Annotated in this window: 57 protein-coding genes (2 of these 57 running past the window's edge); 23 read left to right on the forward strand and 34 right to left on the reverse strand. The window is 56.7% G+C overall.

Annotation, left to right across the window (positions count from 1 at the left end):
* The 4 genes from ccrA to Q0746_RS12175 form a co-directional block, all read left to right on the forward strand.
* Positions 1–946: the 3' portion of a crotonyl-CoA carboxylase/reductase gene (gene ccrA, locus Q0746_RS12160; protein WP_298260618.1), read on the forward strand. It extends 347 nt beyond the left edge of the window; the window shows 946 of its 1,293 coding nt (coding positions 348–1,293); its start codon lies off the left edge, out of view; it ends in the stop codon at positions 944–946.
* A 370-nt stretch (positions 947–1,316) separates the two neighbouring features.
* Positions 1,317–2,027 (forward strand): autoinducer binding domain-containing protein, encoded by a 711-nt coding sequence (locus tag Q0746_RS12165; RefSeq protein ID WP_298260620.1) that lies wholly within the window; start codon positions 1,317–1,319, stop codon positions 2,025–2,027.
* A 95-nt stretch (positions 2,028–2,122) separates the two neighbouring features.
* Positions 2,123–2,767: an acyl-homoserine-lactone synthase gene (locus Q0746_RS12170; protein ID WP_298260622.1), complete on the forward strand. Its 645-nt coding sequence runs from the start codon at positions 2,123–2,125 to the stop codon at positions 2,765–2,767.
* A 42-nt stretch (positions 2,768–2,809) separates the two neighbouring features.
* Positions 2,810–4,348: an AAA family ATPase gene (locus tag Q0746_RS12175; RefSeq protein WP_298260624.1), complete on the forward strand. Its 1,539-nt coding sequence runs from the start codon at positions 2,810–2,812 to the stop codon at positions 4,346–4,348.
* A gap of 1 nt (position 4,349) precedes the next feature.
* Here the strand turns inward: Q0746_RS12175 and Q0746_RS12180 are convergent, their stop codons facing one another.
* The 14 genes from Q0746_RS12180 to trpS form a co-directional block, all read right to left on the reverse strand.
* Positions 4,350–5,105 carry a TIGR02186 family protein gene (locus tag Q0746_RS12180; RefSeq protein ID WP_298260626.1) on the reverse strand — a complete coding sequence of 252 codons (756 nt, stop codon included), beginning with the start codon at positions 5,103–5,105 and terminating at the stop codon, positions 4,350–4,352.
* On the reverse strand, positions 5,105–6,019 hold the full coding sequence (locus Q0746_RS12185; protein ID WP_298260627.1) for a sulfite exporter TauE/SafE family protein: 915 nt from the start codon (positions 6,017–6,019) through the stop codon (positions 5,105–5,107). Before Q0746_RS12185 ends, Q0746_RS12180 begins: the two co-directional genes overlap by 1 nt.
* Positions 6,020–6,131: 112 nt before the next feature.
* On the reverse strand, positions 6,132–7,097 hold the full coding sequence (locus tag Q0746_RS12190) for an ABC transporter permease (RefSeq protein WP_298260629.1): 966 nt from the start codon (positions 7,095–7,097) through the stop codon (positions 6,132–6,134).
* A 3-nt stretch (positions 7,098–7,100) separates the two neighbouring features.
* Complete coding sequence (locus Q0746_RS12195; RefSeq protein WP_298260631.1) at positions 7,101–8,195, reverse strand: ABC transporter permease; 1,095 nt, start codon at positions 8,193–8,195, stop codon at positions 7,101–7,103.
* A gap of 1 nt (position 8,196) precedes the next feature.
* Positions 8,197–9,729 (reverse strand): ABC transporter ATP-binding protein, encoded by a 1,533-nt coding sequence (locus Q0746_RS12200; RefSeq protein ID WP_298260634.1) that lies wholly within the window; start codon positions 9,727–9,729, stop codon positions 8,197–8,199.
* Positions 9,726–10,079 carry a nuclear transport factor 2 family protein gene (locus Q0746_RS12205; RefSeq protein WP_298260636.1) on the reverse strand — a complete coding sequence of 118 codons (354 nt, stop codon included), beginning with the start codon at positions 10,077–10,079 and terminating at the stop codon, positions 9,726–9,728. The genes Q0746_RS12200 and Q0746_RS12205 overlap by 4 nt, the downstream gene beginning before the upstream one ends.
* Positions 10,080–10,095: 16 nt before the next feature.
* Positions 10,096–11,091: a BMP family ABC transporter substrate-binding protein gene (locus Q0746_RS12210; protein WP_298260638.1), complete on the reverse strand. Its 996-nt coding sequence runs from the start codon at positions 11,089–11,091 to the stop codon at positions 10,096–10,098.
* A 163-nt stretch (positions 11,092–11,254) separates the two neighbouring features.
* Entirely contained in the window at positions 11,255–11,686 is a 432-nt protein-coding gene (locus tag Q0746_RS12215; protein WP_298260640.1) for a GNAT family N-acetyltransferase, read from the reverse strand.
* Complete coding sequence (tsaB, locus tag Q0746_RS12220) at positions 11,683–12,342, reverse strand: tRNA (adenosine(37)-N6)-threonylcarbamoyltransferase complex dimerization subunit type 1 TsaB (RefSeq protein WP_298260642.1); 660 nt, start codon at positions 12,340–12,342, stop codon at positions 11,683–11,685. The genes Q0746_RS12215 and tsaB overlap by 4 nt, the downstream gene beginning before the upstream one ends.
* Before the next feature lie 10 nt (positions 12,343–12,352).
* The gene (locus Q0746_RS12225; RefSeq protein ID WP_298260643.1) at positions 12,353–12,916 is read right to left on the reverse strand and encodes a NifU family protein; all 564 of its coding nucleotides are present in this window, start codon (positions 12,914–12,916) and stop codon (positions 12,353–12,355) included.
* A 92-nt stretch (positions 12,917–13,008) separates the two neighbouring features.
* A complete protein-coding gene (locus Q0746_RS12230) occupies positions 13,009–13,464 on the reverse strand; it encodes a universal stress protein (RefSeq protein WP_298260645.1) in 456 nt (151 codons plus the stop codon).
* Between the two features lie 87 nt (positions 13,465–13,551).
* Positions 13,552–14,412, reverse strand: coding sequence for a branched-chain amino acid aminotransferase (locus Q0746_RS12235; protein WP_298260647.1), 861 nt, complete (start codon positions 14,410–14,412; stop codon positions 13,552–13,554).
* Between the two features lie 44 nt (positions 14,413–14,456).
* A complete protein-coding gene (locus Q0746_RS12240) occupies positions 14,457–14,945 on the reverse strand; it encodes a VOC family protein (RefSeq protein WP_298260648.1) in 489 nt (162 codons plus the stop codon).
* Positions 14,946–15,162: 217 nt separating this feature from the next.
* Positions 15,163–16,182, reverse strand: a complete 1,020-nt coding sequence (gene trpS / locus Q0746_RS12245; protein WP_298260650.1) for a tryptophan--tRNA ligase — start codon at positions 16,180–16,182, stop codon at positions 15,163–15,165.
* Positions 16,183–16,260: 78 nt separating this feature from the next.
* On the opposite strand from trpS, the gene Q0746_RS12250 reads away from it, so the two are divergent.
* Positions 16,261–16,968 carry a rhomboid family intramembrane serine protease gene (locus Q0746_RS12250; protein WP_298260652.1) on the forward strand — a complete coding sequence of 236 codons (708 nt, stop codon included), beginning with the start codon at positions 16,261–16,263 and terminating at the stop codon, positions 16,966–16,968.
* On the opposite strand, the gene murJ is transcribed toward Q0746_RS12250, so the two are convergent.
* The 3 genes from murJ to Q0746_RS12265 form a co-directional block, all read right to left on the reverse strand.
* Positions 16,965–18,530 (reverse strand): murein biosynthesis integral membrane protein MurJ, encoded by a 1,566-nt coding sequence (murJ, locus tag Q0746_RS12255; protein ID WP_298260653.1) that lies wholly within the window; start codon positions 18,528–18,530, stop codon positions 16,965–16,967. The two genes, Q0746_RS12250 and murJ, sit on opposite strands and share 4 nt — an antisense overlap.
* Positions 18,527–21,241 carry a [protein-PII] uridylyltransferase gene (locus Q0746_RS12260; RefSeq protein ID WP_363322762.1) on the reverse strand — a complete coding sequence of 905 codons (2,715 nt, stop codon included), beginning with the start codon at positions 21,239–21,241 and terminating at the stop codon, positions 18,527–18,529. The genes murJ and Q0746_RS12260 overlap by 4 nt, the downstream gene beginning before the upstream one ends.
* Positions 21,242–21,305: 64 nt before the next feature.
* Positions 21,306–22,427 (reverse strand): ABC transporter substrate-binding protein, encoded by a 1,122-nt coding sequence (locus Q0746_RS12265; RefSeq protein ID WP_298260655.1) that lies wholly within the window; start codon positions 22,425–22,427, stop codon positions 21,306–21,308.
* 162 nt (positions 22,428–22,589) lie between these two features.
* Between Q0746_RS12265 and rsmI the strand changes: the two genes are divergently transcribed.
* From rsmI to gshB, 3 genes are all read left to right on the forward strand, one after another.
* Entirely contained in the window at positions 22,590–23,456 is an 867-nt protein-coding gene (gene rsmI, locus Q0746_RS12270; protein WP_298260657.1) for a 16S rRNA (cytidine(1402)-2'-O)-methyltransferase, read from the forward strand.
* A gap of 2 nt (positions 23,457–23,458) precedes the next feature.
* Positions 23,459–23,824, forward strand: a complete 366-nt coding sequence (locus Q0746_RS12275; protein WP_298260659.1) for a YraN family protein — start codon at positions 23,459–23,461, stop codon at positions 23,822–23,824.
* A gap of 116 nt (positions 23,825–23,940) precedes the next feature.
* Positions 23,941–24,885, forward strand: coding sequence for a glutathione synthase (gshB, locus tag Q0746_RS12280; protein WP_298260661.1), 945 nt, complete (start codon positions 23,941–23,943; stop codon positions 24,883–24,885).
* On the opposite strand, the gene Q0746_RS12285 is transcribed toward gshB, so the two are convergent.
* The 4 genes from Q0746_RS12285 to cobU form a co-directional block, all read right to left on the reverse strand.
* Positions 24,882–26,384: a YifB family Mg chelatase-like AAA ATPase gene (locus tag Q0746_RS12285; protein ID WP_298260663.1), complete on the reverse strand. Its 1,503-nt coding sequence runs from the start codon at positions 26,382–26,384 to the stop codon at positions 24,882–24,884. The genes gshB and Q0746_RS12285 overlap by 4 nt on opposite strands.
* Positions 26,385–26,446: 62 nt before the next feature.
* A complete protein-coding gene (locus Q0746_RS12290) occupies positions 26,447–27,127 on the reverse strand; it encodes a glutathione S-transferase (RefSeq protein ID WP_298260665.1) in 681 nt (226 codons plus the stop codon).
* Positions 27,128–27,187: 60 nt separating this feature from the next.
* Positions 27,188–27,769, reverse strand: coding sequence for a histidine phosphatase family protein (locus Q0746_RS12295; RefSeq protein WP_298260667.1), 582 nt, complete (start codon positions 27,767–27,769; stop codon positions 27,188–27,190).
* Positions 27,766–28,314, reverse strand: coding sequence for a bifunctional adenosylcobinamide kinase/adenosylcobinamide-phosphate guanylyltransferase (cobU, locus tag Q0746_RS12300; protein WP_363322763.1), 549 nt, complete (start codon positions 28,312–28,314; stop codon positions 27,766–27,768). The genes Q0746_RS12295 and cobU overlap by 4 nt, the downstream gene beginning before the upstream one ends.
* Before the next feature lie 131 nt (positions 28,315–28,445).
* Between cobU and coaBC the strand changes: the two genes are divergently transcribed.
* The 7 genes from coaBC to Q0746_RS12335 all read left to right on the forward strand — a co-directional run bounded on the left by coaBC (position 28,446) and on the right by Q0746_RS12335 (position 33,972).
* Positions 28,446–29,642 (forward strand): bifunctional phosphopantothenoylcysteine decarboxylase/phosphopantothenate--cysteine ligase CoaBC, encoded by a 1,197-nt coding sequence (coaBC, locus tag Q0746_RS12305; protein ID WP_298260671.1) that lies wholly within the window; start codon positions 28,446–28,448, stop codon positions 29,640–29,642.
* A complete protein-coding gene (gene dut, locus Q0746_RS12310; RefSeq protein ID WP_298260673.1) occupies positions 29,639–30,106 on the forward strand; it encodes a dUTP diphosphatase in 468 nt (155 codons plus the stop codon). The genes coaBC and dut overlap by 4 nt, the downstream gene beginning before the upstream one ends.
* 1 nt (position 30,107) lies before the next feature.
* Positions 30,108–31,148: a molybdopterin-synthase adenylyltransferase MoeB gene (gene moeB / locus Q0746_RS12315; protein WP_298260675.1), complete on the forward strand. Its 1,041-nt coding sequence runs from the start codon at positions 30,108–30,110 to the stop codon at positions 31,146–31,148.
* Between the two features lie 181 nt (positions 31,149–31,329).
* The gene (locus Q0746_RS12320; protein WP_298260676.1) at positions 31,330–31,833 is read left to right on the forward strand and encodes a YbjN domain-containing protein; all 504 of its coding nucleotides are present in this window, start codon (positions 31,330–31,332) and stop codon (positions 31,831–31,833) included.
* A gap of 41 nt (positions 31,834–31,874) precedes the next feature.
* Positions 31,875–32,687: a pyrroline-5-carboxylate reductase gene (gene proC / locus Q0746_RS12325; protein WP_298260678.1), complete on the forward strand. Its 813-nt coding sequence runs from the start codon at positions 31,875–31,877 to the stop codon at positions 32,685–32,687.
* A 2-nt stretch (positions 32,688–32,689) separates the two neighbouring features.
* Positions 32,690–33,028: a tRNA-binding protein gene (locus Q0746_RS12330; protein ID WP_298260680.1), complete on the forward strand. Its 339-nt coding sequence runs from the start codon at positions 32,690–32,692 to the stop codon at positions 33,026–33,028.
* Complete coding sequence (locus Q0746_RS12335) at positions 33,028–33,972, forward strand: D-glycerate dehydrogenase (protein ID WP_298260682.1); 945 nt, start codon at positions 33,028–33,030, stop codon at positions 33,970–33,972. The genes Q0746_RS12330 and Q0746_RS12335 overlap by 1 nt, the downstream gene beginning before the upstream one ends.
* Here Q0746_RS12335 and Q0746_RS12340 read toward each other — a convergent pair.
* Positions 33,969–34,325, reverse strand: a complete 357-nt coding sequence (locus Q0746_RS12340) for a hypothetical protein (RefSeq protein WP_298260684.1) — start codon at positions 34,323–34,325, stop codon at positions 33,969–33,971. The genes Q0746_RS12335 and Q0746_RS12340 overlap by 4 nt on opposite strands.
* Positions 34,325–34,906 carry a thymidine kinase gene (locus Q0746_RS12345; RefSeq protein WP_298260685.1) on the reverse strand — a complete coding sequence of 194 codons (582 nt, stop codon included), beginning with the start codon at positions 34,904–34,906 and terminating at the stop codon, positions 34,325–34,327. Before Q0746_RS12345 ends, Q0746_RS12340 begins: the two co-directional genes overlap by 1 nt.
* A 262-nt stretch (positions 34,907–35,168) precedes the next feature.
* Here Q0746_RS12345 and Q0746_RS12350 point away from each other — a divergent pair, with 262 nt between their 5' ends.
* Positions 35,169–35,630, forward strand: coding sequence for a hypothetical protein (locus Q0746_RS12350; protein WP_298260686.1), 462 nt, complete (start codon positions 35,169–35,171; stop codon positions 35,628–35,630).
* A 68-nt stretch (positions 35,631–35,698) separates the two neighbouring features.
* Here the strand turns inward: Q0746_RS12350 and Q0746_RS12355 are convergent, their stop codons facing one another.
* The 5 genes from Q0746_RS12355 to Q0746_RS12375 all read right to left on the reverse strand — a co-directional run bounded on the left by Q0746_RS12355 (position 35,699) and on the right by Q0746_RS12375 (position 42,178).
* Entirely contained in the window at positions 35,699–36,001 is a 303-nt protein-coding gene (locus tag Q0746_RS12355) for a hypothetical protein (RefSeq protein WP_298260687.1), read from the reverse strand.
* Between the two features lie 112 nt (positions 36,002–36,113).
* Complete coding sequence (locus tag Q0746_RS12360) at positions 36,114–36,752, reverse strand: hypothetical protein (RefSeq protein ID WP_298260688.1); 639 nt, start codon at positions 36,750–36,752, stop codon at positions 36,114–36,116.
* A gap of 27 nt (positions 36,753–36,779) precedes the next feature.
* Positions 36,780–37,409 (reverse strand): DUF6610 family protein, encoded by a 630-nt coding sequence (locus tag Q0746_RS12365; protein WP_298260689.1) that lies wholly within the window; start codon positions 37,407–37,409, stop codon positions 36,780–36,782.
* Positions 37,410–37,458: 49 nt separating this feature from the next.
* The gene (gene carB, locus Q0746_RS12370; RefSeq protein ID WP_298260690.1) at positions 37,459–40,758 is read right to left on the reverse strand and encodes a carbamoyl-phosphate synthase large subunit; all 3,300 of its coding nucleotides are present in this window, start codon (positions 40,756–40,758) and stop codon (positions 37,459–37,461) included.
* A 166-nt stretch (positions 40,759–40,924) separates the two neighbouring features.
* Positions 40,925–42,178, reverse strand: a complete 1,254-nt coding sequence (locus Q0746_RS12375; protein WP_298260691.1) for a cyclopropane-fatty-acyl-phospholipid synthase family protein — start codon at positions 42,176–42,178, stop codon at positions 40,925–40,927.
* A gap of 189 nt (positions 42,179–42,367) precedes the next feature.
* Between Q0746_RS12375 and aspS the strand changes: the two genes are divergently transcribed.
* The 3 genes from aspS (at position 42,368) to Q0746_RS12390 (ending at position 46,855) form a co-directional block, all read left to right on the forward strand.
* Positions 42,368–44,143, forward strand: a complete 1,776-nt coding sequence (gene aspS / locus Q0746_RS12380; RefSeq protein WP_298261271.1) for an aspartate--tRNA ligase — start codon at positions 42,368–42,370, stop codon at positions 44,141–44,143.
* Between the two features lie 103 nt (positions 44,144–44,246).
* Positions 44,247–45,623 carry a DUF1800 domain-containing protein gene (locus Q0746_RS12385; protein WP_298260692.1) on the forward strand — a complete coding sequence of 459 codons (1,377 nt, stop codon included), beginning with the start codon at positions 44,247–44,249 and terminating at the stop codon, positions 45,621–45,623.
* 2 nt (positions 45,624–45,625) lie between these two features.
* Positions 45,626–46,855 carry a DUF1501 domain-containing protein gene (locus tag Q0746_RS12390; protein WP_298260694.1) on the forward strand — a complete coding sequence of 410 codons (1,230 nt, stop codon included), beginning with the start codon at positions 45,626–45,628 and terminating at the stop codon, positions 46,853–46,855.
* Here the strand turns inward: Q0746_RS12390 and Q0746_RS12395 are convergent.
* Positions 46,852–47,034 (reverse strand): hypothetical protein, encoded by a 183-nt coding sequence (locus Q0746_RS12395; protein ID WP_298260696.1) that lies wholly within the window; start codon positions 47,032–47,034, stop codon positions 46,852–46,854. The two genes, Q0746_RS12390 and Q0746_RS12395, sit on opposite strands and share 4 nt — an antisense overlap.
* Before the next feature lie 202 nt (positions 47,035–47,236).
* Here Q0746_RS12395 and Q0746_RS12400 point away from each other — a divergent pair, with 202 nt between their 5' ends.
* Complete coding sequence (locus Q0746_RS12400; protein WP_298260698.1) at positions 47,237–47,950, forward strand: GNAT family protein; 714 nt, start codon at positions 47,237–47,239, stop codon at positions 47,948–47,950.
* Here the strand turns inward: Q0746_RS12400 and Q0746_RS12405 are convergent.
* Positions 47,947–48,663, reverse strand: coding sequence for a response regulator (locus tag Q0746_RS12405; RefSeq protein ID WP_298260700.1), 717 nt, complete (start codon positions 48,661–48,663; stop codon positions 47,947–47,949). The genes Q0746_RS12400 and Q0746_RS12405 overlap by 4 nt on opposite strands.
* A gap of 162 nt (positions 48,664–48,825) precedes the next feature.
* Here Q0746_RS12405 and mce point away from each other — a divergent pair, with 162 nt between their 5' ends.
* The gene (gene mce / locus Q0746_RS12410; protein ID WP_298260702.1) at positions 48,826–49,230 is read left to right on the forward strand and encodes a methylmalonyl-CoA epimerase; all 405 of its coding nucleotides are present in this window, start codon (positions 48,826–48,828) and stop codon (positions 49,228–49,230) included.
* Positions 49,230–49,505 carry a DUF1467 family protein gene (locus Q0746_RS12415; protein ID WP_298260704.1) on the forward strand — a complete coding sequence of 92 codons (276 nt, stop codon included), beginning with the start codon at positions 49,230–49,232 and terminating at the stop codon, positions 49,503–49,505. Before mce ends, Q0746_RS12415 begins: the two co-directional genes overlap by 1 nt.
* Here the strand turns inward: Q0746_RS12415 and Q0746_RS12420 are convergent.
* The 4 genes from Q0746_RS12420 to topA form a co-directional block, all read right to left on the reverse strand.
* Positions 49,502–50,188 (reverse strand): EI24 domain-containing protein, encoded by a 687-nt coding sequence (locus Q0746_RS12420; RefSeq protein WP_298260705.1) that lies wholly within the window; start codon positions 50,186–50,188, stop codon positions 49,502–49,504. The two genes, Q0746_RS12415 and Q0746_RS12420, sit on opposite strands and share 4 nt — an antisense overlap.
* Positions 50,185–50,763: a nitroreductase family protein gene (locus Q0746_RS12425; RefSeq protein WP_298260706.1), complete on the reverse strand. Its 579-nt coding sequence runs from the start codon at positions 50,761–50,763 to the stop codon at positions 50,185–50,187. Before Q0746_RS12425 ends, Q0746_RS12420 begins: the two co-directional genes overlap by 4 nt.
* A gap of 74 nt (positions 50,764–50,837) precedes the next feature.
* Entirely contained in the window at positions 50,838–52,040 is a 1,203-nt protein-coding gene (locus Q0746_RS12430) for a glycerophosphodiester phosphodiesterase family protein (protein WP_298260708.1), read from the reverse strand.
* A 170-nt stretch (positions 52,041–52,210) separates the two neighbouring features.
* Complete coding sequence (topA, locus tag Q0746_RS12435; protein ID WP_298260709.1) at positions 52,211–54,967, reverse strand: type I DNA topoisomerase; 2,757 nt, start codon at positions 54,965–54,967, stop codon at positions 52,211–52,213.
* A gap of 207 nt (positions 54,968–55,174) precedes the next feature.
* Here topA and Q0746_RS12440 point away from each other — a divergent pair, with 207 nt between their 5' ends.
* Positions 55,175–55,714: the 5' portion of an alpha/beta fold hydrolase gene (locus tag Q0746_RS12440; protein ID WP_298260711.1), read on the forward strand. Its footprint extends 267 nt past the window's final position; 540 of the gene's 807 nt are visible here — the first part of the coding sequence; it begins with the start codon at positions 55,175–55,177; its stop codon lies off the right edge, out of view.

Genomic DNA, 55,714 nt, shown 5'->3' on the forward strand with positions numbered 1-55,714 from the left:
GGTGACCCGCTGGAAGGTGGGCGATGAAGTTGTGGTTCATTGCAATCAAGACGACGGCGACGACGAAGAGTGCAACGGTGGGGATCCGATGTTCTCGAGCAGCCAGCGCATTTGGGGCTACGAAACCCCCGATGGCTCATTCGCGCAATTCACACGGGTTCAAGCGCAACAATTGATGCCGCGGCCTGCACATCTTAGCTGGGAAGAAAGCGCCTGCTATACACTGACATTGGCCACCGCATATCGCATGTTGTTTGGCCACGCTCCGCATGAGTTGAAGCCTGGCCAAAACGTTTTGATCTGGGGCGCCTCTGGGGGGCTTGGTTCTTTCGCGGTGCAGCTGGCTAAAACGGCTGGGGCGAACGCAATTGGTGTGATCTCTGACGAAAGCAAGCGTGATTTCGTGATGGGACTGGGAGCCAAAGGTGTTCTGAACCGGAAGGATTTCAACTGTTGGGGTCAAATGCCGACGGTGAACACGCCGGAATACAAAGAATGGTTCGGAGAAGTTCGCAAGTTTGGTAAGGCGATCTGGGACATCACCGGCAAAGGCAACAATGTCGACATGGTGTTCGAGCACCCCGGTGAGTCAACAATGCCAGTGTCTGTTTTTGTGGTTAAAAAGGGCGGCATGGTTGTCATCTGCGCTGGCACCACTGGCTATAACCTGACGATGGACGCACGTTATTTGTGGATGCACCAGAAACGCGTGCAGGGGTCTCACTTCGCACATCTGAAGCAGGCGTCAGCGGCAAACCAGTTGATGTGCGAGCGTCGCTTGGACCCTTGTATGTCCGAGGTGTTCCCTTGGAATGACATTCCACAGGCCCACACCAAGATGCTGCGCAATGAGCATAAGCCCGGAAATATGGCCGTTTTGGTGACGGCACCGCGCAACGGACTAACAACTTTCAAAGATACTTTGGCCGCTAGCCGAGAAGCTTGACCTTCTCAAACTAGTTCTCGAAATTGCCCGCGAATCTATCAGGTTCGCGGGTTTTCCTTTGTTTGGAAAACTCCATCTTAGCAAAAACAATAGGTTACAAATCGTTGCCTCGCTATTTTTGGGGAGGACCAATTGGTGAATTTTATCGGCAATTTTCCGCTGCTAAGCTCTTGTTAACGGTTGGTTAACCCTTTGGAGAGGATAGTGTAGATGAAGAATGACTGGATTATCGACGTCTTAATGGATCTCAGAAAGTTCTCTGCCAAAAACGAGTTAAAGTATCTTGCAGAGCATCTTGACGACACGATCATGGTTGCGACTTCCGAACTCGCAACACCGGTCCATTCCAGACGACGAATGACGGGTGCTTATGAACCGACTGGTAGATATGCAGGAAATGCTTTCACAGGCGACAACGCTTGAGGAACTGCAAACCTTTGTAGAGCAACTTAGGTCGACTTACGACCTAGAACATCTTGTCTATCATTCGGTGAACAGTACCGGCGATCAATATGCGGCCCTCACATATGACCCGAAGTGGGCAGAGCGCTATGTTGAAAAAGACTATGCCCGCATCGATCCGGTTGTTCAGGGCTGCTACCGGTTGTTTCACCCCATTGACTGGAAATCGCTAGACTGGTCCACTAAAACTGCGCGCTCCTTCATGGGGGAGGCAACGCAAGCGGGATTGGGAAATCAGGGATTTAGCGTGCCCATTCGCGGCCCCAGTGGTCAGTTCGCCTTGTTCTCGATAAACCATCGTTGCAGCGATGATACTTGGGCCACCTACACCAACGAGCGTGCAGCCGACCTTTTGCTTATTTCCCACTACATGAATGAGAAAGCGCTTCAGATCGAAGGGAACGCGAACCGTCCCGCCGCCCGCGCCCTTTCGCCCCGAGAAAGGGACACGCTAACTTTGTTGGCGACGGGGGCAAATCGCGCCAGCATTGCAGAAAGTTTAAACATTTCTGAGAGCACCTTGCGCGTCTACATCGAAAGCGCACGCCTGAAGCTTGGGGCTTCAAACACAACGCACGCAGTCGCTTTGGCCCTGTCACACGGTATGATCGTGGTTTGAAACCGTTGCCATCGGTCGCTTGCTGCGGTCGCTACTCTGAAAAATCATTAACCAAAACATGCGACTTCTCTGTCTCCTACAGAATGGGGATTCAGATGATCAGATATATCAGTGCAGTTGAGTTAGTGACCTACCCAAAGCTGTTTGACAGCATGCTGAGAGATCGCGCCATTCAGTTCCACCAACGGTTGAACTGGGACGTCTCGGTTGATGACAACGGGTTCGAGCGCGACGAATACGACATGCGCAATCCCCTCTACATTCTATGGGAAACCGCATCCGGCGAGCACGGAGGATCTATGCGGTTTATGCCAACGACCGCCGCGACAATGGTGAATGATCACTTTTCGGACCTGGCGGGCAGAAAGATACGCGACCCGCACATCTGGGAAACAACGCGGTTCTGTGTATCCCCATCCGCGCAAGATGGTGGGCGGATCGCGGCATTACTGATGTTGGCAGGGGCGCAATTTGGCGTGGGGCAGGGCCTTAGCCATGCCGTTGGGGTGTTTGACGCACGGATGATCCGTATCTACCGCAAACTTGGCTGGCTCCCGCAGATATTGGGTACGCAAGGCCACGGGCGCGATGCGATCAGTACAGGGCTATGGGCGTTCGGGGCGACGCCACTGCGCAACTTGTCACAAAAGGCGGGCGTTTCGCTGGAGGTGTCGTCGCATTGGTACACCCGCGCATTCGGGCAGCGGGCGGGCGTGAATAAGGACCTTGTTGCGGCCTGATCTCGCTGGCAAACCACAGGGGCGCAAGGTAGGGTCCGCCCTATGTCAAAGATCCCAACTGCAGTCACATTTTCTGAAGATCAGGCGGAAGCCTACGATGCCATAACGGAGCTTATGGCAAAGGCAGGCGTTGATCTTGTGGAGGGGCATACGACCCCTCTCAATGACGCAAAAAGTCAGGTTATGGCGGTCGTTGGGAAGGCGGGCTCGGGGAAGACTTTGCTGCTCGCCAAGATGGTTGACGCCGTCGTGGATGCGGGCGTGGACCTGATTTCCGGTGACTATGATGGAAAGCCGCGCAAGGACCGACGCACAATTGCCGTGTTGGCCCCGACCAACAAAGCGGCAAGTGTGCTGCGCAATCGAGGCGTTCCGGCCACAACCATTCACCGCATTCTATATACGCCAATGTATGATCCGGAATACGAAAAGGTTGCCGATTGGTTGGCAGGGCAAGGTGATCGCCCCGAGATCGAAGGCATCACGGATATCGCCCTTGATCGCGCTTTGGCGTTCTATGAGACGAATAAATCAATCCCGGGGGCGCTGGCGGCTGCGGGATTGAAGGGCTCTGACTTTATCCAAGGCTGGAAGCGACGCGAAGACCCGTTAGACATCGGCTTCATTGATGAATCTTCGATGCTCGACGAGAAGCAATACGAAGATCTGCGTGAAATTTTTCCAACATTGATCTTGTTCGGTGACCCTGCGCAATTGGCGCCAGTCGGTCAATCTGGCGCTATGGTGTTCGACAAGCTCAAAGATGGCCGCAGGCTGGAACTGTCGCGCGTGCACCGTCAAACACAAGACAACCCCATCCTTGATCTGGCGCATGCGCTGGCAGACCCAAATGTGAACTTCAATGCGTTTGAGCAATTGGTCCGTGACGCGGCGGCAAAAGACGACCGTGTAATCTATGCCGAACGGGTTGAGGCAGATCTGATGGCGCGCTCGCCGGTTTTGGTCTGGCGCAACGCCACGCGCATCCGCTTGATACAGGCCTTCAGAGGCGCATATGGGGCGACGGTCGATACGTTACTGCCTGGCGAGCCACTGATTTGCGACGGTATCGAGCTACCCGCAAAGCACCGCAAAAAGCGGATCGACCTAGAAGCGCGTGGCCTGATCAAAGGGGCACAAGTGATTTACATGGGGCCGGGCAACAAGCCGGGGTTTTCGAAGTTGCATGTGTTGGGCGCGGAAGACCCGCAGGTTTCGGCCGCGTCGATCATCAAAATCGAAGCCCCGGGCGAGGAAGAGCCATTCATCCCCTTCGCGGCCCGTATGGGAGCTGCGTTCTTACATGGCTCCGCCGTTACGATACATAAAGCGCAGGGCTCACAGTGGGATACGGTGCAAGTCTTCGCACCTGATCTATACGCCGCCGCCCGCGCAGGCCGCGAAGAGGCAGGGCAACCCTTGTGGAAACGTTTGGCCTATGTTGCGATTACGCGGGCAGAGAACCGGCTAATGTGGATAACGCGCAATATGCTTGCACGCCCAACGGGGACCTTGCGAACGGACGATTTGCCGAAAACTGCAGCCAAGCTGGAGCTGAAATCGCTAGACGCGGAAGACTGATTTAGAAGCGAATGTAGCGGAAAACCGCGGAGGCCATCCAGCCCGCTGCAATCGCGATGAACAGCGAGAGCAGGCCGTAGATCAACGGCTTTTGATGTGCCAAATCATAGATCCAACGCTCCAGCCCAACCTTGTTGACGTTTATTACCGTAGCATAATCGTCGACAATCACCCCGTTGCGCACGAGGAAGATATGGGTGTCATACGGGCCTTCCACCAAATTGGCCGGCAGGTCGATGGTGGTGGAAAACAGCGTCTCGTCGAACAAATTTACCGTGTTATCCAGCTGCTGATACAGGTTCTTTTTGGTTCGAATGCGGATAAGGGCTTCGGTGAATTCTGTCGCGTTCTCAACATCCGAGGGGGCGCCCACCGAACGGATCGCGCGTGGAATGGAAATGCCGTGCCGCAAATCTTCGGTTTCGGTCAGTACGTCACTAAGTGCCCCGCTGGAGGCCACAGCATAGAAGCTGGGGGCGGCATCGACCTCGACGGCGCTGGTATTCACCCAAATGCCGTAACGCCAGTCTTTCTTGCGAACATTCACTTCCTGCTTTGGCCCTGCAACGGTGATGATCACCTGCATTGGGTCGGCTGCGGCAGGGGCATCGCGCTTGACTGCGCCGTAGATCAAAATGTCAGAGCCGTCGAAGTTCGCGGTAATCGCGACCTCGTCTTTTGACAGATCCGCCACGACTTCTTCCGCCGCCAACGGGCTTGAAAGGAGGCAAAGGGCCAATGCAAGAGCACGCAACATCAGTGGCCACCCGCCCCAAGAGAGAACAACTCGGACGGTTCAATCAACAAGTCCAAAGCAAGCTTGGCACAGACCCCGATAACCATCAAAGACAACAAGATGCGCAATTGCTCGGCCTTTAGTTTCACACCGATCCGCGTGCCGATTTGCGCCCCGACAACTCCACCGACCAACAGTAAGACTGCCAAGGCCATGTCGACGGTGTAGTTTGTGGTCGCATGCAGCAAGGTGGTAAAGGCCGTCACAAAAATGATCTGGAACAGCGATGTCCCGATCACAACTTTTGTGGGCATTCCCAGAATGTAGATCATGGCTGGCACCATGATGAAGCCGCCGCCAACGCCCATAATCGCGGCCAATATCCCGACGAACAAACCAACCACCAGTGGCGGAATAACGGATATATACAGTCCGGATGTGCGGAATTTCACTTTGAAAGGCAGCGCGTGCACGAACCCGTGCTTCTTGCGAACAGGGACGGAGGTCGGGCTTTTGGACCGGCGAATGGCGCGCAGGCTTTCAAAGAACATCAGCCCGCCGATGATGCCAAGGAAGACAACGTAGCAAAGTTTTACCAGCAGGTCGACTTGGCCCATCTCGCGCAAGATGGTGAAAACCTGGACCCCGATTGCGGCCCCCGTCAGCCCCCCGATGAGCAACACAACACCCATCTTCAAATCAACCGTTCGGCGTTTAAAATGCGCCAGCACCCCCGAGAAGGACGAAGCCACAATTTGATTGGCCTCCGTGGCCACCGCCACCGCGGGCGGGATGCCAATGAAGAACAACAATGGGGTCATCAAGAAACCGCCACCGACGCCAAACATTCCGGACAATATCCCCACGATTCCGCCCAGCCCAAGGAGCAAGAACGCGTTAACCGAGACTTCGGCTATGGGGAGATATATTTGCATGGGTGTTCCTTAGACCTGTCCAACTGGACTGGGCAATCTTAAAAGATAAGTCCAGATACAATAAATATCGATCTCACGCTTGAATTCGAGATATTGGGACTCTCCATGGAATTTACCGCTCTTTGACGTAGGGCTCTCCTCCCGCGCGAGGCGGAACAGCTTTGCCAACAAAACCGGCAAGGATCACCACTGTCAAAATATAGGGCAGCGCTTGCATGAATTGCGACGGCAAGGTGACAACGCCCAAATCAAGGCTTGGGTAGCGGTTGGATATCGCCTCCAAAAGCCCGAACAGCAAAGTTGCATATAGTGCATACCATGGCCGCCACTTTGCAAAAATCAGCGCCGCCAGTGCGATAAACCCGCGCCCAGCGGTCATTTCTTTGACGAAACTCGCCCCAAGCCCAGTGGCCAGATAAGCCCCAGCCAAACCGCAAAGCACGCCGCAAATCGCGACCGCGGCATAGCGCAACGCGACCACGGAAATGCCGGCTGTGTCCACCGCCGCAGGATTTTCCCCGACCGCGCGCAAACGCAATCCGAACCGTGTGCGATAGAGTACATACCATGTCAAAGGCACACACAGCAGCGCGACGTAGACAAGGAAAGTGTGGCCGGACAAGACCTCAGAATATAAAGGCCCGAAAATTGGAACCGCCGACAGGGTTTCGGCAAAGGGCAATTCGATACTTTGGAAACGTGCCGCGCCATTCAACGAGGGGGTTTGCCCCCCTAGATTGAACCAGCTCAACCCGATCAGCACCGTAAGGCCGGAGGCCAGAAAGTTGATCGCCACGCCGGAAATCAGCTGATTGCCGCGGAAGGTGATTGAGGCCAATCCATGGATGGCAGATAGGGCCAAAGAGGCCCCGACGCCCGCCAGCAGCCCCATCCAGACAGATCCTGTTGAATAGGCCGTCGCGGCCGAGAAAAACGCCGCAATCAGCATTTTGCCTTCAAGCCCGATGTCAAAAATGCCAGCGCGCTCTGAGAACAGACCGGCAAGGCAGGCAAACAACAAAGGGGTAGCAAGACGCAAGGCGCTGTCGAAAATCTGGATGATTGTGAGATAATCCATGACTTACGCCTCCGCTTTCTTGGGCCGCAGCAAAACTTTGGCCACCATCAGGCGCACCATATTGTCCAAAGCACCAGTGAACAGGATCACCAAAGCTTGGATGACGATCACCAATTCGCGCGGGATCGAAGTCCAAAGACCCAACTCCGCGCCACCTTGGTAAAGCGCGCCAAACAGCAACGCAGAAAACAAGATACCAACTGGATGAGATCGCCCCATCAAAGCCACCGCGATACCGATGAAGCCCGCGCCTTCTACCGATCCAAGGATCAGGCGCTCTGCCTCGCCCATAACGTTGTTTATCGCCATAAGACCAGCCAAAGCACCAGAGATCATCATGGTGACGATGGTGATTTTAATAGGGCTGATGCCGGCATAGACCGCTGCAGGTTGTGACTTGCCGAATGCACGAAGCTGATAGCCCAAGCGGGTGCGCCAGATCAGATAGTAGACAAAAACACAGGCCAAAAGCGCCACGATCAAGGTCACATTCGCAGGCGTGCCTTTCGAGAAGGGAATGCCCACGGCGTTAAGGATGTCTCCCAAAGACGGCAGATGAGTCACTTCGGGGAACTTACCGGTCGCAGGGTCCATGGATCCGCTGGGACGCAGCTTATTGACGATAACATAGTTCAACAAAGACGCTGCGATGAAGTTGAACATGATTGTGGTAATCACAATGTGGCTGCCGCGTTTGGCTTGCAGATAGGCGGGGATCAAAGCCCACATCGCGCCAAACAAGCCCGCGAAGGCAATGGCCGCCAACAGGGCGATGCTCCAATGTGGCCAAGGGATGAACAGGCAAATCAACGCGACGCCCAAACCACCAAGAGCCGCCTGACCCTCGCCGCCAATGTTGAACAAAGACGCATGAAAGGCCACCGCAACGGCCAATCCGGTAAAGATAAAGTTGGTGGCGTAATACAGGGTATATCCCCAGCCATAAGTAGACCCGAGCGCACCCGATATCATCAGGCTCAACGCTTCCATCGGGTCATGGCCGGTGACCAAAACCATCAACATGGAAAGGAAAAAGGCGAGGATCAGCCCGACCAGCGGCACAATGACGAGGTCGACCCATTTTGGCAGTTGTTCCATCTCAGGTGGTCTCCCCGGTCATGCCGGCCATCATCAGGCCAAGTTCTTTCTCATCGGTCTCGGACGGCAGACGTTCCCCCATCAATTGCCCGTCAAAGATCACCGCAACGCGATCCGCCAAAGACAAGATTTCCTCGAGTTCCACCGAAACCAGCAAGATCGCCTTACCTTTGTCACGTAGGGCCACGATCTGTTGGTGGATGAATTCGATCGCGCCGATATCTACCCCGCGGGTCGGTTGCCCGATCAGCAAAAGGTCAGGGTCTCGTTCGATCTCGCGGGCCAACACGATCTTTTGCTGGTTTCCCCCCGAAAAGCTCTTGGCCTCCAGTTCAGCATTGGCTGGGCGCACGTCAAAGCGTTCGATTTTGCCTTGGGCGTCTTCACGAATGGCCGCGTTGTCCATCAGCAAACCCGCCTGATAGGCGTCATCGTCATCATATCCGAAGGCGGTGTTCTCCCACGCCTTGAAATCCATGATCAGGCCTTCGCGCTGGCGGTCCTCGGGGACATGGGCAATGCCGCGTTTACGGCGCGATCGGGCATCCGAAAACTTGCCTGTCAAGTCTAACTCTTGGCCATTCACCCGAATGGTGCCGGTGCCGTTCTCAATACCGCCCAAAACTTCCAGCAGTTCGGATTGCCCGTTTCCAGCAACCCCCGCGATGCCGAGGATTTCACCTGCACGCACCTCTAGTGAGATACCTTTTACGCGCTCGACGCCTGCCGCATCAACGACGCGCAAGTTTTCAACTTCCAGCACCTTTTCGCCCGGCGTCGCAGGTTCTTTATCTACGCGCAGCAGCACCTTACGTCCGACCATCAGCTCGGCCAGATGCTCTGGTGAGGTCTCGGATGTTTTCACTGTCGCGGTCATCTCGCCACGTCGCATCACAGACACCGTGTCGGTGGCCTCCATGATCTCACGCAGCTTGTGAGTGATTAAAATGATTGTTTTGCCTTCTTCCTTCAGGCGGTGAAGGATGCGGAACAATTGGTCCGCCTCGGCAGGGGTCAGAACGCCAGTAGGTTCATCCAGAATGAGAATATCCGCCCGCCGGTATAAAGCCTTCAAAATCTCGACGCGTTGCTGCATGCCCACGCCGATATCCTCGATCAAGGCATCTGGGTCTACGTTCAGTTCATATTCGGCTGCCAATGCCGTCAGCTCTTTGCGCGCCTTGCGTAAGGAGGGGGCCAGCATCGCACCGTCTTCAGCACCAAGAATCACGTTTTCCAGAACCGTGAAATTTTCCACCAGTTTGAAATGCTGAAACACCATACCAATGCCCGCAGCAATGGCCGCTTGGCTATCGGGGATCATGGTTTTCTTGCCGGATATATAGACTTCGCCTTTGTCAGCTTTGTAGAACCCGTACAGGATCGACATCAGCGTGGACTTCCCCGCGCCGTTTTCGCCAATAATGCCGTGGATCGTGCCGGGCATGACGCTGATTGAGATGTCTTTGTTTGCTTGAACGGGGCCGAAGGACTTCGAGATGCCTTTAAGTTCGATTGCCGGAGCGGTGCTCACTCGGGTTCTCCCATGCCGGCAAACCCAATGAGACGGGTGATTTTTCCGTCTTTGATATCCGCGAAGTACTGGCCATGCTGCATCGCGACGCCGTCTTTGCAAAACGCAACAGTCGCGCGGGCGTGGCCGTTGTGTTGAGAGACATGCACCACCTTGGCCGAGCCGTCCGGCATCATGTCACCGAATATTTTCACATAGGCCAGATAGGCGTCACGCGTGGTGATCGGTTCCGGCGCATTTGGGTCTGCGTAGTAAAATGTAGTGGCAAGAGCCGCGTCGGTCTTTGCCGCGCGGCTCTCGTCTGATGGATCGCCCCAAGCTGAGAAGAATGTGTTGATGCAGTCTGTCATGCTTGGGACTCCTAACTTAGAACGTCAGGGCTGGGCAGGTTTCGTCGGACATGTAGTCATGCACCGCAACGTCGCCAGCAATGATCTGGGCCGCAACCGCGTCCACTTCTGTTTTCAGTTCGTCAGAAACCAAGGACGCGTTGTTGTCGTCCATGGAGTAACCCACGCCTTCATTGGCCAAGCCCATGACGTTGAAGCCAGTTGTCAGGCCGGGGCCGTCTTTCATGGCGTTGTAAACAGCGTTGTCGACGCGCTTCATCATGGATGTCAGGACTTTGCCCGGGTGCAGGTGGTTTTGGTTGCTGTCGACGCCGATGGACAAGATGCCTTCGTCAGCGGCAGTTTGCAGAACACCCAAACCTGTGCCGCCAGCTGCTGCATAGACAACGTCAGCGCCTTGGCTGATTTGCGCGCGAGTCAGCTCGCCGCCTTTAACCGGATCGTTCCAAGCCGCACCTGTTGTGCCAGTCATGTTGGAGATTACTGTCGCATCTGCGTTCGCCGCTTTGGCGCCTTGGGCATAGCCACATGCAAACTTGCGGATCAGTGGGATGTCCATGCCGCCGATGAAGCCTACAGTGTTGGTTTTGGACGCTTTTGCCGCCATGTAGCCAACAAGGTAAGACCCTTCGTGCTCGTTAAAGACCACGGAGCGCACGTTTGGCGCGTCAACGACCATGTCGATGATAACGAAGGAGGTATCAGGATAATCACCTGCAACTTCGCCCAAAGCATTCCCAAAGGCAAAGCCAGCCATCACAATGGGATTGAAGCCTTTTTCAGCAAAGCGGCGCAGGGCTTGCTCGCGCTGTGCGTCGGATTGCAGTTCAACTTCCGCGAATTTCGCACCGGATTCTTCGGCCCAGCGTGTAGCGCCGTTAAATGCTGCTTCGTTGAAGGATTTGTCGAACTTGCCGCCGAGATCGAAAATGATCGCTGGATCAGCGGACGCGACACCAGCGCTCAGCGCCATAGTCGCAGCTGCGCCAAGGAATTTGTTCATGACTGTCATGGTGGTCTCCCAGTAGTTTTCTTTGTTTCAACCGAAGCAGTATCGGCGATTTTATATGTGGTGATCAGGCAGGTCTCTGCCCGAAGATCATCGGGCATTAACGCCTAAGCAACGGTCGGGGGTCAACCGATTCTTGCTTAATTTTGGTCTGCTGCATGCAATTTCAGCCTCCAACGTCTGGGTGACGCCCGATAAGTGAACATCTAAGAACCAAGGCGTCCAATGCCGGAGCTTCTGCTTGCTTGTAGTAGCCGCGACGGCGGCCAACCTCTTCGAAGCCAGTGGCGAAATAAAGTGCGGTGGCCGGTGTGTTATCTGCGGCCACTTCGAGAAAGGCGTTTGCCGCGCCCGCGTCTGCGGCCCGCGCTTTGAATGTCTCCACCAATGCGCGCGCCACCCCATTTCGACGTTGGGCCGGTGCCACAGCAAGGGTTAGAAGTTCGGCTTCGTCGGCGAGGACACGCCCCATGAGAAAGGCGTTTTCTTGGGTTAACAGGAACGTGCTGTCTGCAAAGCTGGAGAACTCCTCTGCCGTCCAAGGACGCGGGGTCGTGAAGCATTGCGCATGCAAAGCGGCCAGTTCATCCGGTGTCATAGGATGACGGGGGCAGGGTCGCGAGGGGGGGCGGCATCCGCGGGGCGCAGATAAAGCGGGGCAGGGCGGCTGCCGTCCAACATACGGGTGCTGGCAATGCGGGCGGTGGCCTCTATCGCCGCGCGGGCGGTGGTTTCTACGTGATGACAGCCGAGGCGCAGAGCAAGGTTTGCGCTGTCGTGCCCGACGACCGTAAGACCCCCATCGGGGCTTTGAGACACATCTTGCAAAAGCGACAAGGTCGGAGGCGCCAACGCGATCCCCCCTATGTCAAACAGCTGAGAATAAGCTTTGTTCTGACGCGCATCGATCACTGCCAAAGTTTTCCCAGTTATTGAGGGCGCATCCGCCATCGCCTCCAAGGCGCTGACCCCAATGGCCGGTACACCCAATGACACGGCCAAGCCCCGCGCGGCGCTGACCGAGACGCGGATGCCGGTAAAGTTGCCCGGACCAATGCCCACTCCGATGCGGTCCAGATCAGACCAATTTTTGCCCGCCTCGGTCAAGACCTCCTCGAGGAGGGGCATCAGGCGCTCTGCTTGGCCTTTGGCCATGTCCTCGACACGGGTCGCGACAATCGTGTCGCCCAACAACAAAGCGGCCGCGCAATGCGCAGCCGATGTGTCAAATGCCAATGTAAGTTGATCAGCCATAGCGTCAGACTTAGGCCGCGACGGGGCGAACCTCAACCACTTCGGGGATGTAGTGGCGCAGCAGATTTTCGATCCCCATCTTCAGTGTCACTGTGGAGGACGGGCAGCCCGCGCAGGCCCCTTGCATATGCAGGTACACGATGCCCCGCTCAAAGCCGTGGAAGGTGATGTCGCCCCCATCTTGCGCCACTGCTGGGCGCACGCGGGTATCTAGGAGCTCTTTGATTTGCTCGACAATTGCGCCGTCTTCGCCGCTGTGTTCTGCGTGGCCACCGCTTTCGGCGGTGTCACCGGCAAGGGCAGGTTGGCCGGATTGAAAATGCTCCATCACGGCCCCCAGAATGGCGGGTTTGACGTGATCCCATTCCACAGTGTCGGCCTTGGTCACGGTGACAAAGTCATTTCCAAGGAACACGCCTGTGACGCCTTCCACAGCGAAAACGCGGCTCGCGAGGGGAGAGGTTCCGGCTGTGTCCGCCGACGGGAAATCCGCAGTTCCCATTTCCAGCACTGTCTGTCCGGGTAGGAACTTTAGCGTAGCGGGGTTGGGAGTGGATTCTGTCTGGATAAACATGGCGGGGCCTCTTTGATGTAGACTGTAGATATGAGACTGCGCAGGCGCGAAGTCAATAGTTTGGAATTATTCTAAGGTGGCTGGGCGTGACCCTAGCTCACAGCTTCCAGCCGCTCTTTCGTCATTTCCCCTGGTACGATTGTGACAGGCATCGGCAGGGTACCAGACTGGCGCGTCAGCTCTGTAACGAGTGGGCCAGGGCCTTGCTTGCCAGTGCCTGCACCAAGAACCAAAACGCCCACTTCGGGGTCGTCTTTCACCTGAGCCAGAATTTCGGGCACGGGTTCGCCTTCACGGATCACCAACTCGGGGTCGACCCCCTGCTTGTCGCGCATCCACTTTGCGAACACCTCGAAATGGGCGACGATGCGCTCCCGCGCCTCTTGGCGCATAATCTCGCCCACGCCAACCCAGTGGTTGAAATCCTCGGGCGGAATGACCGCCAGAATTTCAACGCCGCCACCCGTGCGCGCAGCACGCATCGCCGCAAACCGCATGGCGTTGAGGCATTCACGACTATCATCGAGTACAACAAGAAACTTACGCATGGCCAAAGCCCTCCCGAGTGCGGATCATGCTTGATGCGCACGCGCCGTGCAATACATGGTTTGCCCTGCCTGTATATTCTTCGCGGATTATTCTGACAGCGCCCAGTCCCAATACATCTCGCGCACCCGTTTGGTCACGGGGCCAGACTGGTAGGAGGTGCCATCGAATTCCTTCACCGGTGTGACTTTCATCATATTGCCGGACAAGAAGACCTCGTCGGCCTCGCGGAAATCTTGGAACGTCAAAACCGCCTCACGCACCGATACCCCATCATGGGCGAGGTTGGTCATATGTCGCGCGCGCGTGATGCCAGACAAAAAGCACCCATTTGGGATTGGCGTCAGTATTTCGCCGTCACGAACCATGAAAACATTGGCCGTCGCGGTTTCGGCTACATTGCCCAATGCATCTGCGACCAAGGCGTTGCCGAAGCCTTTGGCACGCGCTTCCGACAACATGCGGGCGTTGTTCGGGTAGAGACATCCGGCCTTGGCATTTACAACACTTGAGTCAAGCGTGGGCCTGCAAAACTGGGTTGTCGTCAAAGTTGTGGACGCCCCCTGCGGAGCCATGGGAATTTCTTCCAAGCAGATCGCAAAGCCGGTTTCATCCGGCTTCGGGACGATCCCCAGATCGTCACCGGCAATGGCCCAATACATTGGCCGAATGTAGACCGCGGCGGTCTTCGGGTAGGCGGACAGGCCTTCGCGCACGATGTCGACCATCTGCTCGGCGGTATGTGTCGGGGTGATCATCAGCGCAGCGGCGGAGCGGTTCACCCTTTCGCAATGGGCCAACAAGTCGGGCGCCACACCTTCAAAGTAGCGGGCCCCGTCAAACACCGAGGTTCCAAGCCACATGGCATGATCTGCCGCGCGCATAACGGCGAGGTCGCTCGCGTGCCAACTGCCATTGAAGTATGTGCGGATGTTGATGCCAGTTGCCACGGGTTTGCCCTTCCTAAAGTTGACTCACGCTAGGAGCAATTAGGTCAGGCGTCCAGACCTTTTCGCCCCGCCGCCATCAAAGCCGGAATATCCAGCGGTTCATTGGTCATCGCAAGGCTGCCGTCCTTGGCGCGCGGCCAGTCACTTGGCGGGCGATCTCGGTAAAGCTCGACGCCATTGCCATCTGGGTCGTTGAAATAGACCGCTTCGCTAGCTCCGTGATCCGCGGCTCCTTGCAATTTGCAGCAGTGCTCAAACGCGCGAATGACGGCTTGGCCCAAGGCTGCGCGATCAGGATAGAGGAACGCAGAGTGATACAAACCAGGTTCCTTGTTGGTCAGGCGGGACGTCCCTTTGGAGCGCCAAGTATTCAACCCAAGATGATGGTGATACCCACCAAAGGACATAAATGCTGCGCTGTTGCTGGATTGCTGAACTTCAAGGCCAACCACATCACGGTAAAACGCGATAGATTTCTCAAGGTCAGAGACCTGTAGGTGAACATGGCCAAGTGTTGGGGTTATATGTGTCATAGCGAACTCCTTTGCATCGAAGTTAGCCAAGATTTTCTGGTTGGGTAGGCCTGTGGGCGCATGGTGTCTGTGCGCCAAAGAACAAATGCCTCCGGTCTCGGGGGAGCGGGACCGGAGGCAAGTTAGATAACCGCCCCCTATGCCGGGACAGGGCGAGGGGCATTGCGGCTGGTGCTCTTACAGTGCCGCGAATCTGAATCGATTTTGTGACAGGGCCTTACCGCACCATCCCGACGATATCGTAGGTTTTTGCGAGGATCGGCTCGGTGATTTCGCGCGCGCGTTCAGCGCCACGGCTTAGAATTTTGTCGATCTCGCCTTGGTCCTGCATCAAGCGCGACATCTCGGATGAAATCGGGGACAGTTTGGAGACCGCCAATTCCGCCAGCATCGGCTTGAACTCCGAGAACTGCTTGCCGCCAACATCTGCCAGAACCTGCTCCGGTGTCATGTCAGAGAAGGCCGCATAGATGTTGATCAGATTGCGGGCCTCTGGGCGCTCTGCCAAACCTGCGACCTCGGAGGGCAGGGCGTCTGGGTCGGTGCGGGCTTTGCGCAGTTTGGCGGCAATCGTGTCCGCGTCATCCGTCATGTTGATCCGGCTCATGTCCGAGGCGTCGGATTTCGACATTTTCTTGGACCCGTCGCGCAACGACATCACCCGCGTCGCCGCCCCCTCAATCACTGGCTCGGTGATCGGGAAGAAGTCCACGCCGTAGTCATGGTTGAACTTGGCCGCGATGTCGCGGGTCAATTCCAGGTGCTGCTTTTGGTCGTCGCCCACGGGCACATGCGTGGCGTGGTAGATCAAGATGTCAGCGGCCATAAGCGAAGGGTAGGCGAAGAGGCCCACGGATGCGTTCTCGCGGTTTTTGCCAGCCTTGTCTTTGAACTGCGTCATGCGGTTCAACCAACCCATGCGGGCCACAGTGTTGAAAACCCACGCCAGCTGCGCGTGTTCGGGCACCTGAGATTGGTTGAACAGGATCGATTTTTCAGGATCAACGCCGGAGGCAATGAAGCCCGCGCATAGCTCACGGGTGTTGCGCTTTAGCGTTTCGGGGTCTTGCCAGACGGTGATGGCGTGCAGATCCACCATGCAGTAGATCGTCTCGAAATTTCCCTCGTTTTGCATCGTGGTAAAGCGTTTGAGCGCCCCGAGGTAGTTGCCAAGGGTCAGGCCGCCGGAAGGCTGGATGCCTGAGAACACGCGCGGTTGGAAGGCCGTGTTTGCCATGGTCAGTATCTCCGTCTGGATTTATCGGTCCTTGTCGCTTACCCATGGGCCAACAAGAGGTCAACCAGAGCAGGTTCCATGTATAACGAAAACGCTGATGAATCCCCATTTAACGCCTTGCCGCCAGTGGTTGTCGCCTTGGCCATCCTTCTGGCTGGGGTTGAGGTTATTTTCCAAGCTGGCGCCAGCGGGCTTGTGGGGGGCGCGCAGGGCATCGGCTGGCGGTTGTCTGCCGTGGAGGATTACGGATTTTCGGGCTACATTTGGGATCAGATGTTTGCGCAAAGCTACTATCCCCTTGAGTATATGCAACGCTTTGTGACCTATCCCTTCGTGCACGGAAATTTCACCCATGCGGCCTTCGCAGTGGTGATTGTGCTGGCTATGGGGAAGGCGGTGGGCGAGGTGTTTTCCGCGCTTTCCTTTATCAGTGTCTTTGTGGTTTCATCTGTTTTTGGGGCGCTGATGTATGCGGTGCTGACCAATGACCAAGCGCCCTTGTTTGGGGCCTATCCTGGGGCCTATGGGTTGATTGGGGCATTCACATTTTTGCTTTGGGTGAAGCTTGCGGCCGTGGGTGCGAACTCGATGCGGGCCTTTACGTTGATCGGCGTCCTGATGGGGTTGCGATTGGTGTTTGGTCTGACCGCTCAGTTGCTTGGACAGCATGGTTTCGGGTTGGACTGGGTCGCCGAGTTGTCAGGCTTTGGGGCGGGGTTTTTGATGTCGTTTCTTGTCAGCCCCGGTGGCTGGGGGCGGGTGCTGGCGAAGATGCGCCAGCGTTAACGCTTTAGGGAGCTTTTCAGCTCTGCCGGAGTGAAGGCGCCAAACAATCGTCCTGCGACTGCGTAGAATCCCCCGCCAGCGATCAGCAATATAGCCAGCGCTAGATAGCGCCAAGCGCCCGCATCAAACATCGGCGCAAGCAGCATATGCCCGCCATAAAGGAAACCGCCCATCGCGAAAGACGCCGCAATGATGCGTGGTGCGCGCGCGCGAAAACGATCATCGAACCGCGCAGCTTGGCCGAAGCCACGCGAATAGCGCCATAACAGCCACGCCATGCCCCATCCCGCCAGCGACGTGGCTAAAGCCGCCGCCAAGTAGTCAAGCCACGCCCAAAGGCCCACAGCCACAACGACGTTGATGACCATCGCCGCGAGGGCGAAGTAGAACGGGCGTTTGGTGTCCTCGCGAGCAAAATACAATGGCTGGAAGATTTTTTGCAGCACGAACGCAGGCAGCCCCAGCCCGTAGATCGCGACGGCCAAGGCGGTCGCGGCGGTGTCTTCTGCGGTGAAGCGACCGCGCTCAAACAGAACAGATATCAGCGGTGACGGAATGACCATCAAGGCCACCGCGCATGGCACGGTTAGGGCCAGCGCCACTTCTCCCGCACGGCTGATCGCATCTTGCCCACCGGCCGCATCATCCGCTTGTAGGCGGCGCGACAACTCTGGCAACAGCACAACGCCGATGGCAATGGCGACCACGCCCAAGGGCAATTGATACAGCCGGTCCGCATAGTTGACCCAAGCGATGGCACCTTCGGTCCAGCTGGCCACATTGCGCCCAACCAATAGGTTTACCTGCACCACCCCTCCGGCCAAGGCCGCGGGGGCTGCAATGATGGCGAGGCGCTTCAACTCTGGCGTCATGCGTGGCATGCGCGGAATAAGGCGGTAGCCAGCACGTGACGCGGCCCACCAAACCAGCGCCAATTGCGCGATACCTGCCACAGGGACAGCCCACGCAAGGAATGTACCGGTGAGGACCTGCAATTCTTGCGGGGTGCATTTGCACCCCACGGCGCTGAGCCCAAGGGCAGCAATGAAAATGACATTTAGCAACACGGGCGCGGCAGCCGCGGCAACGAAGCGACCGGTGGAGTTCAGAACCCCAGACAGCAATGCGGCCAGTGAGATGAACAAGATATATGGAAATGCTATGCGCCCGAAGAGGGTGGCCAGCTCCAACCGGTCATCGGCCGCGAAACCGGAGGCCATGAGCAACACCAAGGCGGGCATAAATATTTGGGCGATAAGGGTGAAAACAATCAGCAAGGTGCCCAAACCCGTGAAGGCATCACGGGCGAAGGTCAGCGGGTCGTCGCCGGATTCCACCTTCTTTGAAAACATCGGCACGAAGGCCATGTTGAACGCGCCTTCGGCAAAAAACCGGCGAAACATATTGGGCAGCGAAAAGGCGATCAAGAAGGCCTCTGCCACCGGCCCCGCGCCCAAGAACCCCGCAATCAAAACGTCACGCACAAACCCCAAGATGCGTGACAGCAGCGTCCACATACCCACGGTGGCAAAGCCGCGCATCAGTTTGCTCGGCTGGCTCATGCGCGCGCGCGCTCCGAGCCACGGGTGATGGCCTCGCGCAATTTGCGTTCAATCAGGGCCTGCTTTGAAGTGGCGTGGAACTTTAACCCGAATGTATCCTTCACATAGAAGGTGTCGACCACCTGCGCGCCATAGGTTGCAATCACGGCTGATGAAATCTGGATATTGGTCTCCGACAAAGTGCGCGCCAGATCATATAACAAGCCGGGCCGATCGCGGGTGTCGACTTCAATGATCGTGTAAATCTCGGAGCCCTCATTGTCGAAGGTAACCGATGTGGGGACCACGAAAGAGCGTTCGCGCTTTTTGATCTTGTCGCGCGGGGCCAAGGCCTCGCGGGCCAACACCTTACCCATAAGCGTTTTGTAGATCATGGTTTTCAAGCGGGGCAGGCGGCCAATGTCATAGGGGTGCCCGTCACCGTCTTGGATCCAAAAGGCTGCTGTCGCGAAGCCGTCTTTGCTGGTGTAAGTGCGTGCATCCACGACATTCGCCCCAACCAAGGCCAATGCCCCGCACATCCGCGAAAAGATACCTGGATGATCCGCCATGGCAAAACACGCACGTGTGGCGTCACGGTCTTCATCGGGGGTCAGCTCAATGCGGATTTCATCCGTCGGAATGTCCCGCAGCAGGTTGGCGAAATCCGAATGTGCTGTGACATGAAGCCCTTGCCAATAGGGCGGGTAGTGACGCGCCACCTCTCGGTTGAGGGCCTTTTTGTCCCACTCTGGCAAGGCCGCCCGCAGGTTTTTCTTTGCTTCCGATCCGCGCTCGTTGCGGTTCAAATCTTCCATGCCGTCTTCCAACCCGCGCCGCGTCTGGCGATAGAGCGCACGGATCAAAGAGGCCTTCCAGTTGTTCCAAACATCGGGCCCGACGCCACGAATGTCGCATACTGTCAGCACGCAAAGCAGGTTCAAGCGCTTGACCGACTTCACCGCCTTGGCAAAATCTCGCACGGTGCGCGGGTCGGCAATGTCGCGTTTTTGGGCCATGTCAGACATCAACAGGTGGTAGCGCACCAGCCATTCGACGGTGTCGCACTCCTCCCTGTTTAGCCCCAAACGAGGCGCGATGTAGCGGGCCATTTTCGCCCCCAATATGGCGTGATCCTCGGCGCGACCTTTGCCGATGTCATGCAACAACAGTGCTACGTAAAGAACCTTGCGGTTCAGCCCTTCGTTGAGAATGCTGGAGGCGACGGGAAGCTCTTCGATCAGCTCCTCGCGTTCGATCTGCGCGAGGTGGGAAATCGTTTGGATCGTGTGTTCGTCCACAGTGTAGGAATGGTACATGTTGAACTGCATCATCGCCACGATGGTTTGAAAGTCTGGGATGATCGCCCCAAGCACGCCCAATTCATTCATCCGGCGCAAGGCGCGTTCGGGATTGCCGTGTTTCAAAAGCGTATCAAGAAAGATGCGCGCGGCCACCTTATTGCCTTCCAACTCTCGGACCATGTCAATATTGGCCGCAATCAGCCGCATGGCGTCGGGGTGGATGAAATAGCCGGTGCGCAAGGCCTCTTCGAAGATGCGCAGCAAATTCAGCGGGTCGCTTAGAAACGCTTGGGTATCCGCCACATCCAACCTGTTTTTGCGGCGCACATATCCCTTCTTGAGGCGTTTGCGGCGGGCATTGCGCAAGAAGCCGATGATCGCTGGCTCTTGTTTGACATGCCGTTCCTCAAGATCCGTCAGCAAGATGCGGGTCAGCTCACCGACACGGGTTGCGTGCCGAAAATAGTCTTGCATGAAGTGCTCGACCGCGCGCCGTCCGGCCGTGTCCCGATAGCCCATCCGTTCGGCCACATCGACTTGCAGGTCGAAGGTCAATTGCTCCGTCGCGCGTTTCGCGATCAGGTGCATATGCGAGCGGGTCGCCCAGAGGAACCGGTCAGCTTGGCGGAAGTTCTGCAACTCGTCTTGCGTGAAAACATCCAGCTCGACCAACTCGTCCACTGTTTTGACGCCGCTGACGTATTTGGCGATCCAGTAGAGCGATTGCAGGTCACGCAACCCGCCTTTGCCTTCTTTGACATTCGGCTCCACGATGTAGCGCTGGCCGCCGTTCTTCTTCAACCGCTCCGCGCGTTCTTCCAGTTTGGCTTCGACAAACTCGGCGGCAGTGTTGTGAAACAGCTTGCCCCAAAGCTGGGCGTCAAGATCTTCGGCCAAAGGGGCGTGACCATCCACCATCCGGTGCTCCAAAAGTGCGGTGCGGATGGTGAAATCCTCGCGGCCCAAACGCAGGCAATCCTTCACGGTGCGAGAGGAATGGCCGACTTTTAGCTTCAAATCCCACAGGATATACAGCATCGATTCAATGATGCTTTCGGCCCATGGGGTGACTTTATAGGGCGTCAGAAACAGCAGATCCACGTCGGAGTAGGGCGCCATCTCCCCGCGGCCGTACCCGCCGACGGCCATGACCGCCAAACGCTCCGATTCTGTGGGATTAGAGATCGGATGAAGGTACTTTTGCGCGACATAGAATGTGGCGCGCACCAAACAATCTGTCAGATAGCTGTAGGAGCGAGTGACCCGTCGCGCCGCGAGCGGGTTGTCTTCAAAGAACGCGGATATGATGCCGCGCGCCGTGACTTGAGCTTCCGACAGGGTCGCGACCGTGGCTGCGCGCATGGATTTGGCGTCGGAACAGGCCGACATGGCCGCGTCAAGCTGCGCATGGAGTGCGTCCACGTCCAAGATTTGATGCGCTGGGCAAATAAGTTCGCCCGGCGCTGAAAGTTCTATATCGAAGCTTTTGGGCTTAGAAGCCGCCGAAGCCGAAGGATTTTGGTGCGGGATCAATAATCTGGACCTGATTGTTCGTCACTTGAGCGATCGCCATAGCACGTTGATTTGTGCCATCGGCTTTGAACCGGAATACCCCGTTTACCCCTTTGAAGCCAGAGGATTGCGTCAAGTTGCCCTTTGTCATGGCCAGCTTCTTGGACGCAAGGGCTCCGATTGCCGCTACCCCGTCATATGCCAAGCCGGCCAGAGGGTGCGCGGACGCTCCATGCGTCGCAGAATACCGCTGCTTGAACTTCGCCACAGGCGCGGGGTCCGGCAATGCGAACCAACCGCCTTGAAGACCTGCAAGAGACAGCGTTTGCGCAGGGACATCCCAACGGGTCAGGCCAATGTATTTGGTGACGGAAGGGCTGACGCCCTGTTCCGGCAACATCTGGGCCAGAAGCGGCAGCGCGCCCGTGCTGTCGGAGGTCATCATCAGCGCCGTAGCACCGGACTCTTTTACAGTTTGTGCAATCTTGGGGACCGCAGCAACAATACCCTCTTGGCTAAACTCAAACGAGCCGTCGCCGACGATTTGAACATTGGTGCCAGAGGTGGCCTTCACAATTGCGGAACGCCCGATCTGACCAACGGGCGTATTCGGGTAAACCACGACAACACGGTTGCGCCCCTGAGCGCTGGCATAGCCCATCAGGCGGGATGCAATGCTGTCGTAGGTGTTTCCAAGGACAAAAAGATTACCCCCCGCAATGGAGGTGTTGTTGGAGAACGAAATGATGTTGATGTCCGCTCCCGACACCGCCACGGCTGCGGCATTCGCCGCGTCAGAGCGCAATGGCCCCAAAATGATGTCGGCCCCAGCGGCGACAGCGTTGGTCGCGGCGGTTGCGGCCGTTCCGGCCTGTCCTGCAGTTTTGTAGACGGTGATATTTACTTTTTCGCCACCCAAATCTGCTGCAGCCATACGGGCGGCGTTTTCCAGCGCGCGGGCAAGGCCGTCATCGCCCGGTGTGGCAGAGCCGTAAGGTACAAGCAGTGCGACCTCGACAGCGCCGCCATTTGATTTTGCACCGCCGCCACTCACTTGGCTTAGGTCTATGTCACAGGCCGACACGACGGCCGCAGCGGCCATTGCTAAAACGATCCTCGCGCCCTTGCGAGCACTTCCCAAAAGGTTGAACATGTTATTACTCCAATAGTCCCCACCAAATGGCCGCCGGCACAGCCACACTTGTAGCTGCCTGAATACGAGGTATGGAGGGTCAAGTAAACGTGAAGACGAAGGGTATCGCAAATGACGGCTGCAAATCGCGTAAATTTGGCTTCGGCCCTGTATTTCATTGCTACGCCTATCGGTACCGCACGCGATATCACGTTGCGAGCACTCGATATTCTGGCGTCGGCAGATGTCTTGGCGGCGGAAGATACTCGGACTTTGCGCCGGTTGATGGATATTCATGGAATCGCTTTGGAGGGACGGCCGATGGTGGCCTACCATGACCACAATGGCGCCTCCGCACGGCCAAAGCTTCTGAAGGCCTTGGCCGAGGGTAAATCGGTGGCCTATGCGTCGGAGGCTGGAACGCCATTGGTGGCGGACCCCGGCTATCAGTTGGGGCGATCCGTGACGGAGGCGGGTTTCATGGTGACTGCGGCGCCCGGGCCATCAGCGGTGTTGACCGCCTTGTCGGTGAGTGGTCTTGCGACGGATGCGTTCTTCTTCGCTGGATTTGCGCCGACTTCCAAAGGTCAGCGCCAAAGCTTTTTGCGCGGGCTGGCAGAGGTTCCTGGAACTTTGGTCTTTTACGAAAGCCCAAAGCGTGTTCACAAAATGTTAGCTGATTTGTTGGATGTTTACGGGGAGACACGTGACGCCGTCGTCGCGCGGGAACTCACCAAGAAGTTTGAAGAAGTCCGCCGCGGAACGATTTCGGAACTGGTCGCGGAATTGGATGGGGTAACTTTGAAAGGCGAAGTAGTCGTGTTGGTGGCGCGAGGCGAAGCCAGCAGTTTCGACGAAAGTGATATCGATATTATGCTCAAAGATGCTTTGGGAACAGTGTCATTGAAAGACGCGGTGGCGCAGGTTGTAGCCACAACTGGCCAGCCGCGAAGGCAAGTTTACCAAGCGGCCTTGCGGTTGGAAAAGGAAGGAAAATAGTCATGTCACGAGTGGAGCGCGGGCGTACGGGATACCATGCGGGCCTTGAGGCTGAGCGCAGCGTTGCCCGTGATTACCTTCGCCGCGGATATAAGTTTGCGGCCCATCGATTTCGCGGAAGCAAGGGCGAAGTTGATCTGATCATGCGCAATGGTGATCAAGTTATTTTTATTGAAGTGAAGCAAAGCCGAACCCATGCCCGCGCTGCAGAACGATTGGTGCACCGGCAGGTTTTGCGATTGTTTGATACGGCCAGTGAATTTGTCGCCAATGAACCTGCGGGACAGGATACAAACATGCGCATGGACGTAGCTTTTGTAGATGGCACCGGCATGGTTGAGATTATCGAAAACGCCCTTGCGGCCTAGAGTGTGCGAAAATGCGACATCTGCAGTTCGTATGTAGTGGATTGAAAGACGCGCGCTGCTGGCCCATTTAGGTGCAAAGGGCGAAAGTTGCGCCCACTGCAGCAAAAGGACAGCGCATGGGCCTAAAAGTCGCCATTCAAATGGACCCGATCGACAATATCGACATTGACGGAGATTCGAGTTTTCGCATTGCCGAAGAAGCACAAGCGCGCGGGCACGAGCTGTTCTACTATACACCGAACGCCTTGTCGTATGAAGAAGGCGAGGTTTTCGCCGATGGCTGGCCATTGACCCTACGCCGCGAGAAGGGCAATCATTTTGAATTGGGGCCCCGTCAGAAGGTTAACTTAGCGGATTGGGATGTCGTCTGGCTTCGCCAAGATCCACCGTTTGACATGGGCTACATTACCACGACACATATTCTGGATCGCATTCACCCGGATACCTTGGTCGTGAATGATCCGACTTGGGTTCGCAACTGGCCTGAAAAGCTGAAGGTTTTGGACTATCCGGATTTGACGCCTCCAACCGCTATTGCACGCGACTTGCCGACGTTGAAGGCTTTCAAGGAGCGCCATGGCGACGTCATCTTGAAGCCTTTGTATGGCAACGGGGGCGCCGGAGTGTTTCGCCTTACGCCGGATGACCGCAACCTCAATTCGTTGCATGAGCTTTTCGCGGGGATCAACCGTGAGCCATTGATTATGCAAAAGTTCTTGCCGGATGTGGCGAAGGGCGACAAGCGGATCATCCTCGTAGATGGAGAACCCGTCGGCGCCATTAACCGCGTTCCAGCAAAGGGGGAGACGCGATCCAATATGCACGTCGGCGGGCGGCCAGAGAAGATCGGGCTCACAGAACGCGACTTGGAGATTTGCCGCAGGATCGGCGCGGACCTGAAAGACCACGGCCAAGTGTTTGTTGGCATTGATGTGATTGGTGGCTGGCTGACTGAAATTAACGTGACCTCACCTACAGGCATTCAAGAACTTGAACGCTTTGACAATGTGAACATTACCGCAAAAATTTGGGAAGTGATCGAAGCCAAGAGGGCGCGCTAAAACGCCACGCGGTAACTCACGGCTTCCGCAATATGTGAGGCGCGAACGGTCGGGCTTGCCTCCAAGTCCGCGATCGTGCGCGCCACGCGCAATACGCGGTGATAGCTGCGCGCTGACAGGCGGTAATGGTCTGCCGCGCGGGTTAGAAGTGCGGCGCCTTCGGCGTCTGGAGAGGCGACCTCCTTGAGCAACTCACCTTCCGCATCTGCGTTCACACGTACGCCAGCATGCGCCCCAAACCGCCTTTCCTGTAGGCGCCGAGCGGCTTCCACGCGGGCGGCCACTTGAGCAGTGGTGTCGCCAGAGGCAGGGAGATCCAGATCGGTAAAAGCCACCGGTGGTACGTCCAGACGCAAATCGAATCGATCCATCAGCGGCCCCGAGATGCGCCCCATATAGTCTTCGCCACAAACCGGAGCCCGAGAACAGGCCTGAGCCGCATCCGTCATAAATCCGCATTTGCAAGGATTAGCCGCCGCCACCAACATGAATTTGCAAGGATATCGGACATGCGCATTGGCGCGGGCGACAACGACATCACCTGTTTCAATCGGTTGCCTTAGGGTTTCCAGCACCGCACGCGGGTATTCTGGGAATTCGTCCATGAACAGCACGCCGTTATGGGCCAGCGAAATTTCCCCCGGTTTTGCACCTCGTCCCCCCCCCACGATTGCCGCCATAGAGGCCGTGTGATGCGGGGTTCTGAACGGGCGTTCACGGGAAATTCCGCCGTCTTTCAATAACCCCGCGAGGGAGTGAATCATCGAAGTCTCTAAGGCCTCTTCCGGCGATAACGGGGGCAAAATGCCAGCAAGTCGGGCCGCCAACATCGATTTCCCTGACCCCGGTGTTCCGACCAAAAGCAAATGATGGCGACCGGCCGCAGCAATTTCCAGCGCACGTTTGGCGCGTTCCTGTCCCTTGACGTCACGCAGGTCCTTCACGTGATTTGGGCGTTTCACTTCGCCCGGCTGCGCAATGGAAAGGGGCTTTTGGCCCGTGTAATGCTGTACAACTTCCAGCAAGGACGCAGCCCCATAGACACGAGCGGCATCGACCCAAGCGGCCTCGGCGCCACATTGCTCGGGGCACAATAGGCTGCAATCTTGCTCGGCGGCGGTCAGCGCTGCGGGCAAGGTGCCGATCACTGGCACCAATGATCCATCAAGTGACAACTCGCCTAGGGCCACGGTGTTTTGGACGTCATCTGCGGGGAGAATGTCCAATGCTGCCAGCAGGGCCAACGCGATGGGCAGATCGAAATGCGAGCCCTCTTTTGGCAGATCGGCGGGGGACAGGTTTACTGTGACACGTTTGGACGGCATGGCGATCGACATCGCGGTCAGGGCGGCGCGAACCCTGTCGCGGGCTTCGCTCACTGCCTTATCGGCCAAACCGACGATAGAAAAGGAAGGCAGCCCAGCGGTCACAGCGCATTGCACTTCGACCAACCGAGCCTCTATGCCCTCAAAGGCGACCGTATATGTGCGCGTAACCAAACTGACCCTCAATGCCGCCCTTCGGTGCACTGTGGCCAGTTGTTGGTTAACGCGAGGTTTACTTAGTCAGGTCCGGGCCATTTTCCGGCCTCATAAGGCAGATCGTAAGTGGACTGAGGATCGTCCTTCAGCCCGCGCCTGCGCCAGTCAAGAAATGTCGGGTCGGAAATTGTATGGGAAATGTAGCGCTTGGATACATCATTCACAGGCAAGTTGTAGCCGGCCAATCGTGCAGCAATAGGGGCGAAAAATGCATCGACGATGGAATATTCCCCAAACAGCCACGGCCCATCCGTGGCGTGATCACGTGCCAGCCCCCAAAGCTGCTCAATGCGCGCGACATCAGCTGCGATGTCGTCGCTCAGCGGGAAATCCACGAAGCTTTGCCGCAAATTCATCGGGCAGGCACTACGCAGCGCCCCATACCCACTGTGCATTTCGGCGACCATGCCACGGGCCAAGGCACGGGCCTTGGTCTCCTTGGGCCAGTAGGTCTTGTCGGGATGACGCTCTGCCAGCGTTTCAGCCATGGCTAGGCTGTCCATCACCACGCCACCTTCAGGCAAACGCATGACCGGCACAGTGCGCGCTGGCGCAAAGGGCTTCAGGTCCTCTTGGAACTGGGGGATATAAAACCGCGTGTCATGCACGGTCACGTCGATGTCGAACTTCGCGAACAGAAGCCAACCCCGCAACGACCAGCTGGAATAAGAGCGGTCGCCTATAAGTAAATCATAAGTCATGTGGTGAAGTTAGCCCGATATAATCTGCCGATGGAAATGAAAGTTTGTGCGCTAAACGCATCACGGTTGGTGATTGATTGCGCCTGCTGTCCAGCCAGCGGGGCTGATATCGATGCGGGTGACCGACAGGGGCTCGATTGAGTGTGACATGGCTTCATAGGCGGAAACGCCAAGCGCGCGCTCAATTTGTGACAAAATGACCCCCATGTGGGCGACGATCACCACATCTGTATGGTCACTTGCATGTAAGGCGTCGATTTTTGGGGCAAGCCGAGTGTGCAAATCGTTCCAGCTTTCGCCCTCTGGGGGCCTCACATCGCCAGGAGTTTCCCAATAGGCGCGGGACAATTCAGGGTGCATTTCCGACACCTTCGAGAAATGCAGCCCGTCCCACACCCCAAAATGTAACTCGCGCAGCGCCGCGTCATGGGGCAAGCGATGTCTCCCCTTTTCAATCGCATCAGCCGTTGCGCGTGCGCGAAGCAGGTCAGAAGAGACCAGCGCACAGGCCGCAGGCAGGTGGTCATTCAGGCGCGCAATTTTGCCCGCATCCGACAAATCCGCAGGGACATCGCGCCAACCGGTAAAGGTTTTTTGATGCGTTGGACCATGACGCACCCACCAGAAACGGGTGGTTTTCATGAGACACCATCGGGCATGTTGCCCTTCAAAAGCTGTGGCAAGCCCGCGATCACCTGCACGACCAATTGCGCCTCGGCTGCAAGATGTTGGTTCAGACGGCCCTGCGCTTCCCTGAAGTGCCGCGACATTGCGTGTTCGGGCACGATGCCTTGCCCGACCTCATTTGTGACAACAACGACTGTTGCGGCGCAGTCCCGCAAGGCGCGGGTAAGTTTTGAACATTCTTGGGTCAACTCGGCGCGCGCCATGACTTGGTTTGTTAACCACAAGGTCGCGCAATCCAGCAAGATGATCTGGTCGCGCGTTGCCATGTTCAATCTGCTGGCGACCTCAATGGGGTCTTCATGGGTGATCCACCCGTCGGAAGCGCGCATCTCTTGATGGCGGTCGATCTTCGCGCGCATCTCGTCATCGAAGGGCTGGGCGGTGGCGACATAGACCCTTTGCGCATCGCTGTTGCGCGAGACGATAAGCCGTTCGGCAAAACCGGATTTGCCCGAGGCCGCGCCACCAAGCACCAGTGTCAAAGGGGGAAGGTTGGCCATCATGATGTCCTGCAGTTGGTCCGGTTAGTGCCACGCGCAACATTGCGGTTGATCGAAAGGTTTCGCAAGCAACTGATTGCTCCCTGCGCTGCGCTGTCCTAACACTTAAGTAACACAATGTGAGGTGCAACATGCTTGCAGGGAAACGAATACTTTTGATCGTTGGGGGGGGAATAGCCGCCTTCAAGTCACTGGACCTGATCCGGCGTCTGCGTGAACGAGGGGCCACGGTGGTGCCTGTTCTGACCAAAGCCTCTGAGGAATTCGTCACCCCGTTGAGCACCTCAGCCTTGGCAGGGCAAAAGGTTTACCGCGATTTGTTCGACCTGACCGACGAGGCAGAAATGGGCCACATCGAGCTGTCACGGGCGGCAGATTTGGTGGTCGTGGCCCCCGCTACGGCGGATTTGATGGCCAAGATGGCGGCTGGGCTGGCGAATGATCTGGCCTCTACCTTGCTGATGGCAACGGACAAACGGGTTCTGATCGCGCCTGCAATGAATGTGCGCATGTGGGAGCATCCGGCGACGCAGCGCAATTTGGCGACTTTGCTTGGAGATGGAATTCTCACCGTTGGCCCCGATGTTGGTGACATGGCCTGCGGCGAGCATGGGCCAGGTCGCATGTCAGAACCTTTGGCAATCGTGGACGCCGTTGAGGCCGCATTGAACGACGGGCCGTTGAAGGGCAAACATGTGCTGGTGACCTCTGGCCCGACACATGAACCGATTGACCCCGTGCGCTACATCGCGAACCGCTCCTCGGGCGCACAAGGAACGGCGGTCGCACGGGCGTTAAGCGCGTTGGGGGCTGATGTTACTTTCGTGACAGGCCCTGCAGATGTGCCGCCGCCGGCGGGCGTCAAAGTGGTCAAGGTGCAAACCGCCCGCGAAATGAAGGACGCCGTGGAGGCAGCCTTACCGGCAGATGCTGCAGTGTTCGCCGCAGCCGTGGCCGATTGGCGCGTCGAGAACGCCTCCGGTTCCAAAATGAAGAAAGACGGATCAGGCAATGCACCCGCGTTAGAATTCGCAGAGAACCCCGATATTTTGGCAGCAGTGTCGCAATCAAAGACCAACCGCCCGCAATTGGTGGTGGGCTTTGCGGCGGAAACCGATGACGTGATCGCCAATGCAACCGCCAAGCGCAAGCGCAAGGGCTGCGACTGGATCGTGGCCAATGATGTCAGCCCCGAGACCGGCATCATGGGGGGTACGGAAAATGCGGTGACGGTGATATCGGATCGCGAGGCCGAGACTTGGCCGCGGTTGAGCAAAGAGCAAACTGCCGCAAAAATCGCCGCCAAGATTGCAGAAGTGCTGCAATGACGCCAGTTTTGCAGGTCACTTGGACGCCAGACGCAGACCCCACATTGGGCCTGCCATCCTACGAGACAGACGGGGCAGCGGGCGCAGATTTGCGTGCCAATTTGAACCAAGCTGACCGCGCGTCTGGCTTGTTGCTGGCCCCAATGGCGCGGATATTGGTTCCGACAGGGCTGCGTTTGGAAATCCCGAACGGATTTGAGGTGCAAATTCGCCCAAGGTCGGGTTTGGCGCTGAAGCATGGGATCAGCTTGCCCAATTCACCTGGAACGATTGACAGCGACTACCGTGGCCCGCTGGGGGTGATCTTGATCAACCTTGGTGAGCAGCCGTTTGAAATATCGCACGGCGACCGGATTGCCCAAATGGTCGTAGCGCCCGTGGTGCAGGCCAAATTCGCTCTGGCGCAAAACCTGTCCGATACGGCTCGGGGCGCGGGCGGCTTCGGGTCAACTGGGCGCGGTTGATATGGTTCTTGTTCTTGCCCTTGCCGGTGTGGCCATTTTGATTGGGCGACGTATGGGCGTGAGGGGACAATACTTGTGGGGGGCGGCTTTGGCGTTTCTTGCTTTGGTGCTTTTGCTTCAGCTGTTTTTGCCCGACGCACATCCTGTGAAAGAGGCAACCGGAACGCTGTCGGGCTGGCTGATCTTCATCGGGGTGGGCGGCGTGGGGCTTGCCTATCTATGTGCGTTGCGGGTGTTGAAGCGCCACGCGCAGAGCGAGGAGCCTGCCTCTGCCCCTTCCGACAAATTCACCGATGCGGAGCTGAACCGCTATGCCCGCCACATCGTTTTGCGCGAAATTGGTGGGCAGGGGCAGAAGAAAATGAAGAAAGCCCGCGTGCTGGTCATTGGGGCCGGAGGGCTAGGGGCACCTGTGTTGCAATATTTGGCCGCTGCAGGGGTTGGCACCATCGGGGTGATCGATGAGGATGTGGTCGACAGCAGCAACCTGCAACGTCAAGTTATTCACACGGATGCGCGGATCGGGATGCCCAAAGTTTTTTCGGCCCAAGCCGCCCTGCAGGCACAAAACCCGCTGATCACCGTGCTGCCTTACAACCGCAGGCTGGAAGCTGACATGGCAGCAGACCTGTTTGCGGACTATGATCTGGTCCTAGACGGGTCTGACAATGCGCAGACACGGTATCTGGTGAACCGTGTCGCCGTGAAACTTGGCAAGCCTTTGATTTCCGGAGCGATTACGCAATGGGAAGGGCAGTTGAGCCTGTTCCACCCTGCGAGTGGCAGCCCTTGCTATGCCTGCATCTTTCCCCATGAAGCTGCCGCGGGTTTGGCCCCGTCCTGCGCCGAAGTTGGAGTGGTTGGGGCTTTGCCTGGGGTGATCGGCTCGATGATGGCCGTAGAGGCGATCAAGCTGATTGCGGAAGCAGGGGCCCCGCTGAAGGGGCAGATGTTGATCTATGACGCGCTTTACTCCGAAACGCGGTTGATTAACTTGAAACGTGACCCGCAGTGCTCTGTCTGTGGACAACCCGCCAAATAGTAGGATTCACCCACAGGTCACACAAAGTGTTGTGGGTAAGACTAAATAAAGCCTTTACAGAAACTCCTCGAAACCCCAACATCTAGACAAGGGTCGTAGTGAAAAACGACCTGTAGTGTAGAACCCAGCTATTTGGGGGGCAGGCAACCCCAATAGGCACGATCTGGAAAAGGGGCCACGCATGTCGAGCTTAGAGCATTACATCGAAACCGAAGATCTTCACCCGATTGATTTGGTCGAGACCCTAGCAGCCCACCACGAGTGGGAATTTGACCGCATCGCGGAAGACCAGATTGCAATGGCCATAGAAGGGCAGTGGCGGACATATTCGATCACCCTCGCGTGGTCTGACTACGACGAAACGCTTCGGCTGGTTTCAACCTTCGAGATGGAGCCGCCCTCGGACAAATTGCCGGCCCTCTATGAGGTGATCAACCGCGCAAACGACACCTGCTGGACCGGCGCATTCACCTATTGGGAAGCGCAACGACTGATGGTGTACCGCTATGGCTTGGTGCTGTCCGGTGGCCGTGACGCGGGGCCTGATCAGGTCGACAAGATGTTGTCCGCAGCCGTACAGGCATCCGAACGGTTCTACCCCGCTTTCCAACTTGTGTGCTGGGGCGACCGTAGCCCGCAAGATGCGATGAATGTAGCCATTGCGGAAGCCTACGGGCGGGCATAACCTTCCCCCCTGACATATAGTGACGACATTGCAGGGGCTTCATGGATTTCACCGAAATAAACACGCGCGGGCTGGTTCTGCTGGGCTGCGGAAAGATGGGATCGGCTTTGCTGGAAGGCTGGCTGAAGGGCGGGATCAACGCAGGCGCGGTTCATGTCATCGACCCTAACCCGTCGGATTGGCTGAAGGCGCAAGGCGTCCACATCAACGAAGCATTGCCACAGGATCCGGCGATTGCGCTTCTGGCGGTTAAACCGCAGATGATGGGCGACGCGCTGCCGCGAATGGTTGCTTTGGGCAACGGGAAAACAGTGTTCCTTTCCATTGCTGCGGGCACATCAATCGCCCAATTTGAGGCGGCGTTGGGGGCTGACACGCCAATCGTGCGCTCCATGCCGAATACGCCAGCCGCCATCGGCAAAGGCATCACAGCAATCGTTGGAAACGACAATGTGACAGCCGAACACCTTGATATGGCCGAAGGGCTGCTGCTTGCTGTCGGAGAGGTGGTCCGCTTGACCGGCGAGGCGCAGATTGACGCGGTGACAGCCGTCTCGGGGTCCGGCCCCGCCTATGTGTTCCACTTGATCGAGACGATGGCCGCCGCGGGCGAAGCGCAGGGTCTGCCTGCCGATATGGCGATGCAACTGGCCAAAGCCACGGTGGCTGGGGCGGGGGCTTTGGCCAAAGATGCCGCTGAAGCCCCTGCGCAATTGCGCGTCAATGTCACAAGCCCCGGCGGAACAACGGCGGCGGCATTGAACGTGTTGATGGACGAGAGCAATGGCTTTCCAAAGTTGCTGGATGAGGCGGTGAAAGCCGCAACTCTGCGCGGTCAAGAGTTGGGGAAGTAGCGATGTCGGATCTGTCATTCGATGACTTCATGAAGGTGGACGTGCGCGTCGGTGTTATTGTGAAAGCAGAACCATATCCGGAGGCGCGCAAACCGGCGATCAAACTATGGGTGGACTTCGGGCCAGAGCTGGGAGAGCGGAAAAGCTCGGCCCAAATAACCAAGCATTATTCGCCTGAGGAACTCTTCGGCAAAAAGGTGATGGCTGTGGTGAATTTTCCGCCACGCCAAATCGGTAAATTCATGTCCGAGATATTGGTTCTGGGGGTGCCGGATGAGAATGATGAAGTGGTGTTGGTGACGCCGGACAAAGATGTGCCAATCGGCGGAAGGCTGTATTGATGAAGCTGCTCATTTCGCGCCTGTTGCCGCCTGCCGTGATGGAACGGGCACGTGCAGAATTCGACGTCACGCTTCGCGATACATCGGACCCAATGACTCAGGCAGAAGCCACACAAGCGATTGAGGAATTTGACGCGATATTGCCAACCCTTGGGGATCAGTTCACGGCCCAATCCATATTGGCAGCCAAGCCGCGCGCCAAACTGTTGGCCAACTTCGGGGTGGGGTACAACCATATTGACGTCGATGCAGCGCACGAACAGGGCATAGCGGTCACCAACACTCCTGGGGCTGTGACCGATGCGACGGCAGATGTCGCGCTAACCTTGATGCTGATGACCGCGCGCCGCGCGGGCGAAGGCGAACGGCTGGTGCGTGCTGGCAAATGGACAGGTTGGCAGCCAACGCAAATGCTCGGGCTGCACCTGACTGGAAAAACCATCGGTATCATCGGCATGGGGCGCATCGGGCAGGCGATTGCGGACAGGTGCAGGCACGGATTTGGATGCAAGATTGTTTACGCCAACCGCTCGGTGAAAGACATCGACGGGGCGACGCAATTGGGCAATGTGGAAGAAGTGGCCGCAGTGGCGGATGTGGTCGTCGCCGCCACGCCGGGTGGTGCGGAGACGCGGCATTTGATCGGGGCGGATGTGTTCAGCGCGATGCAATCGCACGCCATTTTCGTCAATATCTCGCGCGGGGATGTGGTGGACGAAGCCGCGCTGATCTTTGCACTTCAGGACGGGCAGATCGGTGGTGCGGGTCTAGACGTTTATGAGCAAGAGCCCAGAGTGCCAAAGGCCCTGACGGACATGGAGAACGTCGTGTTGCTGCCGCATCTGGGCACCAACACGTTGGAGGTGCGCACCAGCATGGGGATGATGGCGCTTGATAATCTGGCGGCCTTTGTGGCGGGTAAGGATTTGCCGAACCCCGTTTAAGGGAGCAAGCAGCCTTGGGCGTCAAATCCAAATGGATCGCGGTCCCATTTGGAAAATGGCAGGCCAGGGCGAATATCGACCCATAAGACCTCCGCCGCATCGTCGAACGGGACAATGCCGAGGGCTGTGTCTGGTACCACCTCCCAACCGCGCGTGGCCGCGACGGCCCGCAGATCGGCGGTCGTGGCGCAGGCAGAGGCTGCCATGGCCTCCAAGAAGCCCATACGCGCGTCTTGCCATTCACTGACGCCAGCGGAGTTCATGTCCAGAACAAAGGTCTGAAGGTTGCGTGCCACGTAGCCGGTTATGCCGCCGATACCCAACAACATGACCCCCAGCAGCAGTCGTTTCATCAGGTGTCTCCGGTTGCTTCGCGGAAATGCTTTCGGCATAGCGACACATAGGTTTCATTCCCTCCGACTTGAACTTGATCGCCGTCTGTCGCAGCGGAGCCGTCGGTGCCTTTGCGAATAACCATCGTCGCCTTCTTACCGCAGTGGCAGATCGTGCGGACTTCGCGCATCTCGTCGGCAAGGGCCAGCAGGCCAGCGGAGCCGGGAAACAGCTCCCCTCGGAAGTCGACGCGCAACCCGTAGCACATCACGGGGACTTTTAAGTCATCCACGGCACGGGCAAGTTGCCAAACTTGATCTTTCGACAACCACTGAGCCTCATCCACCATCACGCAGGCAATTGGGCCCTTTTTCAGACGCGCCGAGATCATGGCAAATAAATCGTGGCCTTTGCCATAAATATCCGCCTCACGGGTCAGCCCGATGCGCGACCCGATTTTTCCAGTGCCGGCGCGATCGTCAAAATCTGCGGTCAACAGGTAGGTTTCCATACCCATTTCTTGATAGTTATGCGCTGCTTGCAAAAGGAGCGTCGACTTTCCCGCGTTCATAGTGGAATAATGAAAATATAGTTTTGCCATGGCGTCCCCGTAGCAAAGCCGGCCATCAGGAGCAAGGTCGGTGAGGGGCGCGCTAGGGAAAGCAAACAAGACACGCGCTGATTACCCGGCAGCGCGTGTAATGACGCCCCTCACCTAAAGGGTGTGTTCAGCACAACACGCCCCCCATAGCCCCCATACCCTAGGGGCTATGAATACCTACCGTGAGGGAAAACAATTGCGCAGGGGAAAGGCTTTAGGCTATTCCCCGATAAGGCCAAACCGGCTGAGGGAAGACACGACGATGACGAAGATGAACAGATACCTGAAGAAACATACCGAAGCCTTGGTGAAGGATGTAGGTGTTGAGGCGGCCTGTAAGCTGACGGGGCGCTCTAAGGCCACGTTGGGTCGTTACTATTCCGAATCCGATGAACACGCCGATCGCTACATGCCTTTGGATGCTGTCGCCGCACTTGAGGCCGCCGCAAGTTTTCCCCATGTGACGCAGGCCTTGGCCGAAATTAACGGCAATGGCTTGGAAGTCGACTCTGGTCGCAAAAGCAATGACAAAAGCGCCAGTTCGGTTAACAGCAACGTCGTCGCCTTGGCGCAGCGCTTTGCCATGTTGATGTCAGAGTACAACCAGTCGATCTCGGACGGGATTATCACCGTGACCGAGGCGAAGCGGATGTTGTCCGAGACGCTGGAGCTGCAAAAAGTGCTGGTCGAGATGAAGCTGCACCTCGAAGACGAAACTATCTGAATTTGGACGTTAAAACCGACGACTGCATTTGGTCGGCAAAGCGAATGGCAGCGTTTCGGCGCGCTGACCTAGCGCGTCGGTACGGAATATAGAACGTAGCCGTCCTTGCGCGCGACCTCAGTGGCGCCTGTGTCGGTGACAAACACCCCTAGATTTTCCATGCCTTCGGGGCAGCCCACTAGATCCGCGGCATCGTCGAGGAACTGATTTGTAAACGCATCCTCGCCAATCCGGCGACATTGGTCGCCATCGGCACGGTAGCCACCCCCGAAGAAGGGAAGGGTGGTGCTAGTGGATGTCGGGGCAGGGGCGCAAGCCGCGAGGGCGAGGGCCGTGGCGGTTAAGGATGCGGTCAGAATGATAGGATGCATGATGAAACTCCTTTTGGGGTAATGGGGCGGAGTTTAGCATGGAAGTTGGGATTTACGGATGTTGGAAGAGGGAGGCATGTGCCGACGACATGACGGGCTTTACTGTTGCTAGCTATTGTTTACCACCATGGCCGTGTTGGAACTCAAAACCTCGGCCGTCAACTTCTTTTCCCGGTGATAACTTGACGAATTCCTCATACTTCGCATCTAAACTGGCTTTGAAACATAAGCATACGCAAATTCCGGCAACGCAAATTCCGACTGGAAGCCAATCAGTAAAATTGAGCTCTGTGGAGGCTGATATCTTAACGGCTATCGATGATTGTAAGTGAAAAATAATAAATAATATGGCAACAGAAATTCCGAGCCAAAGCTGTATGCGCAGGTGTGAAATTAGCTTGTTTTCGGGTCGGTGTTTTGAAAAATATGCATGGATTTCTTTGAGGTCAGTTTGTTTGAGAAACTGGCGCTCAATGTTGGCGATCATTACCAAATTTCGATTGTACCAATGTCCAGCGTCTAACACGTGCGCAATGAGCCAAAAGCATACTAGCAGCACTATGGATGTAGCAACTCCCGCACTAACAATGTTTTTTTCCACTAGGCTGAACGATGCTATCGCTGCAACAAGTGTGGCGACGGATTGCCAAACCACCACAATGTGGCGGTTTATATCGTTCAATAGTTGGTTGTACATCGCGATCAGAAAGCCCGATCTGGGATCCGATTCAATTTCTAGTTTAGCTACCATTCTTCATGCCCTCCTCGTGGTGTGCCTCTAGGATGTCCATAGTTTGTTCATATTTTCTAACGAACTACGCAAACAGGTTTCATAACCACCTATAGGGTGAGGTCGGAATGTTTCTCCGTCGAAATGATCCCCAAACGATGCGTCGAGCGTGAACCTGTTGGTGTCAATGCTTACAACATTGAGCGTTCTAGATAACTTGGCTTGAACGTCGGGACGACCGCCAAGGAGATGAACATGCCTATCTCCAAATGACTCCAATGGTATTTCAGTTCCGCCGTATTTGGTTGGCACACTAAAGGCCAAGCGAAACTCAACTGGTATCAGCTCATCAATGCGATCGACTAGCTTTAGATCCTTGGGAACAATCGCCACCGCTTCCGAATGTTGAAGTAGTTTTTCAGCTTGCGAAAGAGTTTCAGATAGTTCCTCGATATTGTCTACATCTCGAGCGATAGTTAATTGGGGCTTCAATTCCTTGGAGATTTCCAAGTGCTTTTCGAAGTTGTAGTTTTTCCAGTCAATGTCGAGAAACCCACAGTAATCAAAATCGCGAATGTCGCGGGTGTTAGTGTACCGCGCGCCGTTCTTCCAACCGTATTCGTGAGCAATCTTTAAAACACGTTTGCTATGACAAACGTATCGAACAACCTTTTCCAATTAATGTGTCCATTTATTTAACTTGATGCGGGCACATTAATGAGGAAATTTATGTTTGCAACGCCAATACCCCGATTTCACCCTCAACCCGTGCCTTCATGGCCAGCGCACACGCGTGGGCTGCGGCGGCGGTCGTAAAGTAGGGGATTTTGTCGTAGAGGGCGATGGAGCGGATATCGCGTGAGTCCTCGACGGCCTGCGCGCCCTCGGTCGTGTTGAGGACCAGCGACACCAGACCGTCTTTCATCTGATCGACGATGTTCGGGCGACCTTCATAGACCTTGTTGACCGTCTCGCAGTCCAGACCTTGCTCGACCAGCCAGGCCGCCGTGCCGCGGGTGGCGATCAGCGCGTGGCCGAGGGCTGAGAGCGCGGAGGCGGCCTCGAACATTGCAGGGGTTTTGTCCTCGTTGCGGATAGAGATGAACACCTTGCCAGTGCCGTCCAACGGCAGCTCGGTGCCCGCGCCCATTTGCGCCTTGAGGAAGGCCATGTGGAAGTTCTTGTCGGAGCCCATAACCTCACCCGTAGAGCGCATTTCCGGCCCGAGGATTGTATCCACACCGGGGAAGCGGGCGAAGGGCAACACGGCCTCTTTGACCGCATATGTATCGATGATCGGGTCGATCAGGTCGAAGTCGCCCAGCTTGGCGCCCGCCATAACCTGCGCAGCGATAGACGCGATGGGCGAGCCGATGGCCTTAGCCACAAATGGTACGGTGCGCGAGGCGCGCGGGTTGACCTCGATCAGGTAGATCACATCGTCCTTGATCGCGAATTGCACGTTCATCAGGCCGACCACGTTCAGGGCAAGGGCCAAGGCCTTCGTCTGGTCGCGAAGCTGCTGGATGATGTCGTCGGACAAGGAGTATGGCGGCAAGGAACAGGCACTGTCACCGGAGTGCACTCCGGCCTCTTCGATGTGCTGCATGATGCCCGCGACATGGACGTTTTCGCCGTCGCAAAGTGCGTCGACATCAACCTCGACCGCGCCGGACAGATAGCTGTCGAGCAGAACGGGGCTGTCGCCGGAAACCACCACGGCCTCGGAGATGTAGCGTTCCAACTGCGCCTGATCGCGCACGATTTCCATCGCACGGCCACCGAGGACGTAGGAGGGGCGGATCACCAGTGGGAAACCGATCTCGGCGGCTTTCTCGAAGGCTTCGGCGTCGGAGTGAGCCAGACCATTGTGCGGCTGCTTGAGGCCAAGATTTTGCACCAACTGCTGGAAGCGTTCGCGGTCTTCTGCCAGATCAATGGCGTCAGGGGATGTGCCGAGGATCGGGATGCCTTCGTCTTGCAGGGCTTGCGCGATTTTCAGCGGAGTTTGGCCGCCGAATTGCACGATGACACCGTGCAGGGAGCCGTTGTCTTGCTCCACACGCAGGATTTCCATGACGTGCTCAAAGGTAAGCGGCTCGAAGTACAAGCGGTCAGAGGTGTCGTAGTCGGTCGACACGGTCTCGGGGTTGCAGTTGATCATGATCGTCTCGTAGCCCTGCTTGGTCAGCGCGTAGCAGGCGTGCACACAGCAGTAGTCGAATTCGATCCCTTGGCCGATGCGGTTCGGGCCGCCCCCCAAGATGACAACCTTTTTGGCATCCGATGGGCGCGCCTCGCATTCGACCTCGCCCATCATTGGGCTCTCATAGGTGGAATACATGTAGGGGGTTTGCGCCTCGAACTCGGCGGCGCAGGTGTCGATGCGTTTGAACACAGCATTGACGCCAAGGTTCTGGCGGGCTTTGCGCACGTCGTTTTCGGTGCGACCGGTCAGAATGGCCAAGCGCGCGTCAGAGAAACCGAGCATCTTGAGGTCGCGCAGGGCGTCCTCGGTCATGGGCAGGCCGTCCTTGCGGATCACGGCTTCGGCTTCGATGATTTCGCGGATACGGTCAAGGAACCACGGGTCAAAGGCCGTGATCTGCTGGATTTCGGAATTGGAGAACCCGTAGCGCATGGCGTGGGCGATGACGCGAATGCGGTCTGGGGTTTGCTTGGCCAACTCGCGGGTCAGGGCCTTGTCGATGGCTTCTTGGGCCAATGCGGTTTTGCCAAACAGAACACCATCACGGAGCTCTTCTTGATCGGCTGCCGGCATGCCGTCCACTTCCGGCTCGTCAAAGCCGGTTAAGCCGGTTTCCATAGACGCCAGCGCTTTTTGCAGGGATTCGTGGATCGTGCGGCCAATTGCCATGACTTCGCCCACGGATTTCATCGCGGTGGTCAGGTAGGGCTCGGAGCCCGGGAATTTCTCAAAGGCGAAGCGCGGGATTTTGGTGACAACATAGTCGATGCTTGGCTCAAAGGAGGCAGGCGTCACACCTGTGATGTCATTGTCCAACTCGTCCAGCGTGAAACCCACAGCCAGCTTCGCCGCGATCTTGGCAATCGGGAAGCCCGTCGCCTTGGACGCCAAAGCGGAGGAGCGCGACACGCGTGGGTTCATCTCGATGACGACCATGCGGCCATCGGCTGGGTTCACCGCCCATTGCACGTTGGAGCCGCCGGTCTCGACGCCGATTTCGCGCAGAACCGCGATCGATGCGTTGCGCATCACTTGGTATTCTTTGTCGGTCAGCGTCAGGGCAGGGGCGACGGTGATACTGTCGCCCGTGTGCACGCCCATCGGATCGACGTTTTCAATGGCACATACGATGATGGCGTTGTCGGCGTGGTCGCGCACGACTTCCATCTCGTACTCTTTCCAACCCAGTAGGGATTCGTCGATCAGGATTTGATTCACTGGGGACGCATCAAGGCCGGTTTTGCAGAAGTGTTCGTAGTCATCACGGTTGTACGCGACGCCGCCGCCTGTGCCACCCAAGGTGAACGCGGGGCGGATAATGGCTGGCAGGCCGACGTATTCGATCGCGTCCATGCATTCTTCCATCGTGTTGGCGATGGTGGCTTTCGGATTCTCAAGGCCAAGGCGGTCCATGGCTTCGCGGAACAATTTGCGGTCCTCGGCCATCTCGATGGCGTCGCGTTTGGCGCCGATCATCTCGACGTTGAACTTGTCGAGGACACCCATTTCTTCCAATGCCAACGAGGTGTTAAGCCCTGTTTGGCCCCCCATTGTGGGCAGCAAGGCGTCGGGGCGTTCTTTCTCGATGATCTTGGCGACAACTTCTGGGGTGATCGGCTCGATGTAAGTCGCGTCGGCCATATCGGGATCGGTCATGATCGTGGCGGGGTTCGAGTTCACCAGGATGACGCGGTAGCCTTCTTCGCGAAGCGCTTTACAGGCTTGTGCGCCGGAATAGTCAAACTCGCAGGCCTGCCCGATAACGATGGGGCCTGCGCCGATGATCATGATGGATTTGATATCGGTTCTTTTTGGCATGTTCCGGTCCCCAGTTTGCGCAAATTATCGTGGGTTTAAGGAGTCCACCAAGTGGGCGCAAGGGCATGTAGGGAAGGGATTTGAGATTCTTTGTGTGCTTTGTGGCCCCAGTAGAGCTGCGCCCCATTTCTTGAAGCCGAAAATGGGGCGCTTTTGACCGTTTGGATCATTTTTTGGGAACGAAGCCCTCGGGAAATGACGAATGCGGCTGGGAAGCGCCATCGACATAGAGGTAATCGCGGGTGATCGGCACCGTGGTTTGATGTTTGTGCAACTGCACATGGTACAAAACATGTGGCATGTCAGACAGGCTGAGCTCAGAGGCGATCAGGTAGTAGCGCCACATGCGGATGAAGCGCTCGTCGTAGCCCATCTCGCGAACCTTATCGAGTTGATCCTCGAAGCGGATCAACCACTCATAGAGGGTTCTGTCGTAATGGGTCCGCCACACCTCAATGTCGGCGGCTTCCAGCGAGGACTTCTCCACGACGCTGACAACCTCGGACAAAGACGGAGTGTAGCCGCCCGGAAAGATGTATTTCTGAAACCACGGGGACAGATTACCCGGCGGGCCAGTGCGTCCGATGAAATGGATCAAGGCCACGCCGTCTTCCTTCAGGTTCTTTTCGATCTGACGGAAATAGGTTGGATATTGCGGCTGGCCCACATGCTCCAGCATCCCGACCGACACGATGCGGTCGAATTGTTCGGTATTGTCGCGGTAGTCTTGCAAGCGGAACTCAACCAAATCGGCCACACCCGCTTCTTTGGCGCGAAGAGTGGCAGCCTTGCGTTGCTCGTCCGACAGGGTGAGCCCTACAACCTTGGCGCCGTAATCCTTGGCCAATGTGATCGCTAAGCCCCCCCAGCCAGAGCCAATGTCGAGCACCTTCATCCCGGGCTCGATCAGCAGTTTTCCTGCGATATGGGCTTTTTTGGCGGCTTGGGCCTCCTCCAGCGTAAATGAGGGGTCTTTGAAGTAGGCGCAAGTGTATTGTTTGTCGTCGTCTAGGAACAGATAATAGAATGGGGTTGAAATGTCGTAATGATGCTCGGCGTTTTTCTTGGCTGTAGCATGGGGAATCCACTGATCCCATTTGCGTTTGGCGATGCGTAATTTGCGCGCAATGGATTGCGAAAGCGGTAGGTTTCCGCCCTGGAAATTCTGAACAACAAGGGTCAAAAGGCCCCGCACGTCGTCATTGTCGATGGTTAGGGTCTCGTCCATATAGGCCTCGCCCATCGCGAGTTCGGGATTGCGAATAAGCTTTCCGGCCAGCCCGTCATGCTTGAGCCGCACTGTGACATTTGGTGCGGCGCCATTGCCAACAGTAAAAATCGTGCCAGAATTTAGGTGAACCGTTAGGCTTCCTTCTTTGATGAGCTGCTTGAGCAAAGTGCCAAGTAGTTTATCCCACATAAGTATTGCTTCCCCGTTTGTGTTGTAGCGTTCGGCCACTATTATTCGCGCAGGCAAAGGGCCGGATTCTTAACAAGTTGTCAATTAATTCACGAGTAAGGCGAAATTGCGCCTCGTTTGCTTGACTTTGGGGCGGATGGCATGTGTATCGGGCCGACACCGATTATCGCCAAAGAGGGCCTATATATCATGCACGCTTACCGCAGCCATTCCTGTGCCGACCTGACCGCCGCCAATGTGGGCGATAATGTTCGCCTTTCTGGCTGGGTTCACCGTGTCCGTGACCACGGCGGCATCCTGTTTATCGACCTTCGCGACCACTACGGTGTGACGCAAGTTTTGGCCGACCCTGACAGCCCTGTGTTCAAGGACGTCGAAAAAGTCCGCTCCGAGTGGTGTATCCGCATCGACGGCAACGTCATGGCCCGCGCACCGGAACTGGTGAACGAGAAACTGCCAACCGGCGAAGTCGAGGTTTTCATCCGCGACATCGAGGTTTTGGGCGCATCCGATGAGTTGCCGCTGATGGTGTTCGGCGACCAAGAATACCCAGAAGAAACCCGTTTGAAGTATCGCTTCTTGGATCTGCGCCGCGAGAAGTTGCAGCGCAACATGATCCTGCGCTCGGATGTTGTCTCCTCCATGCGTCAACGTATGTGGGACATGAAGTTCAAAGAATTTCAGACGCCAATCATCACGGCCTCCAGCCCTGAAGGTGCGCGCGACTTCCTTGTGCCGTCCCGCCTGCACCCGGGCAAGTTCTACGCGTTGCCGCAAGCCCCGCAGCAGTTCAAACAACTGTTGATGGTATCTGGCTTCGACAAATATTTCCAGATTGCCCCGTGTTTCCGCGACGAAGACCCACGCGCCGACCGCTCCCCCACCGATTTCTACCAGCTTGACCTAGAGATGAGCTTTGTGGAGCAAGAGGACGTCTTCAACACCATTCAGCCGGTTGTCCAAGGCATCTTTGAAGAGTTCGGCGGCGGGCGCAAAGTTGACAGCGAGTGGGAGCAGATTTCCTACAAGGACGCGGCCCTTTGGTATGGCACCGACAAGCCTGATTTGCGTAACCCGATTAAGATGCAGGTCGTGTCAGAGCACTTCAAGGAATCCGGCTTCGCCATCTTCGCGAAAATCCTTGAGCAAGACGGCACCGAAATCCGCGCCATTCCTGCGCCAAAAGGCGGGTCGCGTAAATTTTGTGACCGCATGAATGCGTTTGCACAAAAAGAAGGCCTGCCTGGCATGGGCTACATCTTCTGGCGTGATCAAGGTGAAGGCATGGAAGCCGCCGGCCCGTTGGCCAAAAACATCGGGCCAGAGCGCACTGAAGCGATCCGCCAGCAACTGGGCCTTGAAGTGGGCGACGCGGCCTTCTTCTTGGGCGGCAAGCCGTCGTCCTTTGAAGGTGTCGCGGGGCGTGCACGTGTCGAGATCGGCAATGAGCTGGGGCTGACCGACCTGAACCGCTTTGCCTTCGCATGGATCGTCGACTTCCCGATGTATGAGGCAGATGAGGAAACCGGTAAGATCGATTTCTCGCACAACCCGTTCTCCATGCCACAAGGTGGGATGGAAGCGCTGCAAGGTGACCCGCTGGATGTGCTGGGCTACCAATATGATTTAGCGTGTAACGGCTACGAGTTGATTTCGGGCGCGATCCGGAACCACCGCCCTGAGATCATGTTCAAGGCGTTCGAGCTGGCAGGCTACGGCGAAGAGGAAGTGCGCAAGCGCTTTGGCGGCATGGTCAACGCGTTCAAATACGGCGCACCGCCCCACGGTGGCTGTGCAGCAGGCATCGACCGCATCGTGATGTTGTTGGCGGATGAGGCCAACATTCGTGAAGTGATCCTATTCCCGATGAACCAACGCGCTGAAGATCTCATGATGGACGCGCCGAACGAGCCAATGGCTGATCAGTTGATGGAATTGGGTCTGCGGGTCATTCCGCAAGACTAAAGCAAGAACCTGCCAAAAGGGGCGGCGCTCAATCATTTTTCAACGGAAATATGCCACGGATACGTTACACTAGCGTTATCCGAGTTGAAGAAAGAGCCGCCCCATGGCGTTCACGCCTGAAATTGCTGCCATTCGCTTTGGCGAAGGATTGTCTCCGAGCATCGCGCCTGCGAAATCTGTCGCGGAAGTGATGGCGCAGCTGCGGGGGGATGATCTCGCGGCCGCTGCCTTTCCCATCCCGCCTTTGTCAGATTTATATGGTGATTTCGCAAAGGTGAACGCACTGAAAAAGGCCGCGCGGCGGGGGCGGAAAGGCCCCGATGCGGATGATCTGTCTCGCTCCTACAAGCAGGCCAGACGGGGATTTAACTCACGCTTGCAAGGGGTTTTCGCGCCATTGGTGTCGCGGTCAATCACAAGCCCGCAGCCGTTTCGCGAAAGGCTGACTCGTTTTTGGGCGGATCACTTCACGGTGGTGGGCAAAACCAATCTCACGCGCAGCGCCGTGCCATTTTATATCGAAGAATCCATCCGGCCACATATCGCAGGAAGATTTGTGGACATGTTGAAGGCAGTGATGGTGAGCCCGATGATGCTGGAGTATTTGGACCAAAACACCTCCGTTGGGCCAAATTCGCGCGGGGCGCGCGGGCGGCGCGGATTGAATGAGAACTTGGCGCGAGAGCTTCTAGAATTGCACACGTTGGGCGTTGGGGGCGCCTATAACCAGACCGATGTCCGCCAATTGGCGGAGCTGTTGACTGGCATGAGTACGGACCTCAGCAAGGGGTTCGTGTTTCGCGCAAAAATCGCAGAGCCGGGTGCGGAAAATGTTCTGGGGCAGGCTTATGGCGGGGGCGCGCCAGCGGTTGAAGATGTCATGGCGTTCTTGGACGACGTGGCTCGGCATCCCGATACGGCACGACATATTGCGCGCAAGATCGCGGTTCACTTCACCTCTGATACTCCTGATGCGGGGATGGTTGCCGACATGACGCAGCGGTTTCGTGAAACCGACGGCGATCTATCGGCAGTCTATCAGGTGATGTTGGATCACCCGTTTGCGTGGTCCAGTTTCGGAGAAAAGATCAAGCAGCCGGTAGATTTCATGCTCTCGGCGATGCGCGTTTTGGAGGTGCCAGCCGTTTCCTTGCGCAAAATGAACCGAACCAAACGTGCGGCCTATGTTTTGACGCCCATGACAGCGATGGGGCAGCATTGGTTCAGGCCGGCGGGGCCGGACGGTTGGCCTGAAGAAGCGGCTGCATGGGTGACACCTCAGGGATTGGCGGCGCGAATACAGTGGGCGATGTCCGCGCCCTCGGCATTCTACAGAAGCCTGCCTGATCCGCGTGACTTCGCAGAAGTCGCGTTGGGGGGCGCATTGGACAAGAAGGTGGAATTCGCGGCCCGCGCTGCGGAGACACGCCGCGAAGGCGTGGGCTTGGTCCTTGCGTCACCAGCATTTCAAAGGAGATAGCAATGAGTGGCTCTCTGTCGCGGCGAAAGTTCTTGATGAAGGCAACGGCCTTAGGGTGCTCGGCGGCGGCAAGCCCGTTACTGACCCCCATGACCTTCGCGCAGGCCCCCGGTGAAAACCGGTTGGTGGTGATAATCCTGCGCGGGGCTATGGATGGGCTGGACGCTATCCGCCCGTTGGGGGATCCGCTGATACATCGCTATCGCGCGGGCTTGGGGATATCTCGAGAGAGCGCCGCCATGGATTTGGATGGGTTCTTCGCGCTCCATCCGGCGATGGCCGATCTTCTGCCGCTTTGGAGGCAGGGAGAGTTGGCGGCGGTGCATGCGGTGTCCACACCTTACCGCGATAAACGCAGCCATTTTGACGGGCAAGATCTGCTGGAGGCCGGAACCGGAATAGATGTGAGCGGTGCGCAGGCGCGTGAAGGTTGGCTGAACCGCCTGTTGCAAATTCTGCCGGGGGCAGGATCGGAGACGGCATTTGCGATCGGTCGGTCGGATATGAAATTGGTCGCGGGGCGCGCGCCCGTGTCGAGTTGGTCACCGGATGGGCGGTTGGATATGTCGCCGCAAGCTCGGCTGCTTCTGGAGGAAATCTACCACGATGACGCATTGTTTCACGACACCAGCACCGATGCCATCGCGATTGCCGATAGCTTGGGGCTTGCGAGTACAGACAGCTTTGGGATGTCGAGCAAGGATATGCGGGCAGCGGTGAAATCTGCGCGGGCTGCCGGAGATGCAGGAGTGTTGGCCGGTTTTGCTGCGCGCCGCTTGAACGAAGAATCGCGAATTGCGGCTTTCTCTCTTGGCGGATGGGATACGCACCGCGGCCAAACACGCGGCATCAGCAGAGCTTTGGGCGGGCTTCAGGACGCGATTTTGACACTGAAGCGTGATCTCGGCCCCAAATGGCAGAAAACCGCAGTGGTCGCAGTTACCGAATTTGGACGAACCGCCCGCGCAAACGGCACAAATGGAACCGATCATGGCACGGGGGGCGCGATGATAATGGCCGGAGGGGCTATTCGCGGTGGTCGCGTCTATGGCGATTGGCCAGGGTTGGACGAGGCCTCACTTTATGCGCGGCGCGACTTAATGCCGACGCGCGATGTGCGATCCTACATTGGATGGTTGATGCATGGGCTCTACGGAATTGAGCGGAGCAGCTTGGAAACGCTGGTGTTTCCGGGTCTGCAGCTCGGACGTGATCCCGGGCTTTTGGCTTAGAGTACGGCTGCCTGTGCGATCGCAGGGGCAGGTTGATCGCTGGTCAAATCTTCATTGCCAATGGACATTGTTGTTGTCACGGCAAGGGCCAGACCAGCGATGGCGGCCATCAGCATGGTCATGTCGACCAATGTTGCCCCCTCTTCGGAGCGCAGAAAGCTGTGGAGTGTCTTCGTCATTCGGTATCTCAACTATATGCATGGCCACGACGATTTTCGCCTTGGTCCTGTCGTGAACAAATCTGGCGACAAAACATGGCAACTTTGCGTCGCAAGGCAGGTTTCTACGGGGTTACTTTGGGAAGCGTAGCGGCGGAATTGAGCCATTGCACTTTATACAGAACGTCCTAGGGTTCCCAAAAAACCTACCGAGGTCGAGAAGATGACTCCTGAGAAACCGATAGACCGCCCGATCCTTGATTGGCGCGCGCCAGAGCGCCCAAACCTAGATGCAATGGAGGGGAGATATGTGCGGTTGGAGCGGCTTCAACCGGATCTTCACGCTGCTGATTTGCATCGGGCAAACTCCGCGAATACCGACATTTGGAACTTCCTCTCCTACGGACCATTCACCTCGGCTGCCACTTATCACCGTTGGGTGCGCGAGATCACCGAAGGGAATGACCCGCTCTTCTACGCCATCAAGCCGCATGCCACCGGAAATTTCAGCGGGGTCGCCAGCTATCTGAGAATATCTCCAGAGGTAGGGTCAATAGAAGTGGGGCATGTCAACTTTTCGCAAGAGTTGCAGCGCACCCCAGCCGCCACCGAAGCCATTTTCTTGATGATGAGTTGGGCGTTTGAAGCTGGATACAGGCGGTTTGAATGGAAATGCGATGCTGGCAACATAGGATCGCGCCGCGCCGCGCAACGGTTTGGATTTAGTTATGAAGGTTTGTTTCGCCAAGCCACTATAGTGAGAGGGCGAAACAGGGATACGGCTTGGTTTGCTTGCATTGACGCTGATTGGCCAGCGCTCAAAGAAGCCTTTACCGCTTGGTTGGACCCATCCAATTTTGACGCGGAAGGGAGACAAATTGAATCCCTGAAATCCCTCACAGGATTGGTGCGCGTCACAAGTGATCCGGCGCTTTAGACAAGTTCACGAACGCTAAGGCGCTTTTGAATAAGGTTTCGCGTAGCCTGAATTGCAAGGCGGCGACCTTCGCCGTCTGCTTCAGCGCGGCTAAGTTTGCGCGAAACCGTTTCAAGCTCATCATCATTGGCCAACCGCGAAAGTCCTTGAAGAAACGGCGCGACATAGGGCAAAGCATCCACCCCGCTGCCAAGCAATTCGTCCAAGTGGTGCAGATCTTCATTCAAAGCGATCGGATCGGGCGATACGATTTCATGGCTTAGCAGGCGCGGGCCTGTTGGTCGCATATCCGCAGGCAGATGTTTGAGGATGATCTGTTGAAAGTCGCAAACGGAGGAAAACGGCTTGGCAATGAAGTCATTGGCCCCCGATGCCAGCGCGGCCTCTGCCTGCCCATCGGCCCCGCTGGTGGCAATAATAACCGGTCGTCCGCTGGGGTCTTCGGTTGCCAGTTCCGCGATAAGGTCTGTGCCTGATCCATCGGGAAGCCCCAAATCTACAATCACCACTGAGGGTCGGTACACTTGCAAATGGCGATGCGCCGAGGTCAACGTATCGGCCCTGCGAATGCGGGCGCCGGACCGGATGCAAAGCAATCGGACGGCTTCGGATGCGTATCGGCTGTCTTCGACCACCAAGACGGTCAAGCCGAGCAAAGGACGTTGTGCAGTTGCGTGTGATGCGAATGTCATGAATGCAGTATCATCGGGCATATGAGCCTCCGGGCAGCTAGAGGGTGAGTCGGGTTCTGCCTCTATGCTGACTCCTCATACCTAACAGGAGATGAATAGCGCGGATTTTACGCACCTCAAAAGCTTGCAGCAGCTTAAACAGACCGCCATAACCGCCCAAATTACACGTTAAGGGAGACAATCATGATTGGCAGACTGAACCACGTGGCCATCGCCGTGCCGGATTTAGACGCAGCTTGCGCGCAATACAAAAACACATTGGGTGCGAAAGTCGGCGCCCCTCAGGACGAGCCGGACCACGGCGTAACCGTTGTCTTTGTGGAATTGCCCAACACCAAGATCGAGTTTCTGTACCCATTGGGAGAGAACAGCCCCATCCAAGGGTTTCTGGACAAGAACCCATCTGGCGGCATTCACCACATCTGCTACGAGGTCGATGACATCATTGTGGCCCGCGATCATTTGAAGGCAAGCGGTGCGCGGGTTTTGGGAACCGGCGAGCCGAAGATCGGGGCCCATGGCAAACCGGTCCTGTTCCTGCATCCAAAAGATTTTACCGGCACTTTAGTTGAGTTGGAACAAGCCTGATGGCCGTTACCTCTGCATTTGTGGTCTTTGCCGTTGTTTGGTTTCTGGTGCTGTTTTGCGTGCTGCCTTTCGGGACACCCAGCCAAAGCGAAATGGGCGAGGTAGCCCGCGGAACCCCGCGCTCAGCGCCTGCGAACCCGCGCATGAAGCGCAAGTTTGCAATTACGACAGTTGTGGCATTCATCATTTGGGGGCCGCTGTGTTTGGCCATTATCTATGGCTACCTCAATGCGGACACGATAAACCTGTACAAACGCTTCGGGCCGGATAGCTAACGTGCCAACCGGTGGTACAGATGTGCAAAGGTGGCCACTCCCAAAATAGGGATAAGCAGGTTCACAAACGGGATCGTCAGGGGCACTGCCATAAGTGTGCCGGCGAACCAGATTTGCCATCGGTGTTTTTTGCGAAACACGGCGGCCCCTTCGGACCCTAGTCTGCGCTGTGCGACCATTGTCGCGTATTCGCGCCCCAACAGCAGCCCGTTTACGGCCCAGAAAATCAACGGTGCGGCAGGGGGCAAGATGAAGCACAGCACCAAGGCCACAAGGTTGGCAATCAACATCAATCCCAAAAATCTGGAAGTTTCCACCATTACCTCGCTCAACGGAAGCGGGGTCACAGGGGCCAATCCAGGGTAGTGCTCTGCCTCTACGGCGTCGACGACACGGTCGAGGAAAAGGCCGGTAAACGCCGAGGCCACAGGAACCATCAAGAAAACCGACGCGCCAAACATCACAGGAACCACCGCCCACGACAGGGCATTGTCGATCCATGTGATTTCCCCGATCCACGGCAAGGAAAACGTATCCGGCACCACCAACCCGATGATCCAAGCGAAAACGACCGTAAAGCCAAACAACAAGGCGAGGGTCAGACCGACCCCCATCAAGAGCACTTTCAAAAAGCGCCGGTCGCCTATTTGGCCCAATGCTTTGAAGAAATCGGAAAAGATCATGTGTTCATCCAAGTTGTAATGGCAGCCAAATCTGGGCGCGGGCGGTCTGGTGGGGTGGTGGTCTGCGTCCCGAGGTGGATGAACCCAGCCACGAACTCATGCGACTTCAGGTCAAGGCCTTGGGTCAGGAAGGGGCGGTCATGGGCCGTCCACCCCGTGAGCCAATTGGCCCCCCAGCCGGCGGCCAATGCGGCGTTTAACAGGGCAAGGGACGCTGCGCCCGCACTCAAGATTTGCTCCATCTGCGGGATTTTGGGCGAGTCCTTTGGGGATGCAATCACGGCGACAGACAGGGGGGCGGTCAGGAACATGGCCGCGATTTTGTCGATCTGGTCATCGGCGTGACCCAATTCGCCCCCGCGCGTGCGTGCGAGTTCAGACAATCGAAGCAAGGCGGGTTGGGTCAAGACGATGAAGCGCCATGGCTCCAGCTTGCCGTGGTCGGGCGTGCGCGCTGCTGCGGTGAGCAATGGAAGCAGGTCCGCTTTGTCTGGGGCAGGGGTCGTCAGGGTCTTGTAAGGGCGCGAGCGGCGCGTCAGCAAGAAGTCGAGCGCGGCTTGATTCAAGTTGTTCATGGAAAGTCTGGCCCCCAAAAGGCAGAGTTGCGTTGCCCTTCTATGTCGGGCAGTGGGGGCCAGATTTCAAGGCGTTATGGCAGTTTCATGCAGCTTGCGTAGTAGCTAACGGTCGCAGGCCAATCAGAAAACAGCCCAACGACGCCCACATCTTGGGCAAGGGTGTCGATCACCTCGTATAGGTCGCCATCAGAGGTAATCAGATCGTTTACCGATTTGTAATACCACCCGCCGCCAGTGTGCAGCGGGCCGGAGCGCTCCAACGACCAGCTGATAAGCAACAGCCCAGCTTCACGCGCGGCTTTTGCGTAGTTGGAAGCAGCAAGTTCCCCATCCGCGTTGGTCATCAACATGTTCATTGAGGGGGCGAGATAGTTGACCCCTTGGCTCTTCAGCGAGGCGAAGTCTTCTTTCCATGTTGTGTGGTCTTGCTCGTCGAACCCGTCGTGCCATTGCACAAGATAGACGGCCTGCGCACCAAACTCCGGCTCTGCTTTGATCCAGTACAGGATGTCATCAAGGTTGAAGCTTTGTGCCCAAACATCTGTCGCGGGGATGCCCGCGGCTTTGTATTCGTCGATCATCATCTGCGCATAGGCCTCTTGGGTGAAGCCATTGAAGGGCATTGTGACCGCTGGGGATTTGAGTTCTGGCGTGAACTTGCCACCGGCGGATTTGATCAAGGCAATGCTTTGGGCGTGGGTCATCAAGCTGCCTTGGTGGGCATAGAGATCTGTGCGCCAATCCGCAGTGGCGTTCATGTAGCCCTCCAAGGTGGTGGCGGAGGAGTCTGCGGCGTCCATTTTGCCAATCAGGGTTTGAAACTCCGCCAGTGTCAGATCAGAGGTGCGGCACTCCGCGCTGGCCGGTGCGCCATCTTTGGCTGGCGAGAAAGGGGTCGTGCATTTGTTGGCCAGCTCAGTGGCCAGAATGTTGGTGGTGGTGTGCAGATCGTTTTGTGCGTGGCGGCAAACCAGTTTCTTGTCGGAGGTAAAAGTGACGTCGCACTCGATGATTCCTGCCCCCATGCGGGACGCGGCTGTGTAGCTTTGGGCGGTGTGTTCCGGAAACTGCAACGCAGCGCCGCGGTGGCCGATTGAGAAGGCTGTGCGGGTGACGGGGTCGTTTGCGCAGGACAGCAGCTTGTCCTTAAGTGCGCCATCATCCATCCGGTCGACCAGATACAGCGGGCGAGGCCCGACTTGCGTGTCTTGGCTGATCGCCGGAGAGGTCAATAGCGCGCAAAGCGTGGCGAGCAAATATTTGGAGTGGGTCATTGAGATGCCTTTGTAGAAGCTTGGTTTCGTCCTCGCATCTACTCAGGGTTCGGTGACAGTTTGATGACTGGCTGGCACGATTTGTGCTGAGGCTGGTCGCGACTTGGCAAAGACCAAAAGCGCGACCAGCGTGCAAAAGACTGCCAGTAAAACCAGCAGCCCTTTGACGATCATTCCTCAGCGTCCGTTTTCTTTTTGGCGGGCGCTTTTTTCTTCGCAGCAGGCTTTTTCGCCGCTGGTTTCTTCTTGGGGGCGGCCTTCTTCTTGGCTGGTGCCTTACGCTTGGTGCCGCCTTTGGATTGCTTCTCGACAATCAGCTGCATGGCTTGATCCAAAGTCAGATCATCCGGCGAAACCTCCTTGGGGATCGTGGCATTGACCTTTTCCCATTTCACATAGGGGCCGTATTTGCCTTCCATAATCGAGATGTTGCCGCCGTCATCGGGATGATCGCCCATGTCGCGCAGGGTTTTGGCTGCAGCCCCGCGCCCGCCGCGAGACGCGACTTTTTCTGCGAGCAGTTGCACCGCGTGGTTCATGCCCACAGTGAACACATCCTCAAGGCTTTCGAGGTTGGCGTTGGTGCCACCTCGGTTCGAAGTGGTGTCCGCATGTTTCAGATAGGGGCCGTACCGTCCGATGTTGGACCAGACGTTCACGCCGTCCTCTGGGTGTGGGCCCAAAAGACGCGGCAAGGACAACAGGCGTACTGCCTGAGGCAGGTCAATGTCCTCCGGCGGCCATTCCTTCGGGATCGACTGACGGTTCGGCTTTTTGTTTTCCTCGGTCACTTCACCACGCTGGGCGTAGGGGCCAAAGCGGCCTTTGTGAATCCAGATATTGTCGCCATCATCTTCGCCCAAAAGTTTACCTTCTGGCGGGATGGCGCTGGCTTCGAGTTCGGGGTTTGGCGGGCCGAAGGGGCGCGTGTATTTGCAATCTGGGTAGCGCGAGCAACCGATGAAAGCCCCGCCTGAACGCGCGGTGCGCATGGACAAGCGCCCTTCACCACAATTGGGGCAAAGACGCGGGTCCGTGCCTTCTTCGTTGTCGGGGAAGATATGTGGTGTCAGCACGTCGTTCAATTTTTCGAGCACCTCGGTGATCGACAAATCCAAGGCCTCGGCAATTGCCACTGAGAAGTCACGCCAAAAGCGATCCAGTACGTTTTTGTAGTTCCGCTCCCCTGCGGAGACGTCATCCAGTTCCCCTTCCAACGCGGCGGTGAAGTCATATTCCACGTAGCGCGAGAAGAAGTTGGACAGGAAGACCGTCACAAGGCGGCCTTTGTCTTCCGGAATAAGGCGGTTCTTTTCTTTGACCACATAGCTGCGGTCTTGAATGGTGGTTACGATCGACGCGTAGGTGGAGGGGCGACCAATGCCCAGCTCTTCCATGCGCTTGACCAATGTCGCCTCGGTGTAACGGGGGGGGGGCTGGGTGAAATGCTGTGTGCCAAGGATGGCTTCATTCGCTGAGATAACTGCAGCACCATTGGATTGCACCGAAGCCGTGGATTTGACATCTTCGACCACGTCATCCGAAGACTTTGCGGCCTTCTTGAACTCTTCGAAATACGATGTCTTTGCCAGATTGGCGGTCTCGCCTTGGCTGATTTGCGGCAGGGATTTGTCGTCATCATCAAGAACGGCGTCGTCGTCTTTGCCTTCTTCATAGACGCGCAAGAAGCCGTCAAACATCATCACTTGGCCGGATGCGCGCAGCTCGACCTGTTGGTCATCAGAGCCGATCAGGACCGTTGTGCGCTCCAGCTTGGCCGCAGCCATTTGCGAGGCCACGGTGCGCTTGTAGATAAGGTCGTAAAGCTTTCGTTGATCCGCATCGATGATCGACAGGTCCTCGACGCCTTTGGCCAATTCTGTCGGGCGGATACATTCGTGCGCTTCTTGGGCATTCTTTGCTTTGTTTTTGTAGATGCGCGGCTCGCCGGGGACATATTGATCGCCGAATTTGTCTTTGATCGCGTCTCGCGCGGCGGCGATGGCCTCTGGCGCCATGTCGATGCCATCGGTTCGCATGTATGTGATGTGACCGGCTTCATAGAGGCGTTGCGCGGCGCTCATGGTTTGGCGGGCACCCATGCCGAATTTGCGGCTGGCCTCTTGTTGCAGGGTCGAGGTCATGAAAGGGGCAGAAGGATTGCGAGAGCCTGGTTTGGCCTCAACGCTGGTGACCTTGAGATTGCGCGAGTTGATCGCAGCCACGGCCAATTCGGCAGCGGTGTCATTGGCGATGTCGAATTTATCAAGCTTTTTGCCGGCCAATGTGGTCAGCCGTGCCTCGTAATTCTGGCCACGAGAGTTCGACAACATGGCCTTTACGGTCCAGTATTCTTTGTTGTTGAACTTCTCGATTTCCATTTCGCGGTCAACGATCAGACGCAAGCAAACTGATTGCACACGGCCCGCAGATTTCGCACCCGGCAGGCGGCGCCACAAAACCGGTGAAAGCTTGAAGCCCACGAGATAGTCCAACGCGCGGCGTGCCAGATAGGCGTCCACCAGCGGTTGGTCCACTTTGCGCGGGTTTTTCATCGCCTCGGTGACGGCGGTCTTTGTAATGGCGTTAAACACAACGCGGCTGACGGGGGTATCCTTTTTGATGACCTTCCGTTTGCGCAGGGTCTCCTCAAGGTGCCACGAGATGGCTTCACCTTCGCGGTCGGGGTCGGTCGCGAGAATGAGGTTGTTATCTTCTTTCAGGGCGTCCGCGATGGCCTTGACGTGCTTCTTGGAGTCGCTGCCAACTTCCCACAACATGTCAAAATCATTCTCCGGATCCACCGATCCGTCTTTTGGCGGCAGGTCCCGAACGTGCCCGTAAGAGGCAAGCACAGTGTAGTCTGATCCGAGATATTTGTTAATTGTCTTGGCCTTTGCGGGCGACTCGACGACAACTACGGGCATAACTGCCTCTCCTTAAACGACTACAATATTGAGCGGTTACATGTGGCCGCGGCATATGTGTTGTCAACAGGGGTGTGATCAAATGCCCGTTGAGGTGTCGGGTTTCACGCCTCTATCACGGGGAAAATGGGTCTACGCGGCTCAAATGTCGCAAGTTTCGACAGCGAGGTGGGTGAAACTTTGAATCTAAGGGTCTATGTGGGGCGTATGAAATATTTAGTCTTTCCATTTTTGTTTGTGCCCACGATGGCCACCGCTGATTGCGTTGTGTTGTTGCACGGGCTGGCGCGCAGTAGTTTTTCGCTCTCGGTGATGGAGCAAACATTGCAAAGCAATGGCTACCAAACCGTAAATCCATCCTACCCCTCAACGACCGAAACCATCGGCGCCTTGTCCAACGCGACAATCCCCGCAGCAGTTGCCGAATGCGACGCCAATACCCCCATCCATTTCGTCACACATTCGATGGGGGGAATCTTGGTGCGCGACTGGCTGGAGGGGAATGAATTACCAAATTTAGGACGAGTGGTAATGTTGTCGCCTCCCAACAAAGGGTCCGAGCTGGTCGACGAGCTAAGCGCTTGGGAGCCCTTCGAGTGGGTTAACGGGCCAGCAGGGGCGCAGTTGCACACAGGGCCTGATTCCGTCCCGAATGTGTTGGGTCCGGTGGATTTTCCGTTGGGCGTAATTGCGGGGACGAAGTCAATGAACCCGCTCTATTCAATGCTGATTACCGGCCCTGATGAC

It is taken from the genome of uncultured Litoreibacter sp. (assembly GCF_947487515.1).
Lineage (GTDB): Bacteria > Pseudomonadota > Alphaproteobacteria > Rhodobacterales > Rhodobacteraceae > Litoreibacter.

Excerpts from the sequence above, each read along its gene's own strand:
- Q0746_RS12165 (WP_298260620.1), top strand. The coding sequence starts at position 1,317 with ATGAACCGACTGGTAGATATGCAGGAAATGCTTTCACAGGCGACAACG.
- Q0746_RS12170 (WP_298260622.1), top strand. The coding sequence starts at position 2,123 with ATGATCAGATATATCAGTGCAGTTGAGTTAGTGACCTACCCAAAGCTG.
- Q0746_RS12175 (WP_298260624.1), top strand. The coding sequence starts at position 2,810 with ATGTCAAAGATCCCAACTGCAGTCACATTTTCTGAAGATCAGGCGGAA.
- Q0746_RS12180 (WP_298260626.1), bottom strand. The coding sequence starts at position 5,105 with ATGTTGCGTGCTCTTGCATTGGCCCTTTGCCTCCTTTCAAGCCCGTTG.
- Q0746_RS12185 (WP_298260627.1), bottom strand. The coding sequence starts at position 6,019 with ATGCAAATATATCTCCCCATAGCCGAAGTCTCGGTTAACGCGTTCTTG.
- Q0746_RS12190 (WP_298260629.1), bottom strand. The coding sequence starts at position 7,097 with ATGGATTATCTCACAATCATCCAGATTTTCGACAGCGCCTTGCGTCTT.
- Q0746_RS12195 (WP_298260631.1), bottom strand. The coding sequence starts at position 8,195 with ATGGAACAACTGCCAAAATGGGTCGACCTCGTCATTGTGCCGCTGGTC.
- Q0746_RS12205 (WP_298260636.1), bottom strand. The coding sequence starts at position 10,079 with ATGACAGACTGCATCAACACATTCTTCTCAGCTTGGGGCGATCCATCA.
- Q0746_RS12210 (WP_298260638.1), bottom strand. The coding sequence starts at position 11,091 with ATGACAGTCATGAACAAATTCCTTGGCGCAGCTGCGACTATGGCGCTG.
- Q0746_RS12215 (WP_298260640.1), bottom strand. The coding sequence starts at position 11,686 with ATGACACCGGATGAACTGGCCGCTTTGCATGCGCAATGCTTCACGACC.
- tsaB (WP_298260642.1), bottom strand. The coding sequence starts at position 12,342 with ATGGCTGATCAACTTACATTGGCATTTGACACATCGGCTGCGCATTGC.
- Q0746_RS12225 (WP_298260643.1), bottom strand. The coding sequence starts at position 12,916 with ATGTTTATCCAGACAGAATCCACTCCCAACCCCGCTACGCTAAAGTTC.
- Q0746_RS12230 (WP_298260645.1), bottom strand. The coding sequence starts at position 13,464 with ATGCGTAAGTTTCTTGTTGTACTCGATGATAGTCGTGAATGCCTCAAC.
- Q0746_RS12240 (WP_298260648.1), bottom strand. The coding sequence starts at position 14,945 with ATGACACATATAACCCCAACACTTGGCCATGTTCACCTACAGGTCTCT.
- trpS (WP_298260650.1), bottom strand. The coding sequence starts at position 16,182 with ATGGCAAACACGGCCTTCCAACCGCGCGTGTTCTCAGGCATCCAGCCT.
- Q0746_RS12250 (WP_298260652.1), top strand. The coding sequence starts at position 16,261 with ATGTATAACGAAAACGCTGATGAATCCCCATTTAACGCCTTGCCGCCA.
- murJ (WP_298260653.1), bottom strand. The coding sequence starts at position 18,530 with ATGAGCCAGCCGAGCAAACTGATGCGCGGCTTTGCCACCGTGGGTATG.
- Q0746_RS12265 (WP_298260655.1), bottom strand. The coding sequence starts at position 22,427 with ATGGCCGCTGCGGCCGTCGTGTCGGCCTGTGACATAGACCTAAGCCAA.
- rsmI (WP_298260657.1), top strand. The coding sequence starts at position 22,590 with ATGACGGCTGCAAATCGCGTAAATTTGGCTTCGGCCCTGTATTTCATT.
- Q0746_RS12275 (WP_298260659.1), top strand. The coding sequence starts at position 23,459 with ATGTCACGAGTGGAGCGCGGGCGTACGGGATACCATGCGGGCCTTGAG.
- gshB (WP_298260661.1), top strand. The coding sequence starts at position 23,941 with ATGGGCCTAAAAGTCGCCATTCAAATGGACCCGATCGACAATATCGAC.
- Q0746_RS12290 (WP_298260665.1), bottom strand. The coding sequence starts at position 27,127 with ATGACTTATGATTTACTTATAGGCGACCGCTCTTATTCCAGCTGGTCG.
- Q0746_RS12295 (WP_298260667.1), bottom strand. The coding sequence starts at position 27,769 with ATGAAAACCACCCGTTTCTGGTGGGTGCGTCATGGTCCAACGCATCAA.
- cobU (WP_363322763.1), bottom strand. The coding sequence starts at position 28,314 with ATGGCCAACCTTCCCCCTTTGACACTGGTGCTTGGTGGCGCGGCCTCG.
- coaBC (WP_298260671.1), top strand. The coding sequence starts at position 28,446 with ATGCTTGCAGGGAAACGAATACTTTTGATCGTTGGGGGGGGAATAGCC.
- dut (WP_298260673.1), top strand. The coding sequence starts at position 29,639 with ATGACGCCAGTTTTGCAGGTCACTTGGACGCCAGACGCAGACCCCACA.
- moeB (WP_298260675.1), top strand. The coding sequence starts at position 30,108 with ATGGTTCTTGTTCTTGCCCTTGCCGGTGTGGCCATTTTGATTGGGCGA.
- Q0746_RS12320 (WP_298260676.1), top strand. The coding sequence starts at position 31,330 with ATGTCGAGCTTAGAGCATTACATCGAAACCGAAGATCTTCACCCGATT.
- proC (WP_298260678.1), top strand. The coding sequence starts at position 31,875 with ATGGATTTCACCGAAATAAACACGCGCGGGCTGGTTCTGCTGGGCTGC.
- Q0746_RS12330 (WP_298260680.1), top strand. The coding sequence starts at position 32,690 with ATGTCGGATCTGTCATTCGATGACTTCATGAAGGTGGACGTGCGCGTC.
- Q0746_RS12335 (WP_298260682.1), top strand. The coding sequence starts at position 33,028 with ATGAAGCTGCTCATTTCGCGCCTGTTGCCGCCTGCCGTGATGGAACGG.
- Q0746_RS12340 (WP_298260684.1), bottom strand. The coding sequence starts at position 34,325 with ATGAAACGACTGCTGCTGGGGGTCATGTTGTTGGGTATCGGCGGCATA.
- Q0746_RS12345 (WP_298260685.1), bottom strand. The coding sequence starts at position 34,906 with ATGGCAAAACTATATTTTCATTATTCCACTATGAACGCGGGAAAGTCG.
- Q0746_RS12350 (WP_298260686.1), top strand. The coding sequence starts at position 35,169 with ATGACGAAGATGAACAGATACCTGAAGAAACATACCGAAGCCTTGGTG.
- Q0746_RS12355 (WP_298260687.1), bottom strand. The coding sequence starts at position 36,001 with ATGCATCCTATCATTCTGACCGCATCCTTAACCGCCACGGCCCTCGCC.
- Q0746_RS12360 (WP_298260688.1), bottom strand. The coding sequence starts at position 36,752 with ATGGTAGCTAAACTAGAAATTGAATCGGATCCCAGATCGGGCTTTCTG.
- carB (WP_298260690.1), bottom strand. The coding sequence starts at position 40,758 with ATGCCAAAAAGAACCGATATCAAATCCATCATGATCATCGGCGCAGGC.
- Q0746_RS12375 (WP_298260691.1), bottom strand. The coding sequence starts at position 42,178 with ATGTGGGATAAACTACTTGGCACTTTGCTCAAGCAGCTCATCAAAGAA.
- aspS (WP_298261271.1), top strand. The coding sequence starts at position 42,368 with ATGCACGCTTACCGCAGCCATTCCTGTGCCGACCTGACCGCCGCCAAT.
- Q0746_RS12385 (WP_298260692.1), top strand. The coding sequence starts at position 44,247 with ATGGCGTTCACGCCTGAAATTGCTGCCATTCGCTTTGGCGAAGGATTG.
- Q0746_RS12390 (WP_298260694.1), top strand. The coding sequence starts at position 45,626 with ATGAGTGGCTCTCTGTCGCGGCGAAAGTTCTTGATGAAGGCAACGGCC.
- Q0746_RS12395 (WP_298260696.1), bottom strand. The coding sequence starts at position 47,034 with ATGACGAAGACACTCCACAGCTTTCTGCGCTCCGAAGAGGGGGCAACA.
- Q0746_RS12400 (WP_298260698.1), top strand. The coding sequence starts at position 47,237 with ATGACTCCTGAGAAACCGATAGACCGCCCGATCCTTGATTGGCGCGCG.
- Q0746_RS12405 (WP_298260700.1), bottom strand. The coding sequence starts at position 48,663 with ATGCCCGATGATACTGCATTCATGACATTCGCATCACACGCAACTGCA.
- mce (WP_298260702.1), top strand. The coding sequence starts at position 48,826 with ATGATTGGCAGACTGAACCACGTGGCCATCGCCGTGCCGGATTTAGAC.
- Q0746_RS12415 (WP_298260704.1), top strand. The coding sequence starts at position 49,230 with ATGGCCGTTACCTCTGCATTTGTGGTCTTTGCCGTTGTTTGGTTTCTG.
- Q0746_RS12420 (WP_298260705.1), bottom strand. The coding sequence starts at position 50,188 with ATGATCTTTTCCGATTTCTTCAAAGCATTGGGCCAAATAGGCGACCGG.
- Q0746_RS12425 (WP_298260706.1), bottom strand. The coding sequence starts at position 50,763 with ATGAACAACTTGAATCAAGCCGCGCTCGACTTCTTGCTGACGCGCCGC.
- Q0746_RS12430 (WP_298260708.1), bottom strand. The coding sequence starts at position 52,040 with ATGACCCACTCCAAATATTTGCTCGCCACGCTTTGCGCGCTATTGACC.
- topA (WP_298260709.1), bottom strand. The coding sequence starts at position 54,967 with ATGCCCGTAGTTGTCGTCGAGTCGCCCGCAAAGGCCAAGACAATTAAC.